This is a genomic window from Edwardsiella tarda ATCC 15947 = NBRC 105688 (assembly GCF_003113495.2).
In the GTDB taxonomy this organism is placed as follows: Bacteria; Pseudomonadota; Gammaproteobacteria; order Enterobacterales; family Enterobacteriaceae; genus Edwardsiella; species Edwardsiella tarda.
The window spans coordinates 1,667,542-1,724,022 of record NZ_CP084506.1 but is presented as its reverse complement, the minus strand read 5'-3'; the positions used below and the strand labels follow the sequence as shown (position 1 = coordinate 1,724,022).

Here is a 56,481-nt window from a genome sequence, read left to right as displayed (position 1 = left end):
GCACCGTGCCCTTGCCAAAGGTCGGCTCGCCCACGATCAACGCCCGATCATAATCCTGCATCGCAGCGGCGAAGATCTCCGAGGCGGAGGCGCTGAAGCGGTCAACCAACACCACCAGTGGCCCCTTGTAGTACACCACGCCGTCGTTGTCGGCATCCTCACGCACCTTGCCGATGTTATCGCGCACCTGCACCACCGGCCCGCTCGGGATGAACAGCCCAGAGAGGGAGACCGCTTCGGTCAGGGCACCGCCGCCATTGCCACGCAGATCGATGACGATGGCGCTAACGTGCTGTTTCTCCAACTTCTGCAGTTGCACCTTCACATCGTCCGTCAGGCCGACGTAGAAGCCAGGAATGTCCAACACCCCAATCTTATGGCCGTCGACCGTCTTCACGCTCATCTTCACCGCCCGATCTTCCAGGCGAATACGTTCACGCGTCAGGGTGACGATACGGGTCTTGGTGCCTTTACCGGCGGGCAGGATCTCCAGGCGAACCTTGCTGCCCTTCGGCCCCTTGATCAGGGCCACCACGTCATCCAGGCGCCAACCGATCACGTCGACCATTGGCTTCCCAGGCTGGCCGACCGCCACGATGCGATCGCCGACCTTCAAGACCTTGCTCTTAGCCGCCGGTCCCCCGGCCACCATCGAGTTAATCTGGGTGTAATCATCTTCCGTCTGCTGCAATACCGCACCGATGCCTTCCAACGACAGGCTCATGTCGGTGTTAAACTGCTCGGTATTCCGCGGTGACAGATAGCTGGTATGCGGATCGATCTCGCGCGCGAAGGCATTCATAAACAGCTGGAAGACATCCTCGCTGTTGCTCTGGGTCAGACGCTTGATGGCGAACTGGTAGCGTTTGGTCAGGATCTTCTGGATCTCCGGCCAATCTTTCCCCGCCAACTTCAGATTCAGCGCGTCATACTTCACCTTGGCGTACCAGAGTTTATCCAGCTCGGCCACGCTGGTCGGCCACGCTGCCTTACTACGATCGATATCGATGGTGTCGCTGCCATCGAAGCTCATCGGCTTCTTCAACAGGCTCAGGGCGTATTCATAACGCTCCAGGCGGCGCTGTTGCGACAGGTTAAACAGCGCATAGGCCGTATCCAATTGGCCGCTACGCAGTTGATCGCCCAGTTTGCCTTCATCGTCGCGAAAACGCGCGATATCCGAGACCAAAAACACGTTGTGGTTGTAGTCCAACATGTTGAGGTAGCGATTAAAGATCTTCTTCGAGAAGTCTGCGTTGAGATCAAACTGGCGATAATGAGAGCGGGTAAAGCGAGCGGTGACCCGCTCGCTGACCGTTGCATGCTGAGGCTCTTGATGCAACTGGGGCAGATGGACGGCGTCATTGACCGCCTCGTCCGCTGCAAAAACGGTACCCGCAACCAGCGAGAGCGCGATTGCCGATACCCGGAAAAAATTGTTCATGCCTGGGTTGGCCTCCGTATCAGAACTGCAAGTGTTCTGTGCGTACAATCATTGCCAGACCGTTGGACAGCTGGACGCGGACACCGTCTTTGGTGATTTCGAGTACGGATGCCTCCATGGCATTTTTCCCGGCGCTCACCTTCACGGTTTGCCCCAGATGCAGCTGCTCCAACGACGTTACTGGCGTGGCGCGCTGTTCTGCGGCCTCGTGAGCCACGCGCGGCTTACGCTCTTGCGCGCTCTTGGCGCTGCGCGGTTTACGCGGCTCTTTATTACCCTGCTCGGCGTCGCGGCGCATAGCCGGCTTCTTACCGGCCGGACGAGGACGGCGCGGTTCGCGCTTCTCGCCATTCTCGGCGGCTTCACGCTTACGCGCTTCACGCTGAGCCTGGACGCGAGCCTTAGCCTCTTCCAGCTGCTGGCGCGCATGTTCGACATGCTGCTCATCCAGCACGCCACAGGCGTTGCCATCCAGATCGACACGCTCTGCACCCAGTTTTACCCCGTGCAGATAGCGCCAGCTGGATGTGTAAAGACGGAGTGCTGAACGTAGCTGAGTCTTGCTCAGGCCGTTTTCTTCCCCCTGCATACGCGCGACCAGGTCCTGAAAGATACCGATCTTCAGCGGGCGGGCTTCACCCTCGGCACTAAAGCACTGAGGGAAACGTTGAGCCAAAAAGGCGATGACTTCTTTACTACTGTTCAACTTTGGTTGATTTTCCATGAAATTTCCTGATTACAACGGGTTTGCCAACCAGCGATGGCATGAACAGGCGTCATTATAATGAGGCTACCGCCAAATGCCATGCCATCCGCACCACAACCTTACGCAAAAGTCACAAATTTTGCCCAGTCGCAGTGCGCCAGGTGCTGGCAGAGCGCCTCCACCACGGCTTTCAGCCCCGTTTCATCCTCGTCGTCGAAGCGCTCAAACTGTGTGCTGTCGAGATCGAGCACCCCGATCGTACGTCCGGCGACCACTAACGGCAGCACGATTTCCGCGTTGCTCGCTGCATCACAGGCGATATGACCGTCGAAGGCATGCACATCGCCGACACGCACCACCTGGCTGCTGGCGCAGGCATGACCGCAGACTCCGCGCCCGAGGGGGATACGGACACAGGCCAGCTTGCCTTGGAACGGCCCCAATACCAATGTCTGCCCATCCACAAAATAAAAACCGGCCCAATTCACCGCCGGTAGACGCTCGAACAATAACGCACTGACGTTGGACAAGGTCGCGATGGTGTTAAATTCGCCGCTGCACAGCGCGCTGAGATCGCGGGTTAGCTCGGCATAAAACGTGTGTTTACTCATGATCCTCTCTATCACTACCGGGGAATGATTAAATAGCGCGGCGAACCTTGCATAAAGTAAGCATTAAATGCGACAACACACAAGCGAAAAGCCGAATGGCTTCGTCTTAAGCGGTAACACAATGTATATTTATTTACGGTTCGCGTCACAGTTGTATACCAGCTTCTCGGTCAACCAAGGGACGATAGATGCGCTGCTCATTTCTCCGCCATCCCCATATCGCGTCGGCGTCCGGGCAATGAATGCCCTCAGGCAACACCCCACAACGGCAACGCCGCGGCGGCTACGCTGCCCGCAATGCGATGCGCTGTGCCATCTCCCCCCCGTCGCCGCCGACCAGTCGGCCTTCTGCCCACGCTGTCAGGCGCGACTGTATGAGGGACGAGACTGGTCATTGACCCGCCTCAGCGCCCTCTCCCTCACCCTCCTGATCCTGCTGCCTTTGGCGCTGTTCGAACCGCTATTACAGATTCGATTATTAGGTGTCGGCGTCCAGAGTAGTCTGTGGCAAGGTATCGTTCAGATGGCGAGCCAGGGGGATCGGCTGACGGCCGCCATGGTCGCCTGGTGCGTCGTGATCACCCCGCTCCTGCTTCCGCTAACCCTGCTGGCCCTGCATCTCGGCCAGCGCTGGCGCTATAACCGACGTCCCCTGTTACGATTACTCACTCGGGTGCGCGCGTGGATCATGCTCGATATCTATCTGGTGGGGCTGGCCGTCGCCTGCATTAAGGTGCGCGAGTACGCCGCCATCGCCCCCGGCCCGGCGCTCCTGGCCTACATCGTCGCCACCCTGCTGTTATTGCTGATGCTGATCCACCTCAACATGGAACAACTGTGGCGCCGCTGCTATCCCCAGCCACACTGCCACGCGCCCGATGAGGCCCTGCTGCTCTGTGACGTCTGCCAACACAGCGCGCCGCCCAATGCCCAGGGATGTTGCCAACGCTGCCACCATCCGCTGCATCTACGCCGCCCCCATAGCCTGCAAAAAAGCTGGGCCGCCCTGCTGGCCGCCATGGTGATGCTACTGCCCGCCAACCTGTTGCCGATCTCCATCCTCTACGTCAATGGCACACGCATCGAGGACACCATCCTCTCCGGCGTCGCTAGCCTGGCACAGAGTGGCAACCTGCCGATCGCCGCCATCGTGTTTATCGCCAGTATCGTCGTTCCCTTCGTCAAGGTGGCGGTATTGTTATTCCTATTATTAGGGATTCAGTTTCGTCAGGTTCACCACCTGGTGGTTCGCATGCGCCTACTGCGGCTAGTCACCTGGATCGGCCGCTGGTCGATGCTGGATCTGTTCGTCATCGCACTGATGATGTCGCTGATCGATCGTGATCAGTTGCTCTCGTTTACCATGGGACCCGCGGCGCTCTACTTCGGCGCGGCGGTCTTTCTTACCATTCTGGCCGTGGAGTGGCTGGACAGTCGACTGATATGGGACGCCTATGCAACCAACGACGCCAACGCGCGCGAATACGCAGAATAATGCCCTGATCCGCCATAAGCGCCGCCTATCCCCTTTCTGGCTGCTGCCCTTCGTCGCCCTGCTGATCGCCGGCTGGATGGGCTACAGCGCCCTACAGGCGCGCGGCGAGACGGTGGTGGTCAGCTTCCACACCGCCCCCGGTTTAGTGGCCGGGCGCACGCCGGTACGCTTCCAGGGCGTCGAGGTCGGCACGGTGAGCAAGGTCAGCGTCACCCCCGACCTGCGCGCCATCGAGGTCACACTCAACATCCAGCGCAGTATGCAACATACCCTGCGCCAGGGAACCCAGTTCTGGCTGGTCAATCCCCAAGTCTCGCTGGCAGGCGTCTCTGGGCTGGATGCGTTAGTCGGCGGCAACTACATCGCCATGTTACCGGGCGATGGCGCCCCACAGAAACACTTCACCGCCCTGGCGGAGCCACCGACCCGACAACCGAGCGGCGACGAGCTGCTATTACACCTGAATGCCGCCGATCTCGGCTCCCTCAGTATTGGCTCCCCCCTCTATTATCGGAAGATCCCCGTCGGGCGAGTCTACAACTATGCCATCGCCGAGCAGCAACAGGGGGTGCGCATCGACGTGCTCATCGAGCCGCGCTTCGCCTCCTTGGTCAAGGAGAACAGTCGCTTCTGGAATGTCTCCGGCATTCGTGGCGACGTCAGTCTGTCGGGCATCTCGCTGCAGGTCGATGGGCTAACGGCCCTGGTCAACGGCGCCATCGCCTTCGACTCCCCGCCGCAGACGCCAGCGGCACAGGCTGGCAGCCGCTTCACCCTCTATCCCGATCTCGCCAGTAGCCAGCGCGGCGTCACGGTTCATCTGACGCTGCCGAGCGGCGAGGGGCTGCAAGCTAAGCGTACCCCCTTGATGTATCAAGGGATTCAGGTCGGGTTGCTCACAACGCTCACCCTGACGGCGGATGGCCATGTCGATGGGACGCTGGCCGTCGATCCCAGTATCGTCGATCTGTTACGCGACGAGAGCCGTATCACCCTCAGCGCGCCACGCCTCAACCTCAACCAACTCAATCTGAGTCAACTGGTGAGCGGCAGCGTACTCGAGTTACACCCCGGTAGCGGTGCTGCGCGCCGAAACTTTCAGGTACTGCCCGCAGATCAAGCCTTAACTCAGGAGGCGGGTGCCCTGCAGCTGACGCTCGACGCCGATCAAAGCTATGGTATCGAGGTCGGCCAACCGGTGCGCCTAAAGGGCATCCGTGTCGGTCAAATCAGCGGACGCGAGTTGCAGGATGACGGCGTGCGCTTCACGGCCCTCATCGCCGCCCCTTACCGCACCGCCATCCACGGCGACAGCCGCTTCGTGGTCAACAGTCGCCTCGCCGTGCGCGTCGGACTCGATGGCGTGGCGCTGACCGGTGCCGCCCCTCAAGAGTGGCTAGAGGGCGGCGTCACTATTCTACCCGGGACGCAGGGTGCCGTACGCAGCCACTACCCGTTATACCGCGACGCCGAGGCGGCCCGGGACGGCATCCGTGGCGATCAACCGCCCACCACCCTCACCCTGCAAGCCGCGACGCTGCCCGACGTTCAGCCCGGTTCGCCGGTGCTCTACCGCAAGTTCCGTATCGGCGAAATCGCCACCATCACGCCGCGGCGCGACGGCTTCGAGATCGCCCTGTATATTCAACCCGCCTATCGCCACCTGGTGGGCAACGAGAGCGTCTTCTGGGCCGAGGGCGGCGCCAAGGTCCAGCTCAACGGGGCGGGGTTGACGGTGCAGGCCGCGCCCCTAGCGCGCGCCCTGAAAGGGGCCATCAGTCTCGATAACCTGAGCGGGGTACAGGCTGCGCGTGGCGCGCCGCGTCCGCTCTATGCTAACGAGAGCGCCGCCCGCGCCGTCGGCGGGCATATCACCCTCTCCACCTATGACGGCGCCCGTCTGGCGCCCGGCATGCCGATCCGCTATCTCGGCCTCGACATCGGCCAGTTGGCCTCCCTCGGCCTAAGCGCCGATCGCCGCCAAGTCCTGGCGCAGGCGGTGCTTTATCCCGAGTATGTCGACGCCTTCGCCCGCAGCGGCACGCGCTTCTCGCTGGTCACGCCACGCATCTCGGCGGCGGGCGTCAACAATCTGGAAGCGCTGCTACAGCCCTATATCAACCTGGAACCGGGCGCTGGCAAGGCGACGCGTCACTTCACGCTACAAGAGGCCACCCTGAGCGACGCACGTTATCTCGATGGGATCCAGATCGTGGTGGATACGCCGGATGCCGGCGCATTGCAGGTTGGTACGCCGGTCCTATACCGCGGGATCGAGGTGGGCACCGTCACCGGCTTGACGCTCGGCAGCCTGGGCGATCGCGTGCAGGTGGCGCTACGCATCGGGCGTGAATACCAACGCCTGGTGCGTAGCAATAGCGTCTTCTGGCAAGCCTCCGGCTACAGCCTGGCGTTTGGCCTGACAGGCGGAGTAGTGAAAAGCGGGGCCTTCCAACAGTTCATCCGAGGCGGCATCGCCTTCGCCACCCCGCCCAGCACACCGTTAGCGCCCTCGGCGGCGGCGGGGACGCACTTCTTGCTCCACGATGTACCGCCAAGCGGTTGGCAAGATTGGGGCACCGCCATCCCGCTACGCTGAGGGCCACGCCCCGCCTAATGATGGCGGGGCGCGCTTAGGCCGTCACTCGGCGAATGCGCGCCGGCAACCCCTGACGCGCGGCGGCACCGACCACCCAATCGAGCACCACCCCCGGACTCTGGCGTGTCGGATCGACCAGGCCCAGTTGGTTCAGGCTAACCCCCGCCAGACGCGCGGCGGGTTCGGGTTGCGCCACCCCGTCGATGATGTGCGATCGGGCGCCCAGCTCCCAATGCCCATAGCCATGCTCGATGGCGATCACCCCCGGCATCGCGCTCTCCAGCAACATGGCGCGCGCGCGTAGCGTTCCGCCGGGCGTCGTCACCTCGACCCAATCACCGTTGGCGATCCCCCAGCGAGCGCCATCCTGCGGATGGAGGTAGAGCGGGTTATCACGCTTCACGCTACACAGGCGCGGCGATAGCGCCGATAGCGCACTGTGAATGTTGGACTTGTAGCTGGTCAGCTCGAACGGCCACTGATCCTGCGGCCAGCGCTCACGCAACGGCGTACCGTCGGCCAGACGCGGTGCCATCCAGGTCGGACAGCCGCAATACCGTTCCCCGGTCATGCTATTACGCGCCGCCGCCAGTTGCGCATTCCACACCGCGAACGGGCGACGATAACGATGCGTCATCCACTCGCCCTGGTAGCGGCGATCGGCGTCTTCGAAACGGCCACCACGCGCCAGTACGCTGGCGACCGGCCCGATCTCCTGCGCCGGCAGCGTCGCCTGCAACGTCGGCAACAGACGATCGACCCCACTCAGCGCCATATCCTCCGCCGTCGCCGGCGCGACCGCCGTCTCCACAAAGGCCAAGTTAGCGACGGCACGCAAGTAGTACTGATCACCACTGTCGATCGCCAGCCACTCCCCCTGCGCATTCTGTTGCGCCCGCGGGCCGAAACCGGGCAAGGAGAGGCGCTTCGCCACATCGATCAAAAAATTCTCCAAACAGAGTGGGCGGCCATCCGCCGTCTTCGCACTCAGCGGCGTTACCGCCGGCCAGCGAGCCGTGGCGGCACGCGTCGGCACGCCTTGCCAAATCCCGGCGATCCCCCAGCTCTCATAGGTCACCGTATCCGGCACCAGGTAGTCGGCCAAGGCGGTCGTCTCGTTAAGGAAGGCATCCACCGCCACGATCAGCGGCAACTGCGCCGGATCGCGCAGGCGCGACTCCAACAGGGCTCGCAGTCCCGGTACGCCATACAATGGGTTCGCCAGGTGATTGATCCACGCCTTCAAGCGGTAGGGGTATCCTGCCAAGGCCGCACTCAACTGCTCCGTCAACAACGGTGAGGAGAGCGGATACCAGGGCGCACGCGCCGGATAGGGGGACTGCCCCGCCGCCACCTTCTCTTGGTACTCACGGCTTTGCTCATACGACGCCTTGCTGCGTGATAACATCAGGCCGCGAGGTTTCACCTTCCCCGGAAAGGCGTCGAAGTTATAGCACGGCCCCTTGCCGAAGGCGGGATAAGCCGGCGGCTTGGCCATCATCCCCCCTTTCAGATTGATATTCCCGATCATCACATTCAACATCAGGATGGCATAGGCGGTATAGAAACCGTTGGCATGCATGGTGCCCCCGTGCGTATCGACCGCCGCGCGGGTGCCGTGGGACGTCAACTGCCGCGCCAAGGCGACGATCTCCGCCTCGGGGACGCCACAGATCGCGCTGTATTGCGCCAACGTCAGCTTCTGCGCCTCGTCGCGCAGGCAGGTCAAGGCACTCTTGACCCGGATCGGCCCCTGCGCCCCCGTCAGCTCACTATCCACCCACAGACGAGCGGGGGCGGCGATGTCAGCATCCGCCAACGCCCCATCGGCGGCGGCCAACACCAACGCCCCAGTGGACAGCGCATCACTCGGCGTCTCCGCCAGATCGGCCCGCGTCAGGAACTGCCCTTCGCGTGGATGACCCGGCTGACAGATCACCAAATGAGTGGCGTTACACCAGTGCGCCTGACCGGCCTGCTGCATCGCCGCCTCGCTCGGTTGGCTGAGGTAGTCGGCGTTATAACGCTGCTGCTCAATGATCCAGCGGATCATCGCCAACGCCAGCGCCGCATCGCTCCCTGGACGGATCGGTATCCAGCGGTTGTTGGCGCCCGCCGCCAGGCTGGTACTCAACGGCTGTGACGGCGCAACCACCACATAGCTGAATCCGGGTTGACTACGCACCGCCGCCAACTGGCGCGCCTGGCGTTTAAAGGGGTTACCGGATTGGGCCGGCGAGGTACCGATATACAGCACGAACTCAACCGCCTCCAGATCCGGTTTCATGTGCGCGTTCTTTTCCAGATCCTGCATCAGCGCGCCGGAGCCCGCGCGAAACGCGTAGCCACAATACGACCCATGATGACCAAAGTTACGCGAGCCGAAACTGTTCATGGCGAAACGCTTGATGATGTGATCGCGTCCCTCGTCGCCGGCGTTGGTCACCAGCAACTGGTTGGCACGCGGACCGAACTCAGGGTGCGCCGGATCTAACGGCGTCTGTAGATCGCGCAGCGCGCGCAGTCCCTCGACCGGCCCTTCGCCGAACAGATCGCCGCCCTCACAGATCTCATGCAATAGCTGTTCGTAACTAATCGTCTGCCACCGCCCCTCACCGCGCTTGCCGACACGCTTCATCGGTTGTGTGATGCGGTAGGGGCTCTCGCGGATCTCCAACATGGCGTTACCGCGCGCGCAAGCGGTCGAACGGCCCGCCAGTCCCGCCTCGCCCGCCAACGAGCGCCAGGCCTCCGCCAGCGGCGTCGCATAGGGCAATTGTTGCTGCTGAGAGAGCGGATGATACGGGTTACCGGCGATGCGCAGGATACGCTCACTGCGATTGTCGATGCGCATACGTATCCCGCACAGGGTCCAGCAACCAAAGCACATCCCATTGGCGAGGCGCTGCTGAGGATTGACCTGCAAACGGCCGTCGGCATCGATGCGCATCTCCGGTTGCAATGCATTGCCAAACTGGGCACTGCGCGTCGGTTCGCCCGCCGTCCCTTGCGTGACCTCGCGCGCCATATGACGCGCCGTCGCGGCGTAGCCTGCCGCGAATACCGCGCCCCCACCAGCGGCCAAGCCGAGTTTCAATAGCTGTCGTCTACGTTTGTCCATGTTATCGCTCCGCCGCGTCACTGCGCGTCTCAATCAATTCCGTCAATAGCGCCGCCAAACAGATCCACAGTCCTGCCATCGCGGCGATACCGAGCCAACCTTCACTGCCGGCGGGGACGCTGTAGGGATAAATCCCGGCGTCATAACGCGCCACCCGCTGCACATCGATCAGCGTCAACCAGCGCAAGGCCGCCGCCGACGCCAGGGTCAGGATCGCCAGCAGCCAGCGTAAGCGTAATAGCCACGTCGCCGCCAACAGGGTCATCGCCAGTAAACTCAGCGTGGGCCAGGCCTGGAAGCGCATAAAGTGGCGACCGACTTGGGTCACCGACGCCGGCGGCCAGTAGAGCCACAGCGCGAGCAGGATCAGGCTACTCAGGGCACTGATCCACAAGGTCAGCCGTAGCAGACGCCCATCCCCCGCCGTCAGGCGCTGTCCCAACAAACCGGCGATCAGCAGCCCTAACCCCACGCTGGCCAGCGGCGCGCTACACAGCCACAGCCACGGCAGCATCCACTGATGCCACAGCGGACGCGCGGCCAAGACCCACACCTCGCTACCGGTATACAACGCGATGCTGGCCCCGGAGAGTAATGTCAGCAGGGTACAGCGACGCAACGCGGTCGGTGAGATCTGCCACTGGCCCAACGCCAAGCGCCGCCAGAAGCGCGCACCGCGCACCGTCGTCGTTAAGAGCGCGGGACGCAGACAGAGCCAGGCCGTCACGACCGCCAGCGCCGAAAATATCGGCAGCAACAACGCGCCACGTGACATCCAAGAGCCGGGGGTCAAGTGAGCGAAGAAATGCCAGGCCCGTCCCGGCTGATGCAGATCGGCGGTGAGCGCCAACGGGCCGACAATGGCCGAGATCAGCAACACCAGCGCCAGACTATGTACGAGCGTGACACTGTAACGATCGCCACCACGCAAGGCTAACCACAACAACAACGCCGCGCCATAGGCACTCCCGATGTAGAAGAAGTACTGTACCGCCCAGGGCAACCAGGCTACCGCCTGGGGCGTAACCAAGATCTCACTAATCATGGGTGTTGCTCCTCATCGCCATACAGCGCGGGCTGACCACTGACCTGGCTGACGAAGGCCGAGTCCAACCCCAGATAGAACACGCGCGGCTCGGTGTGTTGCTCCGGCTTCAGTTGATAAATTTCGCCCGAGTGGGCAGCCAATAAACGGCTGAGCGTACTCTGCGGATCGTGCAGATCGCCGATGATGCGTGCCCCGCCGACACAAGAATCGACACAGGCGGGTAATAACCCGGCCTCCAGACGATGGGCGCAGAAGGTGCATTTATCTGCCGTCAGGGTCTCGTGGTTAATAAAGCGGGCATCGTAGGGACAAGCCTGCACGCAATAGGCGCAACCGACACAACGCGTGTTATCGACCATGACGATGCCGTCTTCACGTTGATAGGTGGCCTGTACCGGGCAGACCGGTATGCAGGGCGGCGCCTCGCAGTGATTACACAGGCGCGGCAAGGTAAACATTTGGCTGACCCCATGGGCGGCGGCGCCACTCACCTCATACTGCTTGACCGTGGTACGAAACTGACCGATGGGCGGCAGGTTCTCCATACAACAGGCCACCGTGCAGGCCTGGCAGCCGACACACTTACGCAAATCGATCAGCATCGCCCAGCGCGGAGTCTGGCGCCCTTGCCGCGCCCCCGCCTCCTGGCTTGACGCCGTGCCCTGCGCCTGCCAGGGCAATAGCGCCAGGCCGGCGCTTAGGCTGCCGATACCCAGCAACAGTCGGCGCCGTTGCTGTTGTTCGTTATCCTGCTCCCGCATCACTCTCCTCCCACGTCGATGGCGCTGTCTGTAACATCACAGATCCGCCTTTCTTGATTCGCTTATTGATTGGCGTGATTTATTATGTGCAGGAGAGAAAAGGCCTTCCTATTGTGGAAAACCACAATAGCGATCGATTGCTGACCTATATCAAAATTAACCATCTCGCAAAAATACGAATCCGATCTCCGATGAATGTGCTGTTACGCCTCTGCTGGCTGTTATCGCTCCTCGTTTGCCTGGCGCCCGCTCGGGCGACACCGCCCTCGCCGCAACCGGTCACCATCGGCGTACTGGCGACGCGTGGCACCCAGATGGCGAACAGCCAATGGCAACCGCTGATCGGTTGGCTCAATCAACGCTTGCCGGCCTATCATTTTCAGCTGCAACCCTACGATATCAGCGCCTTAGATAGTGCCGTGCGCCAACGCCGACTCGACTTTGTCATCACCAACCCCGGGCAAGCCGTCACGCTGGGGCGTCATGCGCCGCTCTCCTGGCTGGCGACCCTCAAGAGCCCGCTACGCCCAGGGAATAACAACGTCATCGGATCTGCGTTAATCGTGCGGCGCGCGAGCACGCTGCACCATCTGGCCGATCTGCGCGGCAAGCGCATCAGCGCCGTCGCCCCCCAAGCGTTCGGTGGATACCAGACGCTGCTGTATCGTCTGGCGCGCGAGGGCTACGACTACCGCCACTTCTTCGCTCAAACTCGCTTTGCCGGCTTTCCGCTGGATGCCTTGATCTATCGCCTGCGCGATGGGGAAACCGACGCGGTCATCGTCCCGGTCTGTCAGTTGGAAACCATGGCCAGCGAGGGGCTGATCGACGCCCAGGACTTTCGGGTGATCGACAATATCGCCCCGGCCGACTTCCAGTGCCAAAGCTCGACGCAGCTCTATCCCAACTGGTCCTTCGCCCGAACCGACCGCGCCAGCGCGGCGCTGGCCAAACAGGTGGCCGCCGCCCTGTTGGCATTACCGGAAACGCATCCGGCGGCCCGCGCCGCCTCTTCGCTCGGTTGGAGCGCGCCGGAGAGTAGCTACAGCATCGAACAGTTCTACCGCCAGTTGGAGGAGACGCTCCCGGTCAGCCTGACCCTACAAGTCCTACGCTGGCTGCAAGAAAACCAAGCCTGGCTCTGGGGCGCATTAGGTATGCTGCTACTGTTGACGCTGTATCACCTGTGGCTGGAGTGGCGTTTTCAACGCACCCAGCGTCGCCTGCTTGATGCCGAGGCCGATCTGAATCGCAAACGCCTGGCGCTGGAGCATGCGCAACGCGTCGCCATCGTCGGTGAATTGGGCACCAGCCTGGCTCATGAGCTCAATCAACCGCTGGAGGCGATCAAAAATTATGCCGACGGCTGCCTACATCGCGCGCACCGCCAGGTCGAGGTCACCACCCTAATCCCCGCCTTGGGACACATCAGTCAACAGGTCACACGGGCCGATGCCATCGTCAAGCGGCTACGCCGCCTGATCCGCCGCGCCCCACAACCGGACGTCGAGCTGGCGCCACATAACGTGATGGACGATACCCTGGCGCTGCTCGCGTATGAGTTCCGCCGCCACGCCATCGTCTTGACGCGCCGTTTAGACGGCGTTCCACGTTACGACCGCTACGACGCCATCGGCCTACAGCAACTGCTACTTAATCTGTTAAAAAACGCCATCGAGGCGCTGGCGAGCCAACCTGAACCGCGCCACATCACCCTGAGCCAGCACTACCTGGCAGACGCCTACCAAGTCATCATCGCCGACAATGGTCCCGGCCTGCCCCAAGAGAGCCAGTGCGTGCAACAGGCCTTCTTTACCACCAAGCCCGACGGACTCGGCCTCGGCCTCTCCATCTGCCAACAAGTCACCGAGGCGCTCGCGGGCACCCTGACGCTAGAAAACCGTCCCGAGGGCGGCTGCCAGGCGACGCTGACCCTTCCCTACCCCAGCAAGGAGGTGACATGACCATCCCGATCTCGATCCATATCGTCGATGACGACGCATCGGTGCGCGACTCGCTCGGATTTATCCTGGAAGGATATGGTATGACGGTGAACGCCTTCACCGATGGCGAACGTTTCCTGGCCGCGGTGGACGCCAGTCAGCCCGGCTGCGTCATCCTGGATCTCCGTATGCCTGGGCTCTCTGGGATGCAAGTTCACCAAGCCCTATTGGCACGCGAGAGCGTGCTGGGCGTGATCTTCCTCACCGGGCACGGCGATGTGCCACAGGCCGTCGAGGCGCTGCAACGCGGCGCCTGCCACTTCCTGGAGAAACCGGTGGAAAGCCGTAGCCTATTGGCCGCCATCGAGGCCGCCTGGCTCGTCTCGCGCCAACGCCTGTGTGAGCAACAACATCGTCAACGCCTTGCCCGGCTAACGGCACGTGAACGGCAGACCTTCGATCTACTCTGCCAAGGATTAAAGAATCAGGCCGTCGCCGAACGGCTACATGTTTCGCTGCGTACGGTGGAGGTGCATCGCGCCAACATCAGCCGCAAGCTGGAAAGCGCCTCGCTGCTCGCCTTCCTCAGCCAACGCGACACGCTACAGACAGCGCACGACGATGATGACCATCGCGAACGTTAACCCAACAATCAATATTGCATATGCCATTTACGAGGTGTATATATTGCATATGCCATTTAGGAGCCGCCATGCCCAGACCCAAGATCCCACGCCGCATCTGTAGTCATCCGCAGCACCGTTGCTTCAAGCCCAACGGCATTCCCTTGCCGCAACTCGAACAGGTGATGCTGGCGCGCGACGAGTTTGAGGCCCTGCGTCTGGTCGACCGTGAGGGATTGCAACAGCAACAGGCCGCCGCCGAGATGGGGGTATCGCGCCAGACGCTGGCTAACATCCTCAAACGGGCACGCTTTAAGCTGTTGGACTGCCTCAGTAATGGCAAGGCACTGATGATTGATGAGTCATAAGGAAGGTTCACGATGTTAACCGCAATACCGATGCACGGCGCACGCATCGCCGGCCACCTGGCCCGTGCGCCACAACTGGCCTTTTTCAACGCCAACGGGGAGGAAGTCGCTCGCTACGCGAATCCTGCCGCCAGCGAACAATGTTCAGGAAAGAAACAGCTACTGGCGCTACTGCGCCAAGGGCAGATCCGCCGCCTGGTGGTGCGTAATGTCGGCCAGCACATGGCCCAACGCCTGCTCGCGCTGGGGATCGAGATCCGCCTGGCGCACGGCGGTGAATGGCAGGCGGACTATTGCCTGGAGGAGTGTAACCTCGCCCAACTGACCGATGCGAGCCAGGCGCGCCCCCCGCGTAAACCGCACCACGCCGGCCACGCCTGTGGTTGTGGGGGGAGTGCGAAGCAGGTGACGACGCCTACGCGCTTGCAACCGCGTCCAAGCGGCGTCCCCCACATCATTCGCTGCCGTCAAGGGTAGCCCAGCGTCGGCCCACGCTCAACGCGTGGGCCCACCCTCGACTCCGCGTTGCGCTCCATACTCCGCCGCCACGATCCATTCACAATGGGTAACAATAATCATCCGTGATGATTCGCGTATTCACCACTCGCGATACTATCCTTACAGACTCTGGCCTACGCTATTCTTTCGCCACCAAGAGGTCCACCATGAAACGCTACTCATGTATCGCGCTGGCACTCCTGAGCTGCGCCACCCTCGCTCCCGCCTATGCGGCGGCGGACGACGGCATCATCCGTCATACGGTACAGTTTCCCAAAGGGCAATCAGGAACAACCCTCCATGGCAGTATCCAGGGGAATGACACCCTCGACTACACCTTAGTCGCCGCGCAAGGACAGCAGATGAGTGTGACGCTCAATGGGAAAAGCTCCACCTATTTCAACCTGTTAGCCCCAGGTAATCACGGCGAAGCACTATTCAATGGTTCGATCGAGGGTGATCACTACCAGGGGAGCTTACCGACCAAGGGGCAATATACGGTGCGCCTTTACCAGATGGGGGCCGCCAAAGACTCCTCGACAGCCCATCCTTTCACGCTGACGATCCGTATCCAGGGCACCTCGGCCAGTCGCCCCACGTCGCAGCACAACGCCAGCGGCACGCTACCCTGCGCCCAGCACAGTGGTCAGCCGATGGGGCAATGCCCGTTCAGCGTCACGCGTCAAGCTAACGGTGATGCCACCCTGACGCTTACCTTGCCCGACCAGCGCCAACGCACGCTGTTCTTTGCGCACGGCAAGCCGCTGAATGCCGATCTCAGCCAGGCCGATGGCGATATGACCTTTACCTGGCAGCAGCAGGATGATCTGTTTCTTATTCGCTGCGGCCACGAACGCTATGAGGTTCCTGCCGCCGCCATCACCGGCGGCTAACGAAGGGCGATGACGCACGGCGCCGAGAGACACCTCTTAGCGCCTCGCCGGATATGCAATTCATGACGCACGGCGAGTGACGCCGGACCCAAGATAGGGCCTGCGCGTCACTTTCCTGCTATGCCTGGCGTAGCGTCGTTAGCATCACCTGCGGGCCCCTTGATCTGTGGCGACTCCGAGGCAGGCGGAAATAATAACGCCGTATAGTGGGCTGAGATCGCTCCACTGTGTTTGCCATCGCTACCGTAATAACGATCTTCGCGGCACAGACGCTCGTGAGTATCGCAAAAAATACCGTTCGCGAAGGTGAACGCCGTCCGGTCGAAGTCACCCTGCGAGAACACCCGCTGCGCGACACGCGCCCCCAAATAACGCTCCGTCAAGGTGCGCGAAACACCCTGCGCATCGGCGCAAATATAGCTATCACACAGAACCCCCGCTTGCGGTGAATGCAACGCCGTCTTATCGGCGGCATGCACCTGTGTCAGTGACGATAGCGCCCACAATACGCCGACAAATAAACCCCGGCTCACCGTCATCGTTGCATTACTCACGTTAACCCTCATCATCATGTCTCGACTTGTGGATATCACACGCCATCTGCGCCAGTCGTCATGGCTGGGAATCTCCCCCCACCCGCGATAATGGACACGGCAAGCCACACACTGCGCTCTGTACCGATTAGAGATAACGCCGGATAAACGCCTGTAAGGGAATCGGCTGGCTATAACGATACCCCTGCAAGTACAGCACATCGTGCGCCTTCAGATAGGCTTCTTGCTGCTCCGTCTCGACCCCCTCGGCGATAATCTTTAAATGTAGACTCCCCGCCAACTCGATAACGTTGTTCACAATATGGCTGGAGATTTCATCCAGGCCGATCATCTGAATAAAACTCTTATCGATCTTAATATAATCGACATGAAATTTTTGCAGATAAGAATAGGTCGAATAACCGGTACCGAAGTCGTCGAGGGCAAAGGTCACGCCCAACCCCTTCAAGCGCTCGAAGTTCTCCTTGACCTCACTCTTCGAGGCAATCTCATCGCGTTCAACCAACTCTAGCGTGAGTTCTAACTGGCGCGTATCGAATGCCTGTAAGAAATGGTCACAGTCTGCGACGATGCTCCGATGCTGAAGATATTTCTGGCTAATATTAAAACCGATATGTATCCGCTTCGACACTCTGCCACGTAATGCCTCCCGCGTATCCAAGATCAACTGCCGAGTCATCGGCACGATCAATCCAGAGTCCTCTGCCGCCGGGATAAATTGATTCGGCGGAATCATGCCGATCCCTGGACGGAGCCAGCGGATTAAAATTTCACCGCCGGTGACGCTGTTGGTTTTCAGATCAACGATCGGCTGAATATAAGGGACAAACTCGTTATTTTTAATACCGTTACGAATTAACTCGGTAATCGATAAGGGTCGATTCAAACGTAGAAATACCGCTAGCATGGCGAATAGCCCAAGCAGTAGGCTTAAATATATCCCCAGCAAGTAGTTATCTATCAGGTTGGTTAATATGGTGCGCTTGGTAATAATATAAATTATCGTGTAGCCGTAATCAGAGGTGATAACATGATAGCCCTGCGGCATCCGCGAAAGCTTAGGGGTCACTCGCCCCTCAGCCGATAAAATCTCACCACTCACCCCAAAGTAGACGCGAGGAAAGGTATTGATCACACGTAGCGTATTAGCGATGAAATAGCCATCCACCCCCACTAGTACCGTGCCTTGCGCCGTCTTATAGCTATAGAATAACACCGGTAGCGAAGGGGTCGCCGCATCCCCGGCCAAGAGATAGAGGCCATTGACCTGTTCTATTTTTTTACGCTCGACTCCCGACACCTCTTTATACAATGAGGTACAGTAACCTCCCGCCTTTGAGAATAACTCGAGGGAGCGGACATTCGGCGTTAAGGTCACTTGATGAATCAACGCATTCATCACCGACTCGGAGCAAGTGCGTCCCAACAAATGACTGGTCGATTGCGCCGCCGTTTTGGCATGACCCAGGATACCATCGATATGTTGGCGGGCGAAATCGACCTTGAGATTTGTGTCTTTATACAGCGCCTTAATCGAAAAAATAAGCAAGCAAAGCATCAAGATAACGAATACACCGAATCCAGAGACAAACGCAATGAGTAATTTTTTAGCAATAACTTTTTTTACCCTTTCCTGACTCATATCGCCCCCAGTCTTACCCCACTTATGGCATGTGTATGATGAAACAGTGGCGAACATTCCACACAACAACCCCCTCTGCGTGATCCTAGACGATTATAGCAAAGCGCCATTAACCGCCCTCACTCTAGGGACTTTATCTCACCGACTTTGTCGAAACGACCCCACGGCACCATCGGCTCCGACGGCCATCGACCCTCCCGATATCGTCGATCCCCTAACCCGACGTGCTACCTCCCCCAACTCATCCGACTGGGCCTCACTGGCAAAACGCCACAGATGCACTACGATTAATAGGCAAGGCGATCCATGCCTGCATAATGCCAACTTTTAGCGCACGGCTCTCCACAAGAGCCATTCCCCTAGACCTGATACAGGAATCGTGTCAGGTCTTTTTTTATCCACTTCAAAATCAATCAGTTGCAGATTTTTCGATCGCCTGCGCATCCCCACTTCCTCCCTATCCTACACTAGCCACCTTCCGGCTAATATCTTGAACACGCAGGAATATTCTGAAAAATTCCATTAAGTGATAATAGTCCATTTGGCCGAATATCGCCCCTCAGCTACACAGCCCGTCAACCGCCTCCTGGGCATGATGGGCAGAAGAAGACGCTGCGTAGCCCTCCTTTCTCCCCCCTGAGCAGCGGTTTATTTGTAACCAGATGAAACTACCTCTCCCCTCGATATGAGCTACTCCAACGCGTTGTCGTGTGTTGTCGTGTGTTGTCGAGCATTACCCCCTGTTGTCGGTTACGACAGGGGGCATGATCTAAGGTTATATGTGTTGCTGTGGGGGGCGATTTCATGGCAGAGCAAGCGCGTTAGAGATACTGGAGGCGAGCTACCGAAGGTCCGCACCTGCTGGCGGTTGTGTGAGTTATGGTACAAGCAGCCGCGCCTCGTCCCCTTATTCAGGCGGCGCTGGCCAGATGATTGCCTCTCCCGTCGGGATGATGTCATCCACTTGTAACCGGTATCTTCGCCAGTCATTCAGGCGTTGGCTTAGCGCAGTGCTATCTTGTGTCTCATCCAGTTCGAGTTTGTCCGTCAATAACTGAATACGCTGCGAAGCCAGCTCCAACAGGTGTGCCTTGTGCTGTTGATCCTGCTCTAACCGCACGCGTTGCTCGGCCTGCTTATCCTTTACCCACGACTCTCCCGCCCAAACATCAAAGGGGGATGTGGGGGCCTGCGTAGTAAAGCGCGGAGGGATCTCACCCAATACCTGAATCGTGCTGGGTTGGCGGCTCTCGGTGTCCCAGACCACCTCGCCTCGGTGGTCGGCTACCTCTTCCCAGCGCTGGTCATCCGGCGAGCGAACCAAGGCGAGCCCAGCTTTCGGTTGAGTTGGGGCATCCAGATAGCTATAGGCGGGGATACCGACCCCTTCCATCACATAGTCATAGCTGGCGCCGCAGTATTCGCGAGTAGTTTCATTGGCATGGTATAGCAGCACCCAGCCAGCTGTTTTAGCTAACCGCTTTTTGTTGAATTCAGCCTGAGATGGTGTAAGTTGATATTCCATATTATGCAGCCCTCACGATATAGAGAAAGGCGACGTTACGCGGACGGTTCTCATTCGCCGTTGGTACGACTCGTGATACATCAAAATCCAACGTTCCCGCATTCGACCAGTCAACAGATCTCGGTGTACCATCCGCACCGGGACCTGACGATGTCCGTTGAAATACCCCCGAGCCCGAGCCGGAATAGCTGAATGTTTCAGATATGCCCGTCACAGTACCTGTGATATTTCGAATTGCATCGCCTTGTGCTGTTAATATACTGCGCCCACTGTCAACACCCCGACCATCGTCATATCCCCGGATAAATTCCCCACGCAAATCAGGCAATCTGCCATTGGGATATGCCCTGGCCAGATCGGGATATGACGATGTTGAAAATGATTGCCCTGCGCACTTGATCCAACCTGATGGGATGTTGAGGCTGGGCCAGGGACAGGGTGTGCCTACAGGGAGAGCTTCAGAGGCTCTGTCATAGGCGAGCTTCACCGAGTTGGGCGTTGCTGCCTGGGTGGTGCTGGTGCTGCTGATACTGTCGTTAAGCCGAACCCGTCCGGCCTGGTTGGTACTAGCGGCACGGGTGGCCTCGTCATAGGCGAGCTTCACCGCATTGGCCGTCGCTGCCTGGGTGGTGCTGGTGCTGCTGATACTGTCGTTAAGCCGAACCCGTCCGGCCTGGTTGGTACTAGCGGCACGGGTGGCCTCGTCATAGGCGAGCTTCACCGCATTGGCCGTCGCTGCCTGGGTGGTGCTGGTGCTGCTGATACTGTCGTTGAGCTGCACCCGTCCGGCCTGGTTGGTACTAGCGGCACGGGTGGCTGCGTCATACGCCCGCGTTACCGCCCATGGGGTGGCTGCCTGGGTGGAACTGAAGCTGTTGACGCTGTCGCTCAACTGCACGATGCCTTTGCGCGAGGTCGTCGCCTCAACGATACCAATATTCTCCAGAAAACGGGCCTTATCCGGAATATCAGCCCCGTTTTGCGCCTTATCCAGCTTCTGGCCAATCATCGTCATCACCGTTGACGAAAAATTGGGATCGTTACCGAGCGCTGCGGCCAGCTCCTGTAAGGTATCCAGCGCCGTCGGAGAAGCGTTAATCAACTGCGCTATCTGCGCCAACACAAAGGCCGCGGTCGCAATCTCTTGTCCGGCAGCCGACTTATCCGGCGTCGGCGCCGTGGGATGCCCGGTAAAAGCCGGACTCGCTAGCGGTGCCTTATCCTCATTTAGCTGAAGCTCTCGCTCGATGCGTTCAACGTGCTCCTGGCCTTTCACCACCAGAGATCGGGTGGTCTGCGCTAATTGAGCCACTTCCTCTGCCAGCTGCACACTGGTATCGGTGTCATCCTTAACTTGTTGCGCCGATAAGACCACCTGACGCGTATGCGCCTGTACCTCCGCGACATACTGGGCAGTATCTTGTTTGGCAGACTGGGCAAGTAAGGCTGAATCTTGCGCATTTTCAGCCGCTTCGCGTGCTCCCTCTAGCGATATTTCAGCCTGATGCGCATACTGCTCTGCATTTTCAGCGGCCTCGTTCGCCTGCTGTAACACAGCATTTGTCCGCGCGTGTTCCTGCTCTAGTATTTCCTCAGCGCTCTTCACTGCACGCTGTGCCGCAGCCTCTGAGGCGGCAGCCGCCTGTTGATGCTGTTGCGTTTGCGCAAGGTCATCGCTGAAAATCTGCGTCAACTGGGCCGCAGCCTGCTCACTGGCTTGTGCGGCGGCGCGCTCTGCTGCCAGGGTCGCCGCCTCGCTAGCGGCCCGTTCGGCTGCCTGTGACGCGGCAGCCTCTGCCTGCCGCACACTCTCGTCTATCTCCGCTGCAATCTCTAAGATGTTTTCGCGGAGATCTCTTGTCCCTAACAAAGAGGATCTCGCGTCAAATTCACTCCCTGCGGCACGGCCGGCGTACGTTTTAGCGTCATCCGCCCAACACCTGGCTCTATCCTGCCAATATTCGACATCCTTTCTCAAGTTGTTGAGATGCTGCTGGTCACTGTGCAGAGTCTGAGCGCTTTTGACGATGTGATCCGCAGCAACCGCCATGCTCCGCTGGCTAGACTGCGCCGTTTGCGCACTGCGCTGAGACTGCGCCGCCGAGGTGGCTGCCTCCTGCTGGCTACCCTGCGCTTGATGTGCGGATTGTTCGGCGGCACTCGCTGCCGCACTGGCCGCTTGTTGGCTGGCGTGCGCCGCATCGGCTTGCGCCGTGGCCTGCTGTGCCTGTTGCTCGCCCCGCTCAGCGGCCTCCTCCACCTGACGGTGTAGATCTGCCACCTGTTCCCGCTCATCCCTGACCGCCTCGGTTAGCTGCGTCACCGTCTGGCTGGCCGCCTGCTCCGCCGCCTGTGCGGCGGCCTGAGCGCTGTGCCGTGCGTCCTCGGCAGAGGAGAGCGCCGCCCGTTGACTCACCTCAGCATCCTGCGCACTGAGCTGTGTCTGCTGGAGGAGCTGCTCTGTCGCCGTTTTCGCGGCTAAGGCCTCCTGCTGGCTACGCGCTGCCGACTGAGCACTCTGCGCGGCGGCATTTTCGGCGGCAACCGCCGCGCGTTGACTTCGTTGCGCCGTTTGCGCACCGCGCGTAGCCGTTCCTTGCGCACGCTCAGCCTGTTGTTGGCTGGTCTGAGCCGTACGCGCCAAGGTGGCCACCTGCTGTGCCTGTTGCTCGATCTGCTCGGCGGTACTCTCCACTTGGCTATGGATCTGCGCTGTGTGCCGCTGCTGGTCAAGGATGCTGCGTTGCTGTGCGCTGACCTGCGAGACCATCTCCTCAAAGCGGCGGACCACGTGCGGGCGAAGATCTTCCTCCGTCAGCATCACCAAAAAATCATTTAACGAACCCTCCTTGGCGTCCTCGCTCACATTGATGGTCCCGACTTTTTGCGGTGGATAGTTTTCGACTGAGAGGGTGATGTCATAGCGCCCCGGGAGTACCGCCATAGAGTAGGCTCCCTGAGCGGAGGTGATCACCGTGGCATGCGTATGCGCCAGCACCTCCTGGGTAGTGTGTGTAGCCAGTAGCGTCAGTTCAGCATGGGCGATCGGTTGACCCGTCCCATCCTTTAGATTGCCGGAAATCGTCACCGTCATGGTATCCCTCGTGTACATCGTCGCAATTTAGGCCTTGTACAGCAGGCAGTTGAGCGTCATTGAGATAGTCTGGTCATCGGTATAACGCCGCATATGGTTGCTATTTCCCTTTTCAACCCACAACTCCAGCGTAATATTCGTTGCGGCAGGGATGGGCTCGATAGCTGTCCCCACATCGACCCCTGAGCCAAGTTGGTTAGCGACCACCACCTCTCGGCCATTGATGTTGATACCTATCCGTGTCCCAGAGTAGCTAGTACTGCTGATATCCCGCCCATCCTTCCCTGAGCTGGTGGTATTGGTCGAGGTCGTACCGTGGGCTGCGACCGGCATGGCAAACAGTAGGCGATCGAAGGGGGCGGCACTGATCTGCAACGGCGTGCCCAGCCTCAGCGTGATGACCTTGACGATATCGCCCTTGATGGTTTCGGCGCGGATCTCCTTCACTTCGCAGCTCTCATCGATGGTGACATGGCTAAGACGGCCACTGGTGGCATTGACATGGCCACTGATATCCGCCTGACGCGCAAACAGCGCCCCCTCCGGGGTGAGGACGAAGGTAGGAGGATTCCCCGATGAGATAATAGAGGCGGCGATCAGCCGCTTAAGCAGCAGCTCGTTCAGCCACATCTGGCCTTCTTGCACGACGAATAGCGGCGTCGTAGCACCGTTATCCGGGTCGAGCATCACCAAACGATCGGCCAACAACAGGATTTGACTCTGCACCTCCCCCTGAGCGTCATTCTCGATGCCGACACCCAAGCCGGCGATATAGTGACGGCCATCCTGTAACTGCTGTACCCGTACGCCCCACAGGGTGTTGAGTCTACCCTGCAAGTCCTGCCAGCTTTGGTTGATTTCCTCGATTTGACCGCTGCTTTCAGCCCCTAACGCGATCTGCTCCCTGAGCGCCTGGGCCAGATGTGTGCGGCCGATCTGTCCGGCAAAGAAGTCCAGATAACCGGCGGCATCGTTACTGGCCTGGCCGACAGCCTCGACGAAGGCTGATTTGCCAACGGCATTAACACTACGAACGTACAGGTAGTAATTCTGCCCTGGGCGGATCATCGCGCCGGAGACCACCCAAAAGCGCCCACTCCCCAGATAACTCGCCTGGGTGACGATCTGATCGAGATCGTGCAGACGCCGGGGGCTGAACCAGAATTCGAATTGTGTCTCAGGATTAAACAGGGTCTGGCGTGGCGTTACGGTGAACTGAAAATAGCCCGGCGTAATGGCCACCTCGATCGGCGCTTCTGGCGCCGCAATGACAAAGCGGATCTCGGTCGGGTCGCCTCGTAGCCCACTGACACTGACCGAACGCACACTGAGCTGGTAGTGACCCAACGTCAGCCCGTAGAGGCGGTATTCGCAGGCGCTTGTAGTGTAGTTGCCGACTAAGCGCTGCACCTCCCCATCCTGGATCTTCAGTTGCAGGAGAAAACGGATGCCGTTAACCATTCGTGGGGTATCCCAGCGTACCCAGGCCTGATATTGGCCGCCCGCTTCGCTAATCTCCACCGTCAGATGTTGCACCGCCGGCGGCACGATGCCGTAGATGGTGGGCGGCTTGGGATCGAAATGAGCCCCGTTATCGACTATCGATTCCTTCTCCGGTACATGTTGCAGTGCCGTCACGCCATAGCTGCCATCGCCGTTCTCCACGATCTCCAAGCAGCGGAACAGGCGTGGACGTAACGACGCCTGACGGAGACTCCAACAGTCGAACGCGACGCATCCGGGAGGCAGAGCGGAAACATGTAGCTGATCCGGAGCCGGTTGGCCATGAATGGCTACGCTGACTTGACGCCCCTGTCGGTCCGCCACCAGCAACTGCGTGAACGTCTCCACGTTAACCGGGCGGTCGAGGCGAACCCATCCTTCGCCGACCTCCAGCAAGCGCCCCCCAAGCGCAATGCCAGCATAGTCGTTATCGCAAATTTCGATGATATCGCCGGGGAGATGGCGGATCCCCTCCATCCCCAAGCTAAAGGTCACCATCTGGGTTTCCAGTTTTTCACTGGTCAGCGCCCAAAGCCCCATGCGGTACGCCTGGCCTCGACAGGTGCAGCCGAACGCGTCCAATTTGAGGACGTTCAGTCCATAGCGGGCAATCATCCCCTCATCCGCCACATATTCGGTCGAAACACGCCAACCGTTGTCGGGATCGACGAAGCGGATCTCGGCGGCGCTATGGCGGGCCTTCAATGCGCTGAAGGTGTAATTGAAACGCCCCTCAACCACATTGGCGTTGCTATAAGACCAGACCGCGTCGGACGGGCGATCCTGCACGAAGGTAAGCGTCTGACCGTTCCAGACCGGCATACACCGCATGATGGAGCAGAGGTCGTTGATCACATCGTAAGCCTTGCGCTGTTCGCTCAGGCTGGCGTTGCACGTCATACGCGGTTCGCTACCGCCGTAGCCATCGGGTACAGGTTGATCGCAGTAGCGGGCGATGGCATACAGCGCCCATTTATCCACGCTGAGAGCGCCGACACGCCGCCCTAGGCCATAGCGGGGATGGGTCAGAAGATCATACAGAACCCAGGCGGGGTTGTTGCTCCAGGCCGCCTTGAAGTCGCCCTGCCAGAGCCCCTCATAATGGCGAGTGAGCGGATCGTAGTTGGCCGGAACCTGAATGATGCGCCCACGCACCAAGTAGGTACGGCGCACCTGCTGGCTCCCGAACTGCTCGCTGTTGACCAATAGCCCTACAACGGCCGTATTGGGGTAGCGTTGGCGAATATCGATGATCTCGGTATAACTCGACCATAGGGTACGGTTTTGCAGCTGATCGCTGGTGCTATCCGGGGTGACACGCACCACCCGGACACCAAAGGGGCGCGGCGGTAGATCGTCTAGCACCACGGAGGTCAGAAACTGGCTGGTCGTCTTGCCGCGGAGGGTCAGCTCACTGGTGTCCTGCCAATGGCCGTCGCGTTGCAGCTGGATCCGTAGGGTGACGCTGCTGATATCGCGATCGCCTTCGTCGCTGACCGACTGTAACGCGACCACACCGAGCGTCAGGCGTAAACGGTCTATGTTGGCTGACGTGATGGTACGCGTGATCGGGGTGGTGGCCTTTACCTCAGATCCAATGATCGTCTCCGCACCCGATGCCTCGAATCCCTCTAATGCAGCCTGCTCTTGAGTACCGGCGTTGTAGATCACCGTCAGGCCATTGATGTTGCTGTTACCTTCATCATCGATGGCAGGCGTATCGTTGAGGTAAACGCTGGCTAATCCTGCGACGGGGCCCTCTATCGGCCCCTCACTAATCGCATCGATGATGCTGAGCCTCTGCGTCGATTTCAGGCTATCCGGTGCCTCATAGGGGGTATGTTGTTTAGCCCTGCCCTTACCCATATGCCATTCCTCTGTCGTTAGCGCATGCCGACGACGATGACGTCGCCTTGCTCATCCCACACGCTCACCTCCTGTGAGATGACCCGTGACCCCACCATGATCTCGCCGTAGACCACCGGTACCGGGTTCCCTTGGGCGACCAGGTTATCCAGGCTGGAGAAGTAGGTGTTGGGTTTGCCGTTATCCGCACGCTGCAGGCTTGGTGTCTTGGGCATCGGCGTCAGCATCATGGCAACGCCGCTCAGCGCTAGTCCGCCGCCGCTGGCGACAAGGCCGCCGATCACTGCGCTAGACCACCCCAGCGGGTTCCAGGCGGCAAAGGCGACAAACGCCGCGCCCAGGATAGTTTGGATAAAGCCGCTTTTGGCGCCGACTGGGCGTGGGACGATGTGGATCACCGCCCGATCGGGCAGCGGCTCGTGCAGGCGCTGCGCCAAGATCTCGGTCGTCATGTCCTCGCCAGCGAGACGGACTTGATACCATCCCTGTAACAGTTGGCGGCGTAGCGCCGGTAATTGGCTAGCCAAGGCATAAACCGCCTCCGCTGCCGTAGCGGCTAACAGAGCGTGGCGGCGGCCAAATCGTTGCAGATCGCCGTAAAGGCAGATGCGTGCCAGGCGTGGTGGCGCCAGAGGGAGTGAGTCTGTCGTTGCCATCGTTCGCTATATCCTTCCCGTTTGCTGAGTTGGTTAGGGAGATGGTGCAGTAACTGCCCGTCATCACAGTAAATGGCGGCATGGTTCGCGACCGAACAGCCGAAGCAGCACAGCAACACATCGCCAGCCTGGGCTGCCGCCAGAGGGATACGGGAAAACCCGTTACGGGGCAGCTCTTGCAGGTAAAGATCGGCGCCCTGTTGGTACCAGTCAGCGTCGTAGTGCATGGCCGGCAACGCGATCCCTGCAAGGTGATAGGCGTCGCGCAGCAAGGCATAACAGTCGGCATGGCCATGCACGAAGGGGCGTCCCAGTAGTAATGGAACAGGTCGATAACGGGCGATACGCCCCTCGCAGACCAGCCACCAAGGTAAGGCACTGGCGATCTGAAGCCGCCGATCGGCGGCGCTGAGATAAGGATCGCCATGTGGGTGGCTATGAACCAGGGCGACCAGCTCACCGCGTGCACTGGCTTGGAGGTAATCCTGTGGGGTCATGCGAAAATAGCGCCTCGGCTCCAGTGAGCGGTTTTTGCATGGTAGGTAGCGTTCGCCCATTGGCGTTCGTATCACAAAGCCGCAGGACTCCGCCGGCGCCATGCGTGCCGCATGCGCCAGAATGTCGTCATCAAGCATGGCGATACCTATTGGGTCAGTTTATTGATGGAGAGAAAGCCGCCATAACTGTCGATGTTGTGCCGTAACTCACAGGCACGGCGTGTCTTACTGCATTGGTCGGCGGCGGGATCTTGAGTGGGTCGGTCGAGGGCATCCGCCACGGGGGGCCCCAGGTAGCCGCACTCTTCGCTGCGGTAGATCCATGCGCAAACGTCGGCCAGCATGATGCGCCCAGGGCAAAGGGCGCCGTCACTTTCCGTCGGTGCGGATAACACCACTCGCACACTATCTCGCGTGACATTTACCACCTGCTCGATCCGGTAGTGTTGTACCTGTTCCTGCTCCGGATCAGCCTCGGGATTGCCCTGATAGAAGTTCACCGCATCCAAAAAGCGGGCATAGAGGGTACGGCGTATCACACTGCCACCCACCAGCCCGTCGTAATCCTCGACCATAGCGGTAAGCAGACCAAAGAGATTGGAGAGGTGCAGCTCGGGACGGTTAGCTGGCCCGCGACCATTGAAGGTAAAGCCGCTACCGGTAACGGGATAGGCGATATACGTCCGCCCCTGCCAGACGATGTCCTGCCCCTTTTCATTGTGCTGGTTGGTGAAAAAATGACGTTCGCCACCGATGGCGGTCAGATCGACCTCCCACACATCCAGGCGAGCGGATTGGCTCAGGCGACTCGCCTCCTGTTGCATCGATGACGGTATCATGCGACCACCTGTTCAAAGTCAGCGGTAAAGGTTATCTTGCGCGCGTGACGAACCGACCGCCATTGGCGGCAGAGCACGTTGATCGGACGGTAACCGTACGGCGGTGTCCAACGAAACGCGTCGACGCCACCATGACGGGCGAAGAACGCCTCCAGCAGTGCCCCCTCGGCGAGGGATGCCACTAAGGTCACGCTGTAGATCTTAAGATCGGCATTCAAACCATCCGGACGACGCTGTTCGTAGCCATCGCCGAACCGGATTCGGCTGACCCGCGGCTGCGACACGATCACCAGATCGGGGCGGATTGGCCAGCGAAAGGTTTCCATCAGGGTTCTCCCAGTAAGCCGCCGTCACGCCGTTGCGTCGCCAAGTAGTCCGCCACGCTGCGCCGGCTCACCTCGTAGATGGCGGCCAAGGCCTGTGGGCCAATCTCTCCCCGCTGACCATCGTTGTTGATCGTGATGTTGTAGACCGGGGAGAAGTTGCTCTCTCGGACTACACCGCTGGCGACGACACCCAGCTTACCGTCCGCGGCTCGGCGCAGCGGTAAGATCGCCTCCGCCCCCGCTTCCCCCATGATCCCCGCGCCCTGCGCAAAGGCGAAGACGGTGGGATGACTGACTACCGTGCCACTGTAGCGATGGAGACTGGGGGTACGGTAGACGCCACCGAGGGCATTGAAACGAAGATGGTTGTACATGCCGTTGTCAAAAGCATTAGCGCCGTATCCCTCATTGCTGCCCCCTAACAGGCTGCGACCAAAGTTCAACAGCAACCCCAAGGTTTTGGAGGTGGCGATGCGGAGCTCCATCTTGGCCAAATCGCTCAGCACCGAGGCGGCGAAGCTGCGAAACTCCAGCTTGCCCGTCAGGGCGAAGTGCGCCAGCGCGTCGCCCATGCCATCGAAGGCCCGGGTAAAGACCCCCTCGGTCAGCGTCGCCACCTGTTCCCCCTGCTCCGCCACATTATTCAGCGCCCGGATCGCGCCCAACTGCCAGTTGCTCTCCTGTGCATCTACCTGAGCGTGGTAGCGCTCTAACAACGCCAGACGTTGCGCCAAGTTATCCCGTAACGCCGCGGTAACCTGGCGATAGGCGTCGCTCTCCTGGGTCCCCTTGGCGCGGCTATCCCGCTCCAGTTGATCCAGGCGTGTTTGGTAGTATTGGCGTAGGGCCAAGGCCTGCTGTAAACGCTGACGCGCCTGATTACCCAGTTGTGTGCCGGCCAGCAGGCTCTCTTGCTGGTAACGCGCCCTCTCCATCTCTTGGCTGGCTTGTTGGGCCAGCTGATCTCCCTTCCGTTGCAGGGCATTTAATGCCTGTTGGCGCGCCAAGGCCGTCTCCCGCGCCATGTTTTGCGCCAAGAGAAGCTCCAGCTGTTGTCGATTGGCCAGCAGGCTCTTGTCGTTATCGCTCAGTTGACGCCCCTGCATATCGCTGAGGCGTTGCTGCAGTTGCAGCCGCTGCCGTTCGGCATCGAGCAACTGACTGCCATTAGCCTGACGTGCCTTCGCCAGCTCGGCATCGAGTTGAGCTTGGCGCTGACGGTACTGAGCTAACAGACGTTGCCCCTCGTCCTCCCGGGGCGCATGGCGACGATCCTGGCGGCTTTGGTAGCGACGACGCTCCTCCGCCAATGCCGCCTGCTTAACTGCTTCGCTGGCGGCGCTGTTACGGATCGCCTCGAGGCGGCGCTGATGTTGTTGCTCCTCACTTTCGTAGAGCGCCTGCCAATGGCGGTTGGCGGCTAACTGGCGCTTCTGCCGCTCCTGCTCCTGCCGTTCAGCCTTATCCCGGGCGGCAGCGACATCGCGCTGGTACTTCTCTTCCCGTAGGCGAGCCAACTGGGCATGATCTTGCTGATTGGCCGGAACGAACACCGCGCCGAATTGGCGCCCTCCGGCCTGGATCTGCTGCGCTAGCGCCGCAATCCGCGCCTCTAATGTCTGCTCACGCCCCAGGTTTAGCATCGACTCCCAGGCGGCGGCAGCCGTGTCCGAAACGGCATGCCAAGCCGCCTCCAGGTAGCCTAAGTCGTCCCGGATTGCATGCGCTCGCTCATTCAGCGCGGAGGCATAGGCATCGATGGCGAGACGCGCGGCGTCACTGCGCCGCCCTTGATCTTCCAGCGTGGCGATCTGCTGTAGGGTGGCAGCGCTCAGGAAGTGTAAGGCCTCATCCAGCGCTTGCACCGCGCTCAGCGGTTCCTGCTGCAGCCGCGTAAACTGGCTGATGGTCTCCTCGACCGATTGCCCGACGGCCTGCGCCATCTGGGCGGCGGCGCGAGCGACACGCGCAACCTGTGCATCGGAAAAGGCACCACTGCTCACCACCTGCGCCAGGGAATCGGCCATGCCGTGACGCGTGACACCGTCACCTGCCAGGCTCTGAGCTAGACGTTGTAGCTGCGACGTCGTCAGGCCGGCATAGTGGCCAGTCAAGATTAGCCCTCGCTGAAACTGGCGCTGCTCCTGATCGGCCTGATACAGGGCATAGGCCCACGCGCCACCGGCCCCCGCCAGACCGACCAGCAACAGGCTCAGCGGGGAGATCACCTGGCTCAAAGCAATAAAGGTATTACGGATCCCACCGAACGAATCCCGAACCTGGCCACCCTGCTGGATCAGGATCAGTAACGGGTTCTGGCCGCTGGCGAGCTGGGTCACCACGTCGGTCATCTGCATCGGTAGCAGACGGAGCGCCATTTGATATTGGCCGTGGCTGATATTGAGGCGCTGCACCATTTTTTGCTGACGTTGTAGCGCCTCGGTACACCCCGTCGAGGCGGTTTTCAATAGACGCTCACGACTGATCACCCCTTGCAGGTTACGGTCGAGCACCTGCATATAACGGGCATATTCGGCTTGGGTCAGGTTCCCAGCCGCAAATTGTGCTTGAAGCTGGCGTTGCTGACGTTCTAGCTGTGTCAGTGCCCGGGTCGTGGAATCGATGGCTGACTTCAGACGGTTGAGGGCTATCTGCTCGGCCCGAGATAATGAGTCGAATGCCGACTGGGTCTGCTGCGCCGCCTCCCGACTGGCCTGCCCGATGAGTCCCAATTCGGCACGGGCTCGGGCTAACCCCTCCTGGAACTGCGCGGTGTCCGCATCCAGTCGGACTTCAAGTTGGCTGATCTGGGACATACCGTTCCCTCCCCATAAGGCCACTCGCCAACTGCATCAGCTGGGCGTCGTCTTTCTCCGGCGGTGCGGTGGCGTGCATCAATAGCGTAAAGTCGGTGAGTGCGGGCCGGGCCTTGGCATCCACCAGCCGAACCAGCGTGCATTGCAGGGCGGCGAACTCCAGATCGAGCTGGGTATCGGCGAAGAGATGTTCGCGGTAGAACGACGCCCAGTCGCGCAGCTCACTGCAACTCATGCCGGCCAACATGGCGCACCAGTCAGGCCGGTGAAACTCACGCGCCAGACGCAGGATGAACGCCATCTCCGCCGCTAGGGCTTTGCGGCATCGGATCGCTCAGACGCTTCTTCTGGCGGCCCCTCGTCCAACAGTTGACTCAACGCCAATACCCGTTGAGCCGCCTCCGCCAACAATTGGGCGGGCCAAGTCGCCATCAGTTGCAGCTGGCTTTCGGCCCGCTCCTCTGCCGTCTGCGTGGGGGCGTTACTCGCCAGCGACATCGCCACTAACAACGCGTTGATCTGACAGTTGAGGTTGTTCATCTCCGCCAGGTAGGCCATACCGCTGAGGCCCGCACCCGCATCAGGCGGCGGGTGTGCCGCCGCATAACGCAGGTATTCCACATGCTGTAAAGCCGTCAGCTCTCGCAGTACGACCTGCTCGTCGCCATAGCAAAACGTGTCATGCTTCAGTTGCATCATCCCTCCATTCACGTTGCGTTTTCAGGAAGTGAACCGACCTCGGCCAACGTCGGTTTGCCGCTGTGGGTGAAACGAATGATACGGGTGATGGTTTCGTTCTGGCTTACGCTCTTGCCGAGTGCAGAGACGAAGCCATAGAAGATGTCGATCACTCCGTTCGGATATTTCAGCCGGTAAGCCATCACGCGGCCATCGTCGAAGGCCGCCAGCACCGCCTGCTGGCCGGGATCGCCCGGTAACCAGGCTAGGGTGAAGGTAGAGTCGCTGACAGATTTAATCCCCTGGGCGTTACGCTTCCAGTCGGCATCATCGTCATCGATATAGTTATCTTCGTCCGTTTCGGCTTGCAGTTCACCCGGTTGGATATCTTTGACCTTGCCCAATCGCTGCCAGTCGTCGTCGTTGATGACATTGAGGCGTGCCATATCTTGGCCGGTGTAGATCCATAAGGTGGTACCACTGCCCTTCTGCGGGGTCGTTGTCGCTGTCATAGCTGCTCCTGTGTGTAACGGATTTGATATTGCAGATCGATCGCGCCCCAGATACCCAACTCCTCATCGCGCTGGTAGTCGCATGCCAATGGCGCCAGATCTCCGTCGAATGGAGTCAGTAGCGCCGGATCGGCCAGCAGTGGCGCCGCGTAACACTCCGCCCAGCGGTCTAAAGCAGCGTCCGGCTCACGCGCCCGCAGGAAAATCTGCACGTGTAACACGCCTGACCAGCTAATGCTGTCAAAGTAGACCGCCTCCGGTTGTAGATCGCTGAGGTAGACGGCCACGGCAGGGAGTTCGGCCTCGCCATCGATAAAGCTGGGGCTGCCATCGAAAAAGTGGACCTGAGACTCGCCTTGCAACGCCGTTTTCAGTCGATCGAGTACCCGTTGGCGAATGCGGTGACGGATGGCGCCCTGCGGGGTCAACGCTGACGGCGGAGCAGTAACTGAAGTTGGCGCGCCATCGCCTGCTGTAACGCTTGAGGTAGGTTGTCTTGCCATAGTCTTTGGGTCTCCTCGCGAAAGGCGGTCGTGAGCGCCTCCTTCACCGGGATCTTCACCACGTGGATGGGCATACGCGCCCGGCCATCGCGGCGTAGAACCTGCCAACGCCCCGTTTTTAGGTACTGGATGAAGGCGCCCGGTAGGGAGTGATGACCGACGTGCAGCACGCTGTCCCGCCGCCCAGGAATACCCAAGATGCGTGCCGTCCCCAGATTGATCGCAGGAAAATCGCCGCGGTATACGCGGATACGCGCCTGTGGCCACTCCGTGTTGGCCTTGGCCTGAGTCAACCTGACTCGACGTTTCAGGCGCCGTACCGGTAGGCGTTTTTCACGCGCCACCCGTCGTAAACTACGGGTGATCGCCTTGGCGGCGAGCCGATTGACCACTTGGGCGCTGGCGCGCGCTAACTCCTTGCCCCCCAGATCCGTCAAGATGGCTCGCAGTTTGTCTTCACCTTTCATTGCGGCTCCAGTTGGATAACGTATTTGCCATTCTGACGATGGTAGCGGGCCACCCGATACTCGGCGCCTTGCCAAACCACCTCATCATCGCGTTGGGGACGATAGGCGGCACTGAAAATCATCAGTGTCGTCAGCTCCGCCTCGACGGCGCCAAACAGCGCCGGGCTAGTGGCGGGTACCGCACAATACGGCAGCCCGTTGATCTGCACCTGCTCCCCCATTCGGGCCTGCGTCAACGCATCCAGCGAGGCCGCAAACTGGGTAAAAGGGCTAGGCATTGATCTTCACCGCCACCAGCGTCGTACCCGCCCCGGCGTTCGCCCAGGCTTTACCGACATACACGGCGCCCGAGGCGGACAATTGCACCACGCCATTCTTCAGATGAAGCTTTTTTCCCGACTCGATCACCTCGGACTCCAGTTTTGGCACCAAGAAGACGCCTTCGGTCAGCCCGACACCGCTATGATGAGGCTCGATGTGGCCGAGTGCGATGACCACCATATCCCCCAGCGCTACCAGCGCGCCGCTGGCAATGGCCGCCTCCCCAGCGTCGATGTCGATCGTACCGCCCCGTTGCAGATAGTTGTTCGCCATACGGTTCTCCTACCGGCCTGCGGCCGGATATCTCAAAATTCCTCATGGACGGTTAGGCGTCGCAGCGCACCAGACCGCGATGATCGATGGGCGAAACACCGGCATCGATGCGCACCTTACTGGTGATGCCATCCACCTCGAAGCCCTCCTGTTGATCGATATAAGGGACATCCACACCGTTGAGGTAGGCAACCTCGATGGTGTCGCTTCCCTTGGCGGCCGCCAGGTAGTAGGTCGTAACGCTGCTATCGTCTAGGCGCGGCTCGGCGATGACGCTGGCGAAGTTCTGGATCGGGTTAATGACCCCGGCATTCACCTCGGCGCCCTTGACGCTGGCTGAGCGGATCACTTGGTTGGCGCTGGCCTCTAATGCGGTCGGGGCCAAGACGAAGGCGGGACGGATGTTAAGATGACGCTGCCCCTCCTTTTGCCGGCGCATTAACTGGCGCGCCTTATCCAGGCTGGCGACGTCCATTGCCGCGCCGCTTAGGATGTTGCCGTGTTTCGCGCTATCAAACAGGACGATGCCGTCCGCCGACAGTTTCGGGTTGTTGAGCAGGATGGCATACACCAGATCGGCGATGGTGGCCTTAGCCGCCCGCCCCAGTTTCATCGGTACGTCGGTCAGCATATGCAAGTCGTCGTTGATGATGGCCTGGCGGGTCACGCTGAACAGCTCACCGAAGGTCGCCAGGGCGATCGTCGCCTGGTGATCATCCAAGGTGACATACTTGAACTCCGCCCCTTCACGCACTTGGCGCAGTGAGGGGAAACCGCCCAACCCTACGCGATGCGCAACCTTGAAGTCGGAGAGACTGCCCTTGCGGGTCCACTGTTCGAAGGTCTCCGGCGCCTCCTCCCAGCCCTGTAAGATGGATTTGTGCGCCACATCGAGCAGGATGTTGCCGAAGTCAGAGGTGCTATGGGTAAAAGAGAGCCCGACCATCTGCATTGGATTGAGCCCCGCTATCCCCACGCCCCGATCGGTCAGCGAGCAACGCGACATCTCACGCAGCGTCATGCCGTTGTAGGGGTTATCACGCTGACTCTCCTCAAAACCGGCACGGACCAGCAACGCCTGGCGAATGGCGTCGCCCGTGATGTTGCCGTTACCGACATGACCGCCTGGGCGGTTCTGCGGAGCCTCCAGGACATTGCTCGCGCTGGCGTTCTGGCCTAGGGCCGCTAACAGACGGTCTTTCGCCTGCTCGATGCCACAATCGACATCACCAATGCAGAGCATCATCAATTCGGTTTGTTGCTCACCAAATAGCGCGAACAACTCGCGGATAGCGTTGACGCGCTGGCGCTGCGCCTCGCGCTCTTGGGCGCGGATCTGTACTTCGTCCGGCGCGGTGGCGGACGCGGGCATCTCGCCGCTGTTGCGCGGCGGACTTACCATGTTGCGAATTGTCTTCGGCATATGCGCGAATTCCTCTAAACGTTGGGATTGAAGAGCGACCATGCGTTGCAGCGGTGCGGCGAGGGTGTCGGCGAAACCCTGTTCGACACACTCCGCACCCGATAGCCAGGTTTCCTGCTCTAACAGGGCGGCGATCGCCTCGCGACTCTGGCCAGATTTCTGCATGTAGGCGGGGATCAGTACCGTCTCTAGCTTGTCCAGCAGGTCGGCATAATCACGGATGTCATCGGCATCACCGCCGGCTATCCCCCAAGGTTTATGCAGCATCATCATGGCGTTTTCCGGCATGATGATGGGATCCCCGACCATGGCGATCACCGAGGCCATGCTGGCCGCCAAGCCATCGATGTAGACCGTCTTGCTTGCCGGGTGGTGACTCAGCAGGTTGTAAATGGCGATACCATCAAAGACATCGCCGCCCGGCGAATGGATATGTAGGTCGATGCGATCGACCTCACCCAAGGCCGTGATACCATCGGCGAACTGGCGCGCGGAGATACCCCACAAGCCGATCTCATCGTAGATGCGGATTTCCGCCGTCCGGGGTGCAGTAGCGCAGATACTGAACCAGCCCTTAACGCCGGCGGGTGCGCAACTGTTCCTCGGTGGATGGCGTGTCGTGTCTGTCATCGGGGGAGCCTCCTTTGTCGTTGGCCGGATCGGTGTCGAAGACCAAACCCAGCTTGTGGTTTTCGTCTACTTCCGCCTTACGGCGGCGTTTCACTTCGGCGGGGGTGCCGCCACGGGCACGACCCAATCGCTTTCCGTTGCCGAGCCGCCACGGATCATCACGCGCCAGGCATTGGCCTCTTTCTGGGGGTCGATCCACGGCATGACCGGCCCGCTGTAGACGGCGTTATTCAAGGTCTCGGGGTCACTGTATGGCTCGGGCCGGATCACCCCACTGGCCAGCGCCATTGCCAGCCAGCGGCGGTACAAGGGGCGGCTGATCGCCGCGATGAAGGTGTTTTGTAGGACGGTGTAGCCCTCTTGGGCCTCCACCAGCTCTTGGCGCTGGGCGCTGTAACTGCCGTCATAGTTGCGAGCGATGGAGGAAAAGCTGCTGCGGCTCCCGGCCGCGATCGCCCGCATCTGTCCCATGCGAAACGATTCCAGGTTGGGGTTGGGACGCTCGGATTTAATCAGGCCGATCTTCTCTCCGGGGCGGAGGCCATCGAAGACCATTCCCGGGGTCAGCTGAAGGTCACGCGACATCTCGGTGCTATAGCTGCTCGGATCGTAGTCTATCCCCTCCCCGCGCTGGATATACATTCCCAGCGAGGCCGCGATGCGTGCCGCCAGCAGTTCGTTGTCTTCGTACTCCTTGAGACCGGAAAGGCGCATGATGACCCCAGACAACAGCGAGACACCTCGCACTTGATGCAGCCGTCGGGTGAACTTGAGGTGTAGCATGCGCGCGGCGTCGATCTGTTTGCTTGCCGTCAGACCGCCCGCACCGCGGGGATAATGCAGAAACACACGATACGCCAGTGGCCGCATCCAGGCATTGAAGCGGATCCCCTGCACAATGCCCTGCGCCGGCTCGTTGTAGTCCAGCGGCACATAGTCAGGCTCTAGCGCCTCCAACCAGAAGGGAATGCCAGCAACCGGTGTCAAGCCGGGCGCCGCCCCCATGACCAATTGTGCGAAGACCTCACCATCGCGTAGCCAGGTGCGGAGCAGTAAGCGCTCCAGTACCGGACGGGTGTATTGGCCACTGACATCTGGGCTGACCGACCATTCGGACCACGCTTGGCGGATCTGCTCGGCTAAAGGTTGGTCCAGTTCGCCGGTTCGTGTAAGGGGTTGCGGTTCGACGACGATGCCGCGGGCGCCAATGATGCGCTCCTCCAATTTGTCCAGGGCGCCGATGACCAAGTCATGGTTATTGTCGAGCCAGCGGGCCTGTTCACGCAGAGAGCGACCAGCGAACTGCACCAGTTGATCGGCACTGCGCCCTTCTCGTCGGGCGCGGTGAGTTCCCGTCGGTGTGACGGCTTCGAAGGCGCGAATGGCGTAGCGCGCGCTCAAACGGGATAGCTTCCAGGCTGGCGAGAGAAACCCTATCACTTCGTCGAGTAGGTTCATGAAAACCTCGCCGTGCGGTAGAGGGGGCGCCGTCCCGTCAAATCCTGCAACTGCCGGGCTAGCTGTTCCCGCCCCTTGCGGATTTCGGCCAGGTTCTCCATCGTCATCGATTGGCCGTTGAGGGTGATCGACCGCCCCTTGAGTACGGCATGTTCAGCCTGTACATAGTCGTCATACAGGGCTTGTAAGATCGCGCGTTGTGTCTGGCTCATAGCCATCCTCCTCCTGATTGGCCGCCCCATGGGATCGGTTTCTGGCGTGGTGATGTTATGGCTGACGCCGGGTGTGGCGTCGGTGTGAGTGTTTCCGGCGCATTCTGCGGTAACCGCGCCCAGCGGGGCGGGCTCGCCCAATTGATGCGCTCATAACCGCGTAGGAGTGCCAACGCATGGGCATAACACAACAGGTCGAATGCCTCGTTAGCGCCTTTCCCCGGCTTGCGCCATTTGCCATCAGCACCACGTTCTTCATAGGTCAGCTCCTCGTAAAACCATGCGCCGAGCCAATCAGGAAAATGCACGTAGTTCGGCCCCGGCGTTTCTCGCGCCAGTGCGCTAGCGATGCGATCTTTCAGTTGATTGGTCTGCAAGAGATACAGCGGGGCCTCGCCTCGAGCTCGTGCCCGGCGATCGCTGCGTTCGGTGTTGTCGGGATAGGTTTTGCTGATCAGCTTAGTGCGCGCTAATCCATCCCCCTTAAACAGATAGACCTGGCCGCCCACGCCATCGCGACGGCAGGCGCGCCAGAAGGCATAGGCGTTATCGGTGACGCCGTCTTCGCCTCCGGAATCGACGGCCATCGCCAAGATCGGTAACCGTCGCGTCCCCTCGCTATCGAGGGGATAGCTTTTCTCCAGTACATCGCTGCGCAGCAGCTGCCAGTCCTCGGGGTTGGCGGCGGGGTTGACGGGCAGGCTCTCTCCTTGTCCATCGGCGCGCGCGGAGTGACGGATGTTATAGCGATCGATGATCCAACGTTCGCCCTGGCTGCCATACCCTACGACCTGCACCACAAAGCGGGCGTTTTTGCCCCCCTGAACGTCGACGGCCGCCACCAGGAAACGGACACCGGGCGGGATAGTGCGCTTCGTCCACGCTTCGGCGCGCGCCATCAAGCTCTCGCTATTCTGGCCCCCCTGGGCTAGCCGGGACTGGTACGGCAATCCCCAGTCGGTGTTGATCACCGTACGCAGCGTCTCTTCACTGCCGGTGGTTTCATACTCCTGTTCGGCGCTCAATAACTTGTTGACCAGTTGCGGCCAGCTCTGATACGCGGCCGCTGGCCCCTCCAACCAGAAAGAGGCGATACGTGACCGACGTGGTGTGCCGCTACGCTGACCATGGGAGTCGATACGCTCGCCGTCACGCAACCAGACACCCCGGTTATTCAGCAGACGTTTCTGTTCGGCGAGGATCACGCCTGCACAGGATGGACATTGTAGATGCGCGGCCTCGCTAGCCTGCATCAGGTCGGCCTGCTCGCGGTATCCCGTCATGTTCTCCATCGCCGGCTGGAAATACTCGCCGCAGTGCGGACAGGGCCAGTACCAGCGGCGTCGATCGCCGCGGTTATAGAGCGCCAGGATGCCGGTCGTCGGTGGCGCTTCGTGTGGCGTGGTTCGACGCCATTTCGGGTTGATGACTTCCCGCCCCGGCGAGCTTTCTACCAGCGTCATTCCGGCGGACATGAAGGTGGTGGTACGCTTGGAGGCCAACGCGAAGCTGTCCCCTTCGCCATCGATGTTCTCCGGATAGCGGTCGTAATCCGTCAGCGCGACGCGCTTATAGTCAGAGGAGGAGAAAATATTGATCGAGGGCCAGCCGATTTTCAGAAAGGTGCCGTCACTAAAGATCTTATCGTGGACGTTGTTGTCGTTGCGTATCGGGCTGAGGCGGCGTCTAACCGCCAGGCTATGGTGGAAGATACGCGCCAAGCGAGTCTTAGAGTGTTCGCGGGCCTTTCCCTCCGTCATCTGCACCACCAGCATATCGCCCGGATCGCAGACAATACCGTAAACAATCCAGCCATCCAGTAACCCCAGCGTTTTCCCCGTTCGCGAGGGCCCGGCGAAGATCACCGCGTCAAACTCACGCAGGGACAGGCAATTCATTGGCTCCAGCATGTAAGGCGTCAGCTCTGCCTCCCACGGCAACGAGCTGCCAGCGCCTACCGGAACGCGGAGATAACGCTTTACCGCCTCCGCCACCGCCATCCGACGAGGGGGACGGAACAGCGCGGAGATATCCTGCCCAATCCGCCGAGCGGAAGCCTGTTCAGTTCCCCTCCTCATCATCGTCATCGCCATCGTCAACCTCCTCCCCTTGTTCATAGAGCGCGCTACAGGATTGATAGGTTTGCTGCTCTAACTCATCACGCAGCGCATCGATGATCGTCTGAGCCTGCGCCACCGCGAGCGCTGGCAAGGCGGCATCACGCTCTAACCGATCCGGCAGGGTTTCCAGCATCTGCACCACCGCCTTTACCATGCCGGCATACACGCTGATCACCTCATGAGCCGGGATCAGGTTACGCAGCTCCTTCTCCAGCCAGACCCGCGACTTCTCGGAGTCATACCAGTCCTTACGCTCTCGAGGCGTCATCAATTTAGGGTTCTGTTCAGCGGGGACGGACGGGGTTGTTTTGATTAGCTCAGCGATCACATCGGTCAGGTAATACAGCTTGTTCTTAGCATGACTACCCGGTGCTAGCGGAACGTGATGAAGACGGGAGACGATGGTTTGACGATGAGTCTGAGAGATAGCCGCCAGCTGATTGATGTTGAGCTTGAGGTTCTTCAGCTCATTATCCACCGCGCCTCCTATTGTAAATTCGTGTAAATGCTCTCCTGAATGGAATAAGTAAAGGGACAAACCGACATCATTTGACGGTCGGCTTATTAAAAATCAGTAGGTTAACCCTATGATGATGATGACTATAGGATCGAAAAAATGCGCCGTTTCCCGCGCCCCCCGCCCCGTGGGACAGTCCATCCGCTGGGAGTACCTTTTCAATAAATTATTATTCAGTAGGTAATACGCTGGATTCTTCTTCCATTATTTTAAGTAGTTCCGTGATTTAGTAGATTAATGGTATATACTTAACTCAAGTCAACATTATCAAGCATGATGGAATTATAATCGTCCATTAATTTAGGCAGCCAAAATGGAAATAACAGACATTGATATATGGGCACCACACATTGGAACATTTATATTAAGATTTGGAACTATTGAGTTGTTTACAAAAAACATACTCAAAGAACTACTTCCACCTAATGAATTTGAAGAAATAAAAAACAAAACATTAAAGGAAAAAATAAAACATCTAAACACCGCGCTTGATAAATGCGATGAGGATCTGGATCTACATCATGAGCTATTCAAAGCATATCAATGCATCAACAAATTAGCCAATTATAGAAATATAATTGCACACAGCACGATCAACATCGTATTTACTACCGACAACCAGAATAATGATTCAGCATATATTGAAGCTCTATATAGTGAGAAGAAAGAAGAAATCATTACGCTAGATACAGTAAAAGATTACAACATGAAACTCAGCGAACTAATTAATACGCTGTACTCAATTAAAGCAAAAAAAATCACCAGAAGGTTAAATAATGAAAATGGTGACATTCTAAAAACATCATTACTTAGTCAATAATCCATTAATAAATATAGGGAGAATGATAACTTTGACAACTACCAATTAAATAGCTCTAGCTAGCAATCTTGGCTAAAATATATTATTCCATACGGGGGGATTTTTTACTTATCCCCTACAGATGATAAGTGTTTTAACACTATACGCCGGATACTTACTTTGTCAGCATTACACTGCCACAGGGCCGATAACAGATGCATATTGAGATCCAAGCTAGCCTCCCAGGTCAGTGGGTCAGGCACTGCCGGTACAGGCGTATCAGCGGTTAAATCAATGCTGAGCGGTGGCACCGGCGCCGGAACGTATACTGTCCGCGTACTGACGCAGGCGCTGAGCAGCGACAGCTGGCACAGGCCGACGAGCGCAATCATCGCCCGCAATAACAGCCTTGATGTCGCTCGCGGCTCTCTGTGACTCCAAGGCGATCTGGTGCTTTGCATCTCGATTAGTCTCCACCACCTGATTCATGACGTTGAGCGTCAGCATCACGTTGTCTGTAATCGCCTGGGCTTCCCCTGCATCACGCTGCGACCATTTAACCTGCCACGCTCGATTAGCCTCATCCTTTCCATCAACATAGCCAGCGGCGTACCGCCAGGACGACAGTCCCCATAAAAGCAAAGCCACCAACGCAATGAGCGCCAGTGGCTTCCAGATATTTCTTAACATAATGAACTACCTAGAATTTATACAAGATTCACGTCAGGGAAATCGCCTAGATCACATATCTTGAATTGGATCAGATCTTTCACCAACAGCTCGGCCTTCTTAATAGCTCGCTTCTCTTTCTTGCGTAGAATCATGAGACCACTACCGGTCTGCCCATGCTCTTTAAACGAAAAGCTTTCCGCTGCTGCAACTCGACTCTGCATCTGTTGAATTGTCATGTCCGTTAACCCAGAGAAATCCAACAGATTAATATCCTTACTTCCCTCCAACTCTGTCATATGGTCAAACACCTGAGCCTGAAGCTCATAGCTATAGCTCATGGCCATCAGACAAGCCTCACGCTTTGGATACTGATAGCAAGGAAGGTCGCGCCCGGTGCTGTCTTTATACTCAGCCAAAAATTTGGCTGAGTGCCCTTCACCAAGAACTTTGGGGGTTTTAGCAAGAATATGCTTATGCTGAATTTTACTGAAACGCCTACAAGGGAATTTCAATCCTTGTGCTTCAGCTTTTAAATTTCTATCCGCATTAATGTAATCGACCATCTCTAAACTACTCATGGTCGGCATCTCGCTATGGGGTAATGTAACCACGATAATATTATTCATCGGATTTACCTTTTAGTGATGAACCTTGTTCGCACAGGAAAACGGCCCCAAGAAGGCTCCGACAGCCAGCCGACTCCTCAAGGCTCATTCTGAAGGGTTCTTGGTAATATGCGCTGCGATACACAGATGCGACAAAGCCCCAGCATATAACCAGGGCTCGGTGTCTATTATCGACTAACTTATTTCAACGTAAATAAAATCATCAGTGCCTATACAATGCGATCCATATTTAACCACATATTTATCGCCTTGCTGTGTAGCATTAATATCCGCCTCATCCTTCGAACCATACATACCGAAAAGATGCCACGGCTTAGGGCAAAGAACGGCCCAACCTAATACACAACCTGCATTATCAGGGTCTTGCTTAAGAGTTGGCTCAACAAACATAAGATCATCTCCTTTGGGTACCCGGAGTCATCTTATGACAATGCCGCACTCACTTCTAGCCCGTGGAGATCGGGTCGGTCATGCACAACCCTAATATCGCCATCAATATCACCTGCGACATAGCGTCGCGAGTATGGAGATAACGATTTACCTATAATGCCATCAGATACCAATACGGTATCACCATTATAAATCGTAAAGTTCACAGCAGCCTCGACTGCCGCATCACCATCATATTGAGCAAGTCCCTTTATGGTAACAGTTAACTGTTTCATATCACTCACCATTTAAGTATAAAAAATGAAACACCTAGTACATGACTTATCGACATATTTAGATGAGTCCGCCAAAAGATGCCCCCTGCACTTGATCACACACCCATTGGCAACTCTCCAAGTAGGCTCACAACCGATCGCCTACATTCAGTTTGTGCTAAGACAGCGTCACCCGCTCCCTAACCCAGCCATACAGAAACGACTCGTTCTGCACCCGCTGCTCGGCCAGATCCAGATAACGATCTCCCTGGCTACAATTGAGCGCCCGTAACAGCACCTGCTCACCCTCTTCTCCTCGGGCATCCAGGTAGGTACGCAGCGCCGACAATGTCCGTGGCCCAATCACCCCATCGGCACTGATATCCGGGTACAAACGTTCGCCATCGTTAAAGGCGGTCAGCCAGCGCTGTAGCCACTTACTGGGCACCGACGGCCCCATGTTGACGCCGGTATCGCACAGTTCGGCAGCCACCAGCGCAGAGAGCTCCGCCACCTGGTCAAAACGGGGTCCCGACCAGTAGTCGCTTTCATAGATTTTCAGCGCCTGCGCCCGCGTTAAATTGCGCATATCGCCGGTATAGCCGTGGGCCCGAGCGACTTTTTCCGTGATCCCCCACTTGGTCGGCCCGCCTTTGTCGTGAGGGTGATCGACGTAACCCCCTTCACGCCCCAGTAAGGCATCAAAAATTTGATCCTTGGTGAGTGCCATAATTACCGCTCCTTGTCTGTCGGTAGTCCCAGCTTGCGGTGCAAGATATACAAGGCAAAATGCTGTACCTGCTGCACACCGATAAAACCAATGGCACCGCCGATCGCCGGGGTCAGCGACTTGGGGAGGTTAAAATAGTCCAGCGTCGCCACCACGGTCAGCGTCAGGGCACCACATAACACTCCCTCTAACGCCGTTTGCTTCCAGCCGCCGCCCAGGTAGGTCACCCGGACAGCCGCCGTCAGAATGGCCAGTAATACGCCGCCTACCGGGGTCTCCCCTTGCCACCAGCCCCACAGCAACTCCTTCCACTCCAACCAACTTCCTGGGTTATGGTGCATATGCCATCTCATTACCCCGCGCTGGGGAAATTTGGATAGAAAAAACCCCGGCATTTGCCAGGGTTGTCGGTAGAATACAAAAGCCCCGCATCAAGCGAGGCTTTTATAAAAAAGGTAGGATTTTATGCTGCGGCTTTACGCATACGAGCTTTCCCCTGCTTCTCAGGACCGGAAACCTTATGCTCGAGAACATTTGGGGCAGCACGCATCAAAAGTTCAACAGCCGCACCCATACCAGCAAACGCCTTCTGAGTGTCAAACCTCACCTCTGATTTAGCTACTTGTTTTTTCATGTTAACTACCCCTATACACCACTTCTTCAGCTCATGTACTGTGACATCTACTGATGAGCTTAGTTCATGTTGACCAGATCTACTAACAACGGAGGAACGTTGATGAGTGTTGACGACGGTCGATGACGAGTGCGTCAAACGGATGGTTATCGTAGCACTTCTATACCATTTGCGGCCATTATCATCATCCCCCGCAATCACCCGTTGTGTCAGTATCAACTGGCATCTTGCCTCAGTCATCCCCGTAATCCGCATCATCGCAGACGGTGACATCCAATACTCTGCCCCCTCAAGGAGGCTGCTTTCGATAATTAAGCGGTGTGACGTAGTAACCACTCTTAACACACTACACAGCAAAATGCGGACCGCACTAGTGATTTTTTTGTGTTTTTCCATTAATTTCTTATCTCAAAGCTAAAAACATAGTAGAAAGCAATCATTGCCTACCTCCACGGCAATAGTTAGCTTAAGATGAGGATGTTGTCTTGGAAGAGCTTGGTGATATTCGTATTGAGTCCGAACAACAAGCGTTTGATTTGATTGAGAATTACCTTAATGGTTATGACTTACCAGAAAAGCTAATTTTCAAAGATTGGCCTAACCTGAAAATTAGATTAACTGGTGATAAATTCAACAAATCGCTAACACCCTCAGTGATGAAAGGGTTTGTTGAGATGCAATCACAAATCAACAAATCATATGCGTTAGCTAAGTATGGTGTTCCAGACGTTCGCAAACTCACCAAAGATGAGCTTGATGCTTTAGAAATTGAAGTAAAAGTTGAGCAAGGCTCTTCACTTGTTGAGATTAACATTGATGGGTTTTTAACCAAACTTACACAGGAACTTGTTGGTAAAATGAACGCAACTGAGATCATCGTTACTGTTCTCGGCGCAGCTATCATCTGGGGCGGAGTAACAGTATTTAAACGGTTTCTCGATAACCGTAAAGATACTCGCCTCGCAGAAATTGCAAAAGATGGAGACAAAGAGCATCTCCGTACAATGCAAATAATGAGCGAACAAGAAACCAAGAGGTTACAAGTAGTTTCTGAAATAATAGCCAAAAAACCTTTGCTTGATAATATGGACCGCATGTCTTACGACGCTAAGACACAGATGGTAAAATCATTTGTTCGTTCTGATAGCGCGCAAATTGATGGCGTTACCATTGACTCTGCAATGGCTAAAGAACTAGTAACGAATGCTCGTAGGCGTTCATCTGAAATGCGGATAGATGGTATTTACCGCATAGAAGAAGTAAATAATACCGATCCAGAATGCTTTAAAGTTAAGGTAAGAAATGTCGATACAGATCAACGGCTAACATGTGTTGTTCAGGATATATTCCTTGACGAATCAGGAAACAAAGAGGCTTTACAAAAAGCCGAGTGGGAAAGAAAACCTGTCCATCTAAGCATAAATGCTAAGCATGTTGATGGAGATATAAAATCAGCTGTGATTTTATATGTTCGCGATGTTAAAAATAAGCCCGAGTAATCGGGCTATAAAAATCTTTTCTCTACAACACAATCCATCTCCAAACAAACATCCAACATAGACAAACACCCCTCAATGAATCCCTCTGCAAGCAACATTTCTACACGTATCTGCTTTTCGCATTTCTTCCGATGTTTGGCAATCTTCCGTTTTGAAATGCCATAGAGGTAATGAGCTACCAGCAGAGAGTGCTCATCTGGCTTTCGTTTCTTTAACTGGGCCAGACACCCCTCAATGATAAGGCCATCATCATCCGTACATGACAGCCTCATTTTACCCTTTTGGGGCAATAGTCCTTTGAATCCGGCGGCAATGTGAGAATAGTCTACCCCTGCGTGATCAGAAGCAGCCCATCCTCCCCAACACTCCAATACTTTCGAAATATCACGCATCCACACGCTCCACACATTACGCCTTCACTATGGCTCCTATCCCCAACGCCCTATTCAGAAATTGCACCAACAACACCAACTGGCTGCCGTTCCTCTGCTCCCAGCCACCCACATCACGATGTAACTCGTCATGGCACCGCCGGCACAGTGGGAACACGAACAAATCATGCGTCTTAGTTCCTATGCCGCCCAACCCCAATCCCGAATTGATGATGTGATGTGGGTCATCGGCAGGGTTTCCGCACCCGCAACACGGCTGTGTCTTCACCCAGCGCGTGTATTTACTACTCTCCCAGCGCAGCAGCTTGGGCCGCAGCATAAACCCCGCGGCCGGTGCCTCATCTGCCACCAGCTTGATCACCGGCTGTGGGATAACGGCCTGTACGGCCGCCCCCCTGTTTGATTTAAGGCTCACAGGCCTCCCCCACACAGTTGTCATAGTCCATTCGCGGATCACCAGGCTGATAACAGTTCCCACGTACATGCCGTGATAGCTCGTTGCGACGCGCCACGATATTGTCGATCTGTGACGCTTTGGCGTATGTCGCGGCCCTGGCCAATTCAGTAAGCGCACGACGATACAACCCGCGAGATGCCAACGCTTCTGCCTGACGGCAATGTGCATCGGCGATTGCTGCACGCGTAATTGTCATACGGCGCCCTCCCCTGAACTCTCTCGCAGTTTCTGGCGGATCGCGGCTAACGCAGCCAGCCCGACCGATTGGTAATGCTCCGCATTCCCTGCCAGCTCCGCCGCCGTCTTTGGCCTGCGGCAATCGGCAATTCGGACCACCGGCTGTGGGATCACTTTTCCAGCCGCCATGTCCTTGGCCCACTGCTTCATCTGCGCCTTGATCGCCCTTAGCACCTCGGCCTCGGTGTAGTTGTAACGGTACATGCGCTGGCGCACATCCAGCACCACCCAGTACATCACCGGGTGTGCCCAGTCGAACGCCTCCGGAGAGGCGAAGCGGGCCTTATCGCGGGCATAACGGTGGAACTCAGCCAGCACCTCATCGTCAGAGGGCAATCCACCAGCACCCCGCACACCCTCACGACACCACTCCATGAAGCGCCCGCAGGAGGGCCAGAAATCCCCACCGTGCTGGCGGGCCATGCTGACACCGGCCTTGACCTGCTCCAGCGTCGTAATCCCCCCTTCCGCGAACGCCGTGATCCACTGGCGCTTCATCGCCGCCACCTCATCCGGCGCGGCAAACACCGTATTACGCGACGCCGGGAACAGCAGCAGCAGATTTTCGAACAGCACATCCACCAGCTTTTCAGCGTTACCGTTCACCACCCGCGCCTGAAGGGGCTGACCAACCATGCGGGACAGTGCGGCGGCATCCCGACGCTGTACGGCAGAAACCAGACTTTTCATAGCACGTCCTCCCATCCCTGTTCCGTGTTCCACTCCGCCCCCAGCAGGGTTTTCAGTGAGCGGTCCTGCGCACCCGCTCCCGGTACCCCCAGGCGGATCACCAGCTCATCCCATTTCTCACGCAGCTTCGCCGGGCTCAGTACGTTGCGGCACCAGAACGGATCACGGTTTACTCGGCCAAACAGCTCGCAAATCTGCCGGTGAGTGCGCCCATCCAGCTCGCACATCAGGCGCACCTCGTTAGCCCAGGCTATCCAGTTGGGGGGCTTGGGCCTGACCATCTCCCCATCGTATTCTGCGGCTTGTTCGTGCAGTCGAAGGATGCGCCCCCATATCCATTCGGCGCAGGTCAGATCCTCCTGCCTGCCCCATAGGCGTTTCTTGGCACTGAACACCACCGCCTCTGGATGACGAGACAAAAAATCATGATCGCTATCGCTGTCAGGCTCGTCCGGTTGCGCAGCGTCCGGACAAGAAGATCTTTTTACTGACGGATCTGTTTTAACTGACGGATCGGGGTCAACCATTGACCCCTCAACAGGGGGATTTTTACCAATGGTTGACCCCTCAACGATTGGGGGGTCAATATTTGGGGGGTCAACCGTTAACCCCTCAACCGTTGGGGGGTCAATACTTGGGGGGTCAACCGTTAACCCCTCAACCGTTGGGGGGGCAATATTTGGGGGGGTAACACGCTCACTCCGCTTTTTGGACTTATTACCCATGCGGGCCACCGCTGCCGCCTCCTCCAGCTTATCGACATTGATCTGGTAAACATTGCTCAGATCACGCCCACCAGACTTACGGGCAGTCTTAGTCAGCCAGCCATCACGCGCCAGCTCATCAATCGCCGCCGAAACTGTGGTCTTGCTCTTGGCGCCTATCTGACGCTGGATAGTCTCCACCGCCGGCCACGACAGCCCCTCATCGTTGCTGTAATCCGCTAACCGTGCCATCACAGCCACGCGAGAAAGGATCAGACCAGCATGGGCACACCCTTCCCATACCAGGCCATGCAATTTGCTACTCATCGCATACCTCCTTGTTGCTGTTCAGCGAACGATCGACAAGCGCTGAGGCGAAAAGACCATCGTTGATGTAGTCATGCAGGCGGTGAGCCAAGGGAGACTGGGAAGCCACCAGCATGGGGTACAGGTGAGCCATCCACACCCGGTGGATCTCTGTCATGTAGAGATATACAGCGTGCGCATTGTGTGCGGGACCTGGTAGCGCTGGCGCACCGTTTAGGGCCCTTTCCATCTGGTTAAAGGCGGTGATGTAGGCTTCTTTGAACCGGGCCGCCCGCTTGCCGGTAAAGCCCATCGTCAGGAACGCGAAACCATCGCGAGTGATTTGATAACAGGGAAGTTTGCGTATACCGCCGTTAGGCTGGTTGACTGTGAGCGATGTCCCCGCAAAATTGCGGGCACGAAAATCGGGGGAGCATTCGAGAGTGCGGATTTTCTTTAGAACGTCATCGTGACGCTTGAGGAAATAGTCGGCAATAGCCAGAGAGGAAGTAACGGCCTGGCCGTTGATAACGGTGATTTCAGGGTGAGCGAGGACGGGGATCGTAGCCATGATGGCAGCCTCTGTGGAATGATTTGGGCAATCACCACCACAGACGCCAATCTGACTGGTGGTGAACCGGACAGGGTTGGCGTAACCGGCTTCCACAGATACCGGCGCATCTTTCGATGCCCCTGCCCGGCCCACCATAATCTGGATGTAGCCGTGCATCGCACACAAAAAAACCGCAATGGCGCGGTCGTGCGCTGTGGAAAATTCCAGGACGCCAATCCCGGCAACGGATTTTGCCGCTGCTAGCGCAGTGTAGCGCCCGCAATTTAAAGAATCAACGTTTGACTTCCGATTTAATGTAACTACACTAATTGTATGAAAATTGAATACGACCAGAACAAGCGGGAGAAAACGCTGCTGGAACGCGGCATTGATTTCGCCAGAGCCGGTGAAATCTTCGCGGGGATGCACTTCACCGCCGAAGACTGCCGCCAGGACTATGGGGAGATCAGAAAAATCACCGTAGGGAAACTGGATGCCAGAATTGTTGTCATGGTCTGGACGCCACGCGGTAACGTGCGGCGCATTATCTCTATGAGGAAAGCCAATGAGCGAGAAATTAAAAGATTTGAAAAGTACCTGGGTTGATCCGGATGATGCGCCAGAGCTGGATGAGGCGTTCTTTGCCGGTGCAGACCTGTATGACGGCAAAAAACGTGTTCGGCGCGGAAGACCATCATCCGATAAGCCAACTAAACAATCCGCCACTATCCGGTACTCCCCGGAGGTCATCGCCGCATTCCGCTCAACCGGACGTGGATGGCAAACACGCATGGATGCCGCCCTCAAGGACTGGCTGAAGCAGCACAACCCGGCGGATGTCAAAATCTGATCGTACCTACCCACCCGCCAGTGGGCGATTAATCGTTGATCAATGCTCATGCTAGCCTCCTGAAACGGGCGTTGAACACAACCAAGGCCGCGTTAATCGTCCAGCCATAGGCCGGTTCAGTTCGCTGATAGGTAACCAGTTGCCTCTCTGCACACGTCGCAATCACGCGCACAGTATGGCCATACACGTCTTGGTACAGATGGCCGACTCGCGGATACTTAGCCATGATCCTCCTCCCGTAAAACGTCCCCCAGGCGATAGCCACCGCCTCACGGCTGACTACCAATCCACGGCGCGATTGGTTGTTGCCAGGAGCTCCCCGCCCCGCTACGATTTGCTCATAGCTCAGACGGCCATCGGCGATCCGGCACCGAAATTGCGCACTGGGGCAGTTTGGGCTTAGAATGTTCATGCATATTAATCTCCATACGAATTATGCGCAGGCGCACTGGGACGGCATTCCCGGTGCGCCAAGTCATCAGCAATTGCGGCACCATTAAGGGCCATGAAGGCAAAGAACCCACACGCGTGATGGCGCATCTTCCGCCAGAACAGCGTCATTAACGTCCGCTGCTCGGCACCACAAATCACCCCGTCAGCGGCGGCTTCGACCTTTGCTTTCGCCAGCTCACCATCGGCAACCAGCTCCCGCATGGAATGCTCGTACAGCTCCACGTTGTCGATCTGCTCCAGTACAGGAATATCAACCAGCAGTTTCCCCCGGCGCGCGGCGTGGTATTCAGCCAGCAGTGACGTCCCGGAGACATCCTCCATCCGCTCTATCTCTGCCAATGTGAAGAACCGGCTGGCGCACTTCTGATCCAGGTGGTTGCGGAACGCGTCATAGGTCATGCCAAGTTGCTCTGACATCGCCTTCTGACCGCCAGGAAATGCCTTGCACATCTCTTTGATCGTTGCCTTGATGTCTACCATCGTCTTTCCCTCTCGGTAGTTACTGCCCGTTATTCCTTTCGGTATTATTTTTGATACATGGCGGGGTTATATTTCAGAACCCCGTTGGAGATACGTTCTGCTTTCAAAGCCTGTTTTTCAGGGATGATTTCTTTCCAGCGGCATACCGCTGGGTGCGATATGCCTAAGGCTCCGGCTGTTTTTGAAACACCCCCAAAATGCGCTATCACCTCTGATTTACGCATGGCTCCTCCTCGTTATCTGACACCAGAAGGTAACAAAAGGTACCACAAATAGCAAACAATAGTTACATCGTAAGCCTGTAACATTGGTTACATGAAAACAGAAATGAAAGACAGAATCAGATCCAGACGGATACAGCTCAACATCACTCAACAGGCTCTAGCCAAACGGCTCGGAGTCAGTCGCGTATCTGTCACAAAGTGGGAAAATGGAACAACTAAACCTGATGGAGAAAACCTGCATCAACTGGCAGCAACCCTGCAGGTAGCGCCTGAGTGGCTTCTCTATGGAAGCAGTAGCGCATCCCCAGATGAGATAAAAGATGACACCCGAGTGATCCCATATCTAAAACCACCAGTTGCCGTACCTATCATTTCTGCAGTTCAGGCTGGGACATGGACTGAAACCTACGCAAGCTCAAAACATTCCGACGTCATATCTTGGACACAGACAACGGCCAATGTCTCCGATGAGGTTTTTGGCTTAGTCGTTCGAGGTGAATCAATGACCAACCCCAACGGACTCCCCTCAATACCAGAAGGCTCCATCGTCATTGTCGAACCACATTATGATCAGATCGATGATCTATATGGAAAAATAGTTGTAGCTGTTCTAGATGGTTCATCAGAAGCCACAGTAAAAAAATTAGTATGGGATAGCCCCTACACATACCTTATGCCGTTAAACCCGCTCTTTAAGCCAATCCAGATAACCGGAAATTGCCGTATTGTTGGAAAAGTCGTCCAGATAACGCAAAATATCTAATCCAATAAATCAGTTGCAAAAGGCCAGATCCTAATCTGGCTTTTTTTCATACCATAATGTAACCAAAGGTACCGAGCGCACTTGACAACAAAGGTAACTAAAGGTACGTTTTGAGTTGTTAAAGGTACTAACAAGCTGACAGATGACAACGAGGCTACTGCGGATGGTAAATGGATAGCAGGATGATTAACAGACAGCAAAAAGCGCCCTACCGGACGCTCCGCTCTTTAACAATCAGCAAAGTCGGAACAGCACACCGTGCAATAACTCGACCCCAACGCATAAAAGCGGTGTATCACCGGGTGCGATCCGGTCGGTGAGAAGACTAGCCCAGCCCGAGAGGGACCTCTGGCGTGAAAAGGAAAGACGGTTATGGCAAGTGTGCTAACGCATCCACATAGGCATTTGTGAGTGTCTATATGGATGACAAGTGGTACTACCAACAGCGATGTGAAGATGAGGGGGAGTTATGGAAAAGCAAGAGCCCAAAGTAATAGCTGGCAACATGTCAAATGAGGAGCTTTTTGCATGGATGAAACAAAAAGCTAAAGCGGCTGATGATCTCAGATCCGCTTTAGACCATAAAATTTTTCTGGAACAACAACTTCAGATTACCGTTGAAAATATTAATCGTCTTACTCAGCAGGCATCAGTAAATATTCTTTAGAATGGTTAGGGTTCCATTCTTCATTGATGAAGTCATCAAAGGCGACAATGAAGGTATTCGCGTGGATCTCATCTAAGAAGTTTCGATACGACTGAGGCTGGTTTTTGATATCAAGTTTTTTTTGAAGGGCAATGAGAATATCTTCAAGACTCAACGCCCTAACTTGATCACCACTCCAGTTATAGAGCTGAAGTAGTAAATGACTAAGAGCGGCTTTACCTTGGAGAGGGTTGAAAGCCGATCCATGCTCTTGTCGATGTATGGCTAATACAACATCAAGGGTAGTAAGAAGCACAGCTCTGTTTTTTACCTGATCCAAATCATCTCTGGAGACTAATCCCATCTTTGGGATAGCTCTTACCTCATGAATAGTATCTAGGTGTGCTTGATAAAGATCTGAATATTTAACATGTCTCATGATTTTTCCTTTTTTTGGTGTGTGAGAACGCCAAGATACCACTGCCGCCTGAGGTGGTAAAACGATCAGGCTCTAATTATCACAACCTAGAAAAATCATCTTTTAAATAGAGGATGAACAACAAAAATCCTATTCATATCTGTTATATCTAGATCTGGCTTATCATATGATGAATATATTATCAATGAGTCTGTTTTTTTTATTCCTATTACTCCAATAATAAACCACACTTTAACTAACTCATCAAAATTCATTACTATTTTAGAGTGTAAATAATCTTCAGTAGTCGATGAAACTCTATCAAGTATATAAGTTAATACTTTATTTTTATCAATATCAGATATCGAAGATAAAGAAAACTCACTCACTTGCACTAATGATAGTGAATCAATATAATCAGATATATTTTTATAAATACTTGCCCACTCTGATATCAATGCTCTTTTTCTCGAAGAAAAATATTTTTCTTCAGCCATCAACACAATATCCTTATTTATACTAACATTACCATCACACTCTCTAAAACAATAATTAATAAAGCTAATGGCATCTCTAGGTCTTAGCATAGTCCTATCAAGGATATAATCATCTGCAGAGACACCATCAACGTCAAAGTTAAAAATATCCTTTATCGTTACAGTTTTAGCACCTTGATATTTATTCTTAACTAAATGATTGATTCTTTTATCAACAATTTCCCTGATCTCTGTTTTATTCCATGATATCGCATATATCAACGATTGATCTTTTTCATCCTGCCTCAATGTTTTATTGTAAATCCCCATAAGAATATCTGTTCTGATAGATATCAAGATCTTCACTGTTTTTATATCAAGTAACTCTCTAAATGCCTCAAGCAGAGCATTTATAAAATCATATCTTATATCACTAGAGCTTAACCATGAACGATCAAGATCATCGATACTAATTATAATACGATGCTGCCCTACTCCAGAGAATTCTTCATTTAGTATTTTTATTAACTCTTTTTGTTTCCTGATTAACTCTCTACTAACATAACTAGATGTCTCTGATTGAACTTTTTGGGTTTCTTCCTGACATAATTTCCCTCCAAGAGATATCCCCTTCACTCCTATTTTAGCAGATAGCTCATCTTGCATTTTATTACTTATTTCAACTAATGCTTTATCATTAAAAAAACATTTTTAAATTGCTCGATATATTCATTTGCCAAATCTGGATTATATGATTTCCTCTTACCACCAATCAACGAACTTATCCTGTTGAAAAAATTTTGATAGCTAGATCTATGCAATGCGGGAATAACTTTAACAAGCAAGGCATGCAGCCACAATGATTTATAAAAAACTCTTAAATCAATGCCGTTATCATTTAACGATGAAATAAAAACATTATTTTTTACATGCTCAAAAATAGTATTCTCAGCTTCTATTTTATCGTAAACTTTAATAGTATCTTCATCAATTATTTTTTTTAAAAGAGCTGACTTTCCACTGCCAGTTCTTCCAACAATAATCCTTTTTGTAAAATCTGGATTTCTTTCTGATGGATCAAAATTCATGATCCCTCGAAAGATATCTGTCTCATAGAAACAAGAGTCTAAGAATGAATCTGACTCAGCTTCCATTTTACCAATCTCATCATTTTTCCTGAAGATATAAGTATTCATAAAGCAAATCCACCATATAATACAAGCATCTTTCTAAAATAATTTTCACTCAGCCATATAACCATTGATTGAATAATTCACATCAGCAATAATCAACATGTTAACCAATCAATTTCATATGGCACTACGCGTCTAAAGATAGCTGATTATTACTTAGTCTGAAAGAGTACCCAGCCAATAAATTGAAAAATCCAGGATAAATTAACTATTTTTTGTACAATCTGATGCTTATTTTCACTACAAAAAGTCCTTTAGTTTGACTCGTTACGATTTCTCTAATGATGTATAAGTACTAATCATGACGGTGAATAACAGACCGCAGCTGGATATGCCCCTGCTCAAACGAGCCCCTCTTTATCACCAGATACTCCATAAGGAGAGCAGAATGAATACTCGATAAAGCTCAATATGTATCAACAATAATTAGACAAGGTAAAGATGTTGTGACCATCTCTACAAGTAGAGGTACTACCATGGATAACCAGACAACCAAAGCATATATTTGCAAAGAATGTGGAAACGCCATCAGTGCTCATGTGTTCTGCCGACCCGCAGATAAAAACTGGAGTCAGGAGCAACTGGCCGAGTGGGAAAATTTTCAGAATAAGGAGAAAGATGAAGCCAAAGCATACTTCCTTAAAACACGCTCTGGACTCGTCAATTTAATTGATGGGTTACGTCGGATTGAGGAAAAAGTGGCTGAAAGCCCAGAGACTGGATATGCAGAGGTATATATCAAGAAGTATTTGCGGGCTGAGGTAAAAGAGGCCGTAAAGAAACTACTAGACCTCATCTAATAAAGGGTGATTTCTCACCCTTCACTCGTTAATCTTCGATATTGGGCTCGCGCAGCGGCGTTGTCTCGGACAAATAGCAGTCCTTAATAGTCTGCGCAAGATCTGGGTATCGTTCAAAAGAGACATCCTGTTTTATTCTATCCAGTTCAAGATCTGCATAGTGACTAAGTGCAGTACGATCAGCTGGAGAGAGGCTTTTAATGATTAAGCTCAAGATAATCTCTAACGCGGCGATACGACAGTCAAGATTAACGCTATCAAACGGTGGTATTAGGTTATGTTTTTCCATTTTACTCTCCATAGGGTTGGTTAATCAGTGGAGATCTCCATGCTCCAAGTGGAGTTCGTGCGCCGGACACGGGTAAGAATCCGGCAACACCACCATACACCGGTGAAAGAGGCGATCCTTTAACCGACTCCACACTTACATCCATAGGATGGGCAAGCTCCCACGCCTATGAGCCTACGCCAACGCGCCACCATCCGTAATGGAGCAAGATGGATACCCTGCCCTCGTCCCGTGCCGAGCGAACCCACACAGCGGCGCAGAGTACCGCAGCGCTTTAACATTGGTCTGCGCCGCAGCTACTCCTACGCCATCGTCAGCGCCATTTACCAGCTGCATCTGCACCAATGCGCACGCCGGGAGATCGCCACCCTACTCGGCATCCCCGCCAGCAAGATCGATGTCTT

General features: G+C 56.4%; 59 protein-coding genes and 2 pseudogenes (2 of these 61 cut by a window edge). 13 read left to right on the top strand and 48 right to left on the bottom strand.

All coding sequences use genetic code 11. The annotated features are described in order from the left end of the window. The 3 genes from prc to DCL27_RS08045 all read right to left on the bottom strand — a co-directional run. A protein-coding gene (prc, locus tag DCL27_RS08055) for a carboxy terminal-processing peptidase (protein ID WP_035596450.1) crosses the window boundary here: on the bottom strand, window positions 1–1,444 show its 5' portion. It extends 599 nt beyond the left edge of the window; only the first 1,444 of its 2,043 coding nucleotides appear in the window; it begins with the start codon at window positions 1,442–1,444; its stop codon lies beyond the left edge, outside the window. A gap of 19 nt (window positions 1,445–1,463) precedes the next feature. Further along, a complete protein-coding gene (proQ, locus tag DCL27_RS08050; protein WP_005286251.1) occupies window positions 1,464–2,168 on the bottom strand; it encodes an RNA chaperone ProQ in 705 nt (234 codons plus the stop codon). A 101-nt stretch (window positions 2,169–2,269) separates the two neighbouring features. Continuing rightward, entirely contained in the window at window positions 2,270–2,761 is a 492-nt protein-coding gene (locus DCL27_RS08045) for a GAF domain-containing protein (protein WP_005286254.1), read from the bottom strand. 238 nt (window positions 2,762–2,999) lie between these two features. On the opposite strand from DCL27_RS08045, the gene yebS reads away from it, so the two are divergent. Beyond that, complete coding sequence (gene yebS, locus DCL27_RS08040) at window positions 3,000–4,256, top strand: membrane integrity lipid transport subunit YebS (RefSeq protein ID WP_035596451.1); 1,257 nt, start codon at window positions 3,000–3,002, stop codon at window positions 4,254–4,256. After that, window positions 4,216–6,855, top strand: a complete 2,640-nt coding sequence (locus tag DCL27_RS08035) for a PqiB family protein (RefSeq protein ID WP_228594497.1) — start codon at window positions 4,216–4,218, stop codon at window positions 6,853–6,855. The genes yebS and DCL27_RS08035 overlap by 41 nt, the downstream gene beginning before the upstream one ends. A gap of 34 nt (window positions 6,856–6,889) precedes the next feature. On the opposite strand, the gene DCL27_RS08030 is transcribed toward DCL27_RS08035, so the two are convergent. The 3 genes from DCL27_RS08030 to dsrO are packed head-to-tail and all read right to left on the bottom strand — an operon-like array spanning window position 6,890 to window position 11,785. Then, window positions 6,890–9,976 (bottom strand): tetrathionate reductase subunit A, encoded by a 3,087-nt coding sequence (locus DCL27_RS08030; protein ID WP_035596456.1) that lies wholly within the window; start codon window positions 9,974–9,976, stop codon window positions 6,890–6,892. Window position 9,977: 1 nt separating this feature from the next. Next, complete coding sequence (nrfD, locus tag DCL27_RS08025) at window positions 9,978–11,021, bottom strand: NrfD/PsrC family molybdoenzyme membrane anchor subunit (RefSeq protein WP_035596459.1); 1,044 nt, start codon at window positions 11,019–11,021, stop codon at window positions 9,978–9,980. Continuing rightward, window positions 11,018–11,785 carry a sulfate reduction electron transfer complex DsrMKJOP subunit DsrO gene (dsrO, locus tag DCL27_RS08020; RefSeq protein WP_005286272.1) on the bottom strand — a complete coding sequence of 256 codons (768 nt, stop codon included), beginning with the start codon at window positions 11,783–11,785 and terminating at the stop codon, window positions 11,018–11,020. Before dsrO ends, nrfD begins: the two co-directional genes overlap by 4 nt. Before the next feature lie 191 nt (window positions 11,786–11,976). Between dsrO and DCL27_RS08015 the strand changes: the two genes are divergently transcribed. The 5 genes from DCL27_RS08015 to DCL27_RS07995 all read left to right on the top strand — a co-directional run bounded on the left by DCL27_RS08015 (window position 11,977) and on the right by DCL27_RS07995 (window position 16,110). Beyond that, the gene (locus DCL27_RS08015; protein WP_005294258.1) at window positions 11,977–13,749 is read left to right on the top strand and encodes a sensor histidine kinase; all 1,773 of its coding nucleotides are present in this window, start codon (window positions 11,977–11,979) and stop codon (window positions 13,747–13,749) included. Further along, window positions 13,746–14,372, top strand: coding sequence for a response regulator transcription factor (locus DCL27_RS08010; protein ID WP_005286281.1), 627 nt, complete (start codon window positions 13,746–13,748; stop codon window positions 14,370–14,372). The genes DCL27_RS08015 and DCL27_RS08010 overlap by 4 nt, the downstream gene beginning before the upstream one ends. 68 nt (window positions 14,373–14,440) lie before the next feature. After that, complete coding sequence (locus tag DCL27_RS08005) at window positions 14,441–14,719, top strand: DUF134 domain-containing protein (RefSeq protein ID WP_005286287.1); 279 nt, start codon at window positions 14,441–14,443, stop codon at window positions 14,717–14,719. A 12-nt stretch (window positions 14,720–14,731) separates the two neighbouring features. Next, a complete protein-coding gene (locus DCL27_RS08000; RefSeq protein WP_035596462.1) occupies window positions 14,732–15,196 on the top strand; it encodes a NifB/NifX family molybdenum-iron cluster-binding protein in 465 nt (154 codons plus the stop codon). A gap of 188 nt (window positions 15,197–15,384) precedes the next feature. Continuing rightward, entirely contained in the window at window positions 15,385–16,110 is a 726-nt protein-coding gene (locus DCL27_RS07995; RefSeq protein WP_035596465.1) for a hypothetical protein, read from the top strand. Between the two features lie 107 nt (window positions 16,111–16,217). Here the strand turns inward: DCL27_RS07995 and DCL27_RS07990 are convergent, their stop codons facing one another. From DCL27_RS07990 to DCL27_RS07885, 22 genes and pseudogenes are all read right to left on the bottom strand, one after another. Then, window positions 16,218–16,664 (bottom strand): YcgJ family protein, encoded by a 447-nt coding sequence (locus tag DCL27_RS07990; protein ID WP_228594496.1) that lies wholly within the window; start codon window positions 16,662–16,664, stop codon window positions 16,218–16,220. Between the two features lie 127 nt (window positions 16,665–16,791). Then, window positions 16,792–18,222: an EAL domain-containing protein gene (locus DCL27_RS07985; protein WP_223931125.1), complete on the bottom strand. Its 1,431-nt coding sequence runs from the start codon at window positions 18,220–18,222 to the stop codon at window positions 16,792–16,794. A gap of 991 nt (window positions 18,223–19,213) precedes the next feature. Then, the gene (locus tag DCL27_RS07980) at window positions 19,214–19,831 is read right to left on the bottom strand and encodes a tail fiber assembly protein (RefSeq protein ID WP_035596473.1); all 618 of its coding nucleotides are present in this window, start codon (window positions 19,829–19,831) and stop codon (window positions 19,214–19,216) included. Between the two features lies 1 nt (window position 19,832). Then, window positions 19,833–22,925 (bottom strand): tail fiber protein, encoded by a 3,093-nt coding sequence (locus DCL27_RS07975; RefSeq protein ID WP_181880787.1) that lies wholly within the window; start codon window positions 22,923–22,925, stop codon window positions 19,833–19,835. 27 nt (window positions 22,926–22,952) lie between these two features. Next, the gene (locus DCL27_RS07970; RefSeq protein ID WP_035599678.1) at window positions 22,953–26,294 is read right to left on the bottom strand and encodes a TipJ family phage tail tip protein; all 3,342 of its coding nucleotides are present in this window, start codon (window positions 26,292–26,294) and stop codon (window positions 22,953–22,955) included. Between the two features lie 17 nt (window positions 26,295–26,311). Further along, window positions 26,312–26,950, bottom strand: a complete 639-nt coding sequence (locus DCL27_RS07965; RefSeq protein ID WP_035599675.1) for a tail assembly protein — start codon at window positions 26,948–26,950, stop codon at window positions 26,312–26,314. Next, window positions 26,851–27,591, bottom strand: a complete 741-nt coding sequence (locus tag DCL27_RS07960) for a C40 family peptidase (RefSeq protein ID WP_370547551.1) — start codon at window positions 27,589–27,591, stop codon at window positions 26,851–26,853. Before DCL27_RS07960 ends, DCL27_RS07965 begins: the two co-directional genes overlap by 100 nt. A 2-nt stretch (window positions 27,592–27,593) precedes the next feature. Then, on the bottom strand, window positions 27,594–28,286 hold the full coding sequence (locus DCL27_RS07955) for a phage minor tail protein L (protein ID WP_035599667.1): 693 nt from the start codon (window positions 28,284–28,286) through the stop codon (window positions 27,594–27,596). Then, window positions 28,283–28,612, bottom strand: coding sequence for a phage tail protein (locus tag DCL27_RS07950; protein ID WP_035599664.1), 330 nt, complete (start codon window positions 28,610–28,612; stop codon window positions 28,283–28,285). The genes DCL27_RS07955 and DCL27_RS07950 overlap by 4 nt, the downstream gene beginning before the upstream one ends. Next, complete coding sequence (locus tag DCL27_RS07945) at window positions 28,612–31,428, bottom strand: phage tail tape measure protein (protein WP_035599661.1); 2,817 nt, start codon at window positions 31,426–31,428, stop codon at window positions 28,612–28,614. Before DCL27_RS07945 ends, DCL27_RS07950 begins: the two co-directional genes overlap by 1 nt. After that, a complete protein-coding gene (locus DCL27_RS07940) occupies window positions 31,406–31,729 on the bottom strand; it encodes a phage tail assembly protein T (protein ID WP_035599658.1) in 324 nt (107 codons plus the stop codon). The genes DCL27_RS07945 and DCL27_RS07940 overlap by 23 nt, the downstream gene beginning before the upstream one ends. 8 nt (window positions 31,730–31,737) lie before the next feature. Continuing rightward, complete coding sequence (locus tag DCL27_RS07935) at window positions 31,738–32,127, bottom strand: phage minor tail protein domain-containing protein (protein ID WP_050979637.1); 390 nt, start codon at window positions 32,125–32,127, stop codon at window positions 31,738–31,740. A gap of 8 nt (window positions 32,128–32,135) precedes the next feature. Next, entirely contained in the window at window positions 32,136–32,618 is a 483-nt protein-coding gene (locus DCL27_RS07930; protein WP_050979635.1) for a phage tail tube protein, read from the bottom strand. Beyond that, window positions 32,615–33,046, bottom strand: coding sequence for a phage tail terminator protein (gene gpU / locus DCL27_RS07925; RefSeq protein ID WP_050979633.1), 432 nt, complete (start codon window positions 33,044–33,046; stop codon window positions 32,615–32,617). The genes DCL27_RS07930 and gpU overlap by 4 nt, the downstream gene beginning before the upstream one ends. Continuing rightward, window positions 33,043–33,588 (bottom strand): phage tail protein, encoded by a 546-nt coding sequence (locus DCL27_RS07920; RefSeq protein WP_035599655.1) that lies wholly within the window; start codon window positions 33,586–33,588, stop codon window positions 33,043–33,045. Before DCL27_RS07920 ends, gpU begins: the two co-directional genes overlap by 4 nt. Further along, a complete protein-coding gene (locus DCL27_RS07915; RefSeq protein WP_035599653.1) occupies window positions 33,585–33,866 on the bottom strand; it encodes a hypothetical protein in 282 nt (93 codons plus the stop codon). Before DCL27_RS07915 ends, DCL27_RS07920 begins: the two co-directional genes overlap by 4 nt. Next, entirely contained in the window at window positions 33,859–34,182 is a 324-nt protein-coding gene (locus DCL27_RS07910) for a DUF2190 family protein (protein ID WP_035599650.1), read from the bottom strand. Before DCL27_RS07910 ends, DCL27_RS07915 begins: the two co-directional genes overlap by 8 nt. Window positions 34,183–34,234: 52 nt before the next feature. Continuing rightward, window positions 34,235–36,235 carry a ClpP-like prohead protease/major capsid protein fusion protein gene (locus DCL27_RS07905; RefSeq protein ID WP_228594495.1) on the bottom strand — a complete coding sequence of 667 codons (2,001 nt, stop codon included), beginning with the start codon at window positions 36,233–36,235 and terminating at the stop codon, window positions 34,235–34,237. Then, a pseudogene (locus tag DCL27_RS07900) lies at window positions 36,180–37,693 on the bottom strand (phage portal protein). Before DCL27_RS07900 ends, DCL27_RS07905 begins: the two are co-directional and overlap by 56 nt. Then, window positions 37,690–37,905, bottom strand: coding sequence for a hypothetical protein (locus DCL27_RS07895; protein ID WP_035599645.1), 216 nt, complete (start codon window positions 37,903–37,905; stop codon window positions 37,690–37,692). The pseudogene DCL27_RS07900 and the gene DCL27_RS07895 overlap by 4 nt, the downstream one beginning before the upstream one ends. Beyond that, window positions 37,902–39,983: a phage terminase large subunit family protein gene (locus tag DCL27_RS07890; RefSeq protein WP_410470720.1), complete on the bottom strand. Its 2,082-nt coding sequence runs from the start codon at window positions 39,981–39,983 to the stop codon at window positions 37,902–37,904. The genes DCL27_RS07895 and DCL27_RS07890 overlap by 4 nt, the downstream gene beginning before the upstream one ends. Beyond that, window positions 39,967–40,503, bottom strand: a complete 537-nt coding sequence (locus DCL27_RS07885; protein WP_035599642.1) for a DUF1441 family protein — start codon at window positions 40,501–40,503, stop codon at window positions 39,967–39,969. The genes DCL27_RS07890 and DCL27_RS07885 overlap by 17 nt, the downstream gene beginning before the upstream one ends. Window positions 40,504–40,855: 352 nt before the next feature. Between DCL27_RS07885 and DCL27_RS07880 the strand changes: the two genes are divergently transcribed. Then, window positions 40,856–41,362: a hypothetical protein gene (locus DCL27_RS07880; protein ID WP_035599639.1), complete on the top strand. Its 507-nt coding sequence runs from the start codon at window positions 40,856–40,858 to the stop codon at window positions 41,360–41,362. A 104-nt stretch (window positions 41,363–41,466) separates the two neighbouring features. On the opposite strand, the gene lysC is transcribed toward DCL27_RS07880, so the two are convergent. From lysC to DCL27_RS07840, 8 genes are all read right to left on the bottom strand, one after another. Then, window positions 41,467–41,733: an Rz1-like lysis system protein LysC gene (gene lysC / locus DCL27_RS17845; protein ID WP_080582849.1), complete on the bottom strand. Its 267-nt coding sequence runs from the start codon at window positions 41,731–41,733 to the stop codon at window positions 41,467–41,469. Continuing rightward, window positions 41,633–42,031 carry a hypothetical protein gene (locus tag DCL27_RS07870; RefSeq protein ID WP_109691531.1) on the bottom strand — a complete coding sequence of 133 codons (399 nt, stop codon included), beginning with the start codon at window positions 42,029–42,031 and terminating at the stop codon, window positions 41,633–41,635. Before DCL27_RS07870 ends, lysC begins: the two co-directional genes overlap by 101 nt. Before the next feature lie 17 nt (window positions 42,032–42,048). Further along, window positions 42,049–42,639: a Rha family transcriptional regulator gene (locus tag DCL27_RS07865; protein ID WP_035601112.1), complete on the bottom strand. Its 591-nt coding sequence runs from the start codon at window positions 42,637–42,639 to the stop codon at window positions 42,049–42,051. A gap of 174 nt (window positions 42,640–42,813) precedes the next feature. Continuing rightward, window positions 42,814–43,029, bottom strand: coding sequence for a hypothetical protein (locus tag DCL27_RS07860; RefSeq protein ID WP_035600983.1), 216 nt, complete (start codon window positions 43,027–43,029; stop codon window positions 42,814–42,816). Between the two features lie 32 nt (window positions 43,030–43,061). Further along, window positions 43,062–43,304: a hypothetical protein gene (locus tag DCL27_RS07855; protein WP_146196423.1), complete on the bottom strand. Its 243-nt coding sequence runs from the start codon at window positions 43,302–43,304 to the stop codon at window positions 43,062–43,064. A 157-nt stretch (window positions 43,305–43,461) separates the two neighbouring features. Next, complete coding sequence (locus DCL27_RS07850) at window positions 43,462–44,013, bottom strand: glycoside hydrolase family 108 protein (protein WP_035600986.1); 552 nt, start codon at window positions 44,011–44,013, stop codon at window positions 43,462–43,464. A gap of 2 nt (window positions 44,014–44,015) precedes the next feature. Beyond that, window positions 44,016–44,354 carry a phage holin, lambda family gene (locus DCL27_RS07845; protein WP_005294224.1) on the bottom strand — a complete coding sequence of 113 codons (339 nt, stop codon included), beginning with the start codon at window positions 44,352–44,354 and terminating at the stop codon, window positions 44,016–44,018. Between the two features lie 122 nt (window positions 44,355–44,476). Beyond that, complete coding sequence (locus DCL27_RS07840; protein ID WP_167352257.1) at window positions 44,477–44,647, bottom strand: hypothetical protein; 171 nt, start codon at window positions 44,645–44,647, stop codon at window positions 44,477–44,479. Window positions 44,648–45,132: 485 nt separating this feature from the next. Between DCL27_RS07840 and DCL27_RS07835 the strand changes: the two genes are divergently transcribed. After that, window positions 45,133–46,146 (top strand): hypothetical protein, encoded by a 1,014-nt coding sequence (locus DCL27_RS07835; protein WP_035600991.1) that lies wholly within the window; start codon window positions 45,133–45,135, stop codon window positions 46,144–46,146. Between the two features lie 5 nt (window positions 46,147–46,151). Here DCL27_RS07835 and DCL27_RS07830 read toward each other — a convergent pair whose 3' ends face one another. The 8 genes and pseudogenes from DCL27_RS07830 to DCL27_RS07785 form a co-directional block, all read right to left on the bottom strand. Beyond that, complete coding sequence (locus DCL27_RS07830; RefSeq protein WP_035600994.1) at window positions 46,152–46,538, bottom strand: antiterminator Q family protein; 387 nt, start codon at window positions 46,536–46,538, stop codon at window positions 46,152–46,154. A 16-nt stretch (window positions 46,539–46,554) separates the two neighbouring features. Then, a pseudogene (locus DCL27_RS07825) lies at window positions 46,555–46,920 on the bottom strand (DUF968 domain-containing protein); the annotation flags it as partial. A gap of 267 nt (window positions 46,921–47,187) precedes the next feature. Continuing rightward, window positions 47,188–47,922: a replication protein P gene (locus tag DCL27_RS07820; RefSeq protein ID WP_035601273.1), complete on the bottom strand. Its 735-nt coding sequence runs from the start codon at window positions 47,920–47,922 to the stop codon at window positions 47,188–47,190. Beyond that, on the bottom strand, window positions 47,919–48,953 hold the full coding sequence (locus DCL27_RS07815) for a helix-turn-helix domain-containing protein (protein ID WP_109691533.1): 1,035 nt from the start codon (window positions 48,951–48,953) through the stop codon (window positions 47,919–47,921). Before DCL27_RS07815 ends, DCL27_RS07820 begins: the two co-directional genes overlap by 4 nt. Then, window positions 48,946–49,815 carry a Rha family phage regulatory protein gene (locus DCL27_RS07810; RefSeq protein ID WP_035599940.1) on the bottom strand — a complete coding sequence of 290 codons (870 nt, stop codon included), beginning with the start codon at window positions 49,813–49,815 and terminating at the stop codon, window positions 48,946–48,948. The genes DCL27_RS07815 and DCL27_RS07810 overlap by 8 nt, the downstream gene beginning before the upstream one ends. 566 nt (window positions 49,816–50,381) lie before the next feature. Next, complete coding sequence (locus DCL27_RS07795; RefSeq protein ID WP_035599935.1) at window positions 50,382–50,561, bottom strand: DUF4222 domain-containing protein; 180 nt, start codon at window positions 50,559–50,561, stop codon at window positions 50,382–50,384. 191 nt (window positions 50,562–50,752) lie between these two features. Then, window positions 50,753–51,268: a YmfL family putative regulatory protein gene (locus DCL27_RS07790; protein ID WP_109691535.1), complete on the bottom strand. Its 516-nt coding sequence runs from the start codon at window positions 51,266–51,268 to the stop codon at window positions 50,753–50,755. A 44-nt stretch (window positions 51,269–51,312) separates the two neighbouring features. Beyond that, the gene (locus DCL27_RS07785; protein WP_035600948.1) at window positions 51,313–51,492 is read right to left on the bottom strand and encodes a Cro/CI family transcriptional regulator; all 180 of its coding nucleotides are present in this window, start codon (window positions 51,490–51,492) and stop codon (window positions 51,313–51,315) included. A 91-nt stretch (window positions 51,493–51,583) separates the two neighbouring features. On the opposite strand from DCL27_RS07785, the gene DCL27_RS07780 reads away from it, so the two are divergent. Together DCL27_RS07780 and DCL27_RS07775 are read left to right on the top strand one after the other, a co-directional pair. Next, complete coding sequence (locus DCL27_RS07780; protein WP_181880786.1) at window positions 51,584–52,255, top strand: LexA family protein; 672 nt, start codon at window positions 51,584–51,586, stop codon at window positions 52,253–52,255. Between the two features lie 469 nt (window positions 52,256–52,724). Then, on the top strand, window positions 52,725–52,922 hold the full coding sequence (locus DCL27_RS07775; protein ID WP_146196424.1) for a hypothetical protein: 198 nt from the start codon (window positions 52,725–52,727) through the stop codon (window positions 52,920–52,922). Here DCL27_RS07775 and DCL27_RS07770 read toward each other — a convergent pair. The 3 genes from DCL27_RS07770 to DCL27_RS07760 form a co-directional block, all read right to left on the bottom strand. After that, window positions 52,891–53,340, bottom strand: coding sequence for an ECs1072 family phage-associated protein (locus tag DCL27_RS07770; RefSeq protein ID WP_035600943.1), 450 nt, complete (start codon window positions 53,338–53,340; stop codon window positions 52,891–52,893). The genes DCL27_RS07775 and DCL27_RS07770 overlap by 32 nt on opposite strands. 95 nt (window positions 53,341–53,435) lie before the next feature. After that, complete coding sequence (locus tag DCL27_RS07765; protein WP_211317615.1) at window positions 53,436–54,461, bottom strand: P-loop ATPase, Sll1717 family; 1,026 nt, start codon at window positions 54,459–54,461, stop codon at window positions 53,436–53,438. A 17-nt stretch (window positions 54,462–54,478) separates the two neighbouring features. Next, window positions 54,479–54,991 (bottom strand): hypothetical protein, encoded by a 513-nt coding sequence (locus tag DCL27_RS07760; RefSeq protein ID WP_211317616.1) that lies wholly within the window; start codon window positions 54,989–54,991, stop codon window positions 54,479–54,481. A 473-nt stretch (window positions 54,992–55,464) separates the two neighbouring features. Between DCL27_RS07760 and DCL27_RS07755 the strand changes: the two genes are divergently transcribed. Beyond that, window positions 55,465–55,788 carry a hypothetical protein gene (locus DCL27_RS07755; RefSeq protein ID WP_035601240.1) on the top strand — a complete coding sequence of 108 codons (324 nt, stop codon included), beginning with the start codon at window positions 55,465–55,467 and terminating at the stop codon, window positions 55,786–55,788. Window positions 55,789–55,816: 28 nt separating this feature from the next. Here the strand turns inward: DCL27_RS07755 and DCL27_RS07750 are convergent, their stop codons facing one another. Next, entirely contained in the window at window positions 55,817–56,077 is a 261-nt protein-coding gene (locus DCL27_RS07750; protein ID WP_035601243.1) for a hypothetical protein, read from the bottom strand. 168 nt (window positions 56,078–56,245) lie between these two features. On the opposite strand from DCL27_RS07750, the gene DCL27_RS07745 reads away from it, so the two are divergent. Next, on the top strand, window positions 56,246–56,481 hold the 5' portion of the coding sequence (locus tag DCL27_RS07745) for a hypothetical protein (RefSeq protein WP_223931126.1). Its footprint extends 115 nt past the window's final position; the window shows 236 of its 351 coding nt (coding positions 1–236); its start codon is at window positions 56,246–56,248; its stop codon lies off the right edge, out of view.

Excerpts from the sequence above, each read along its gene's own strand:
- proQ (WP_005286251.1), bottom strand. The coding sequence starts at position 2,168 with ATGGAAAATCAACCAAAGTTGAACAGTAGTAAAGAAGTCATCGCCTTT.
- DCL27_RS08045 (WP_005286254.1), bottom strand. The coding sequence starts at position 2,761 with ATGAGTAAACACACGTTTTATGCCGAGCTAACCCGCGATCTCAGCGCG.
- yebS (WP_035596451.1), top strand. The coding sequence starts at position 3,000 with ATGAATGCCCTCAGGCAACACCCCACAACGGCAACGCCGCGGCGGCTA.
- DCL27_RS08035 (WP_228594497.1), top strand. The coding sequence starts at position 4,216 with ATGCAACCAACGACGCCAACGCGCGCGAATACGCAGAATAATGCCCTG.
- DCL27_RS08030 (WP_035596456.1), bottom strand. The coding sequence starts at position 9,976 with ATGGACAAACGTAGACGACAGCTATTGAAACTCGGCTTGGCCGCTGGT.
- nrfD (WP_035596459.1), bottom strand. The coding sequence starts at position 11,021 with ATGATTAGTGAGATCTTGGTTACGCCCCAGGCGGTAGCCTGGTTGCCC.
- dsrO (WP_005286272.1), bottom strand. The coding sequence starts at position 11,785 with ATGCGGGAGCAGGATAACGAACAACAGCAACGGCGCCGACTGTTGCTG.
- DCL27_RS08015 (WP_005294258.1), top strand. The coding sequence starts at position 11,977 with ATGAATGTGCTGTTACGCCTCTGCTGGCTGTTATCGCTCCTCGTTTGC.
- DCL27_RS08010 (WP_005286281.1), top strand. The coding sequence starts at position 13,746 with ATGACCATCCCGATCTCGATCCATATCGTCGATGACGACGCATCGGTG.
- DCL27_RS08005 (WP_005286287.1), top strand. The coding sequence starts at position 14,441 with ATGCCCAGACCCAAGATCCCACGCCGCATCTGTAGTCATCCGCAGCAC.
- DCL27_RS08000 (WP_035596462.1), top strand. The coding sequence starts at position 14,732 with ATGTTAACCGCAATACCGATGCACGGCGCACGCATCGCCGGCCACCTG.
- DCL27_RS07995 (WP_035596465.1), top strand. The coding sequence starts at position 15,385 with ATGAAACGCTACTCATGTATCGCGCTGGCACTCCTGAGCTGCGCCACC.
- DCL27_RS07985 (WP_223931125.1), bottom strand. The coding sequence starts at position 18,222 with ATGCTTTGCTTGCTTATTTTTTCGATTAAGGCGCTGTATAAAGACACA.
- DCL27_RS07980 (WP_035596473.1), bottom strand. The coding sequence starts at position 19,831 with ATGGAATATCAACTTACACCATCTCAGGCTGAATTCAACAAAAAGCGG.
- DCL27_RS07975 (WP_181880787.1), bottom strand. The coding sequence starts at position 22,925 with ATGACGGTGACGATTTCCGGCAATCTAAAGGATGGGACGGGTCAACCG.
- DCL27_RS07970 (WP_035599678.1), bottom strand. The coding sequence starts at position 26,294 with ATGGGTAAGGGCAGGGCTAAACAACATACCCCCTATGAGGCACCGGAT.
- DCL27_RS07965 (WP_035599675.1), bottom strand. The coding sequence starts at position 26,950 with ATGGCAACGACAGACTCACTCCCTCTGGCGCCACCACGCCTGGCACGC.
- DCL27_RS07955 (WP_035599667.1), bottom strand. The coding sequence starts at position 28,286 with ATGATACCGTCATCGATGCAACAGGAGGCGAGTCGCCTGAGCCAATCC.
- DCL27_RS07950 (WP_035599664.1), bottom strand. The coding sequence starts at position 28,612 with ATGGAAACCTTTCGCTGGCCAATCCGCCCCGATCTGGTGATCGTGTCG.
- DCL27_RS07945 (WP_035599661.1), bottom strand. The coding sequence starts at position 31,428 with ATGTCCCAGATCAGCCAACTTGAAGTCCGACTGGATGCGGACACCGCG.
- DCL27_RS07940 (WP_035599658.1), bottom strand. The coding sequence starts at position 31,729 with ATGGCGTTCATCCTGCGTCTGGCGCGTGAGTTTCACCGGCCTGACTGG.
- DCL27_RS07935 (WP_050979637.1), bottom strand. The coding sequence starts at position 32,127 with ATGATGCAACTGAAGCATGACACGTTTTGCTATGGCGACGAGCAGGTC.
- DCL27_RS07930 (WP_050979635.1), bottom strand. The coding sequence starts at position 32,618 with ATGACAGCGACAACGACCCCGCAGAAGGGCAGTGGTACCACCTTATGG.
- DCL27_RS07920 (WP_035599655.1), bottom strand. The coding sequence starts at position 33,588 with ATGAAAGGTGAAGACAAACTGCGAGCCATCTTGACGGATCTGGGGGGC.
- DCL27_RS07915 (WP_035599653.1), bottom strand. The coding sequence starts at position 33,866 with ATGCCTAGCCCTTTTACCCAGTTTGCGGCCTCGCTGGATGCGTTGACG.
- DCL27_RS07910 (WP_035599650.1), bottom strand. The coding sequence starts at position 34,182 with ATGGCGAACAACTATCTGCAACGGGGCGGTACGATCGACATCGACGCT.
- DCL27_RS07905 (WP_228594495.1), bottom strand. The coding sequence starts at position 36,235 with ATGACAGACACGACACGCCATCCACCGAGGAACAGTTGCGCACCCGCC.
- DCL27_RS07895 (WP_035599645.1), bottom strand. The coding sequence starts at position 37,905 with ATGAGCCAGACACAACGCGCGATCTTACAAGCCCTGTATGACGACTAT.
- DCL27_RS07890 (WP_410470720.1), bottom strand. The coding sequence starts at position 39,983 with ATGAGGAGGGGAACTGAACAGGCTTCCGCTCGGCGGATTGGGCAGGAT.
- DCL27_RS07880 (WP_035599639.1), top strand. The coding sequence starts at position 40,856 with ATGGAAATAACAGACATTGATATATGGGCACCACACATTGGAACATTT.
- lysC (WP_080582849.1), bottom strand. The coding sequence starts at position 41,733 with ATGATTGCGCTCGTCGGCCTGTGCCAGCTGTCGCTGCTCAGCGCCTGC.
- DCL27_RS07870 (WP_109691531.1), bottom strand. The coding sequence starts at position 42,031 with ATGTTAAGAAATATCTGGAAGCCACTGGCGCTCATTGCGTTGGTGGCT.
- DCL27_RS07865 (WP_035601112.1), bottom strand. The coding sequence starts at position 42,639 with ATGAATAATATTATCGTGGTTACATTACCCCATAGCGAGATGCCGACC.
- DCL27_RS07860 (WP_035600983.1), bottom strand. The coding sequence starts at position 43,029 with ATGTTTGTTGAGCCAACTCTTAAGCAAGACCCTGATAATGCAGGTTGT.
- DCL27_RS07855 (WP_146196423.1), bottom strand. The coding sequence starts at position 43,304 with ATGAAACAGTTAACTGTTACCATAAAGGGACTTGCTCAATATGATGGT.
- DCL27_RS07850 (WP_035600986.1), bottom strand. The coding sequence starts at position 44,013 with ATGGCACTCACCAAGGATCAAATTTTTGATGCCTTACTGGGGCGTGAA.
- DCL27_RS07845 (WP_005294224.1), bottom strand. The coding sequence starts at position 44,354 with ATGCACCATAACCCAGGAAGTTGGTTGGAGTGGAAGGAGTTGCTGTGG.
- DCL27_RS07840 (WP_167352257.1), bottom strand. The coding sequence starts at position 44,647 with ATGAAAAAACAAGTAGCTAAATCAGAGGTGAGGTTTGACACTCAGAAG.
- DCL27_RS07830 (WP_035600994.1), bottom strand. The coding sequence starts at position 46,538 with ATGCGTGATATTTCGAAAGTATTGGAGTGTTGGGGAGGATGGGCTGCT.
- DCL27_RS07820 (WP_035601273.1), bottom strand. The coding sequence starts at position 47,922 with ATGAAAAGTCTGGTTTCTGCCGTACAGCGTCGGGATGCCGCCGCACTG.
- DCL27_RS07815 (WP_109691533.1), bottom strand. The coding sequence starts at position 48,953 with ATGAGTAGCAAATTGCATGGCCTGGTATGGGAAGGGTGTGCCCATGCT.
- DCL27_RS07795 (WP_035599935.1), bottom strand. The coding sequence starts at position 50,561 with ATGGCTAAGTATCCGCGAGTCGGCCATCTGTACCAAGACGTGTATGGC.
- DCL27_RS07790 (WP_109691535.1), bottom strand. The coding sequence starts at position 51,268 with ATGGTAGACATCAAGGCAACGATCAAAGAGATGTGCAAGGCATTTCCT.
- DCL27_RS07785 (WP_035600948.1), bottom strand. The coding sequence starts at position 51,492 with ATGCGTAAATCAGAGGTGATAGCGCATTTTGGGGGTGTTTCAAAAACA.
- DCL27_RS07780 (WP_181880786.1), top strand. The coding sequence starts at position 51,584 with ATGAAAACAGAAATGAAAGACAGAATCAGATCCAGACGGATACAGCTC.
- DCL27_RS07775 (WP_146196424.1), top strand. The coding sequence starts at position 52,725 with ATGGAAAAGCAAGAGCCCAAAGTAATAGCTGGCAACATGTCAAATGAG.
- DCL27_RS07770 (WP_035600943.1), bottom strand. The coding sequence starts at position 53,340 with ATGAGACATGTTAAATATTCAGATCTTTATCAAGCACACCTAGATACT.
- DCL27_RS07765 (WP_211317615.1), bottom strand. The coding sequence starts at position 54,461 with ATGCAAGATGAGCTATCTGCTAAAATAGGAGTGAAGGGGATATCTCTT.
- DCL27_RS07760 (WP_211317616.1), bottom strand. The coding sequence starts at position 54,991 with ATGAATACTTATATCTTCAGGAAAAATGATGAGATTGGTAAAATGGAA.
- DCL27_RS07755 (WP_035601240.1), top strand. The coding sequence starts at position 55,465 with ATGGATAACCAGACAACCAAAGCATATATTTGCAAAGAATGTGGAAAC.
- DCL27_RS07750 (WP_035601243.1), bottom strand. The coding sequence starts at position 56,077 with ATGGAAAAACATAACCTAATACCACCGTTTGATAGCGTTAATCTTGAC.